Annotated in this window: 35 protein-coding genes and 1 pseudogene (1 of these 36 running past the window's edge); 19 read left to right on the top strand and 17 right to left on the bottom strand. The window is 37.3% G+C overall.

The window, feature by feature from the left end; genetic code table 11:
• The first annotated feature begins 329 nt into the window (after positions 1-329).
• From MR764_RS09705 to MR764_RS09665, 9 genes are all read left to right on the top strand, one after another.
• Complete coding sequence (locus MR764_RS09705; protein WP_247979217.1) at positions 330-1,535, top strand: site-specific integrase; 1,206 nt, start codon at positions 330-332, stop codon at positions 1,533-1,535.
• 3 nt (positions 1,536-1,538) lie between these two features.
• A complete protein-coding gene (locus MR764_RS09700; RefSeq protein WP_247979216.1) occupies positions 1,539-2,276 on the top strand; it encodes a hypothetical protein in 738 nt (245 codons plus the stop codon).
• Between the two features lie 199 nt (positions 2,277-2,475).
• Positions 2,476-2,910: a helix-turn-helix domain-containing protein gene (locus tag MR764_RS09695; protein WP_247979215.1), complete on the top strand. Its 435-nt coding sequence runs from the start codon at positions 2,476-2,478 to the stop codon at positions 2,908-2,910.
• Positions 2,911-2,982: 72 nt separating this feature from the next.
• Entirely contained in the window at positions 2,983-3,474 is a 492-nt protein-coding gene (locus tag MR764_RS09690; protein WP_247979214.1) for a hypothetical protein, read from the top strand.
• A gap of 302 nt (positions 3,475-3,776) precedes the next feature.
• Positions 3,777-4,436 (top strand): hypothetical protein, encoded by a 660-nt coding sequence (locus tag MR764_RS09685; RefSeq protein ID WP_247979213.1) that lies wholly within the window; start codon positions 3,777-3,779, stop codon positions 4,434-4,436.
• Between the two features lie 4 nt (positions 4,437-4,440).
• Positions 4,441-5,769, top strand: a complete 1,329-nt coding sequence (locus tag MR764_RS09680; protein ID WP_247979212.1) for a replicative DNA helicase — start codon at positions 4,441-4,443, stop codon at positions 5,767-5,769.
• Positions 5,770-5,789: 20 nt separating this feature from the next.
• The gene (locus MR764_RS09675; protein WP_247979211.1) at positions 5,790-6,323 is read left to right on the top strand and encodes a helix-turn-helix domain-containing protein; all 534 of its coding nucleotides are present in this window, start codon (positions 5,790-5,792) and stop codon (positions 6,321-6,323) included.
• Between the two features lie 730 nt (positions 6,324-7,053).
• Positions 7,054-9,165: an ATP-dependent helicase gene (locus MR764_RS09670; RefSeq protein ID WP_247979210.1), complete on the top strand. Its 2,112-nt coding sequence runs from the start codon at positions 7,054-7,056 to the stop codon at positions 9,163-9,165.
• Between the two features lie 18 nt (positions 9,166-9,183).
• A complete protein-coding gene (locus MR764_RS09665; RefSeq protein ID WP_247979209.1) occupies positions 9,184-9,597 on the top strand; it encodes a hypothetical protein in 414 nt (137 codons plus the stop codon).
• A 910-nt stretch (positions 9,598-10,507) separates the two neighbouring features.
• Here the strand turns inward: MR764_RS09665 and MR764_RS09660 are convergent.
• Positions 10,508-11,332, bottom strand: coding sequence for a substrate-binding domain-containing protein (locus MR764_RS09660; RefSeq protein WP_282189184.1), 825 nt, complete (start codon positions 11,330-11,332; stop codon positions 10,508-10,510).
• 66 nt (positions 11,333-11,398) lie between these two features.
• Between MR764_RS09660 and rbsK the strand changes: the two genes are divergently transcribed.
• Positions 11,399-12,364: a ribokinase gene (rbsK, locus tag MR764_RS09655; protein WP_247979208.1), complete on the top strand. Its 966-nt coding sequence runs from the start codon at positions 11,399-11,401 to the stop codon at positions 12,362-12,364.
• 36 nt (positions 12,365-12,400) lie between these two features.
• Entirely contained in the window at positions 12,401-13,402 is a 1,002-nt protein-coding gene (locus MR764_RS09650; RefSeq protein WP_247979207.1) for a GRP family sugar transporter, read from the top strand.
• Positions 13,403-13,735: 333 nt separating this feature from the next.
• Here the strand turns inward: MR764_RS09650 and MR764_RS09645 are convergent, their stop codons facing one another.
• The 6 genes from MR764_RS09645 to MR764_RS09620 all read right to left on the bottom strand — a co-directional run bounded on the left by MR764_RS09645 (position 13,736) and on the right by MR764_RS09620 (position 25,023).
• Complete coding sequence (locus MR764_RS09645) at positions 13,736-16,417, bottom strand: hypothetical protein (protein ID WP_247979206.1); 2,682 nt, start codon at positions 16,415-16,417, stop codon at positions 13,736-13,738.
• A 147-nt stretch (positions 16,418-16,564) separates the two neighbouring features.
• The gene (locus MR764_RS09640) at positions 16,565-18,172 is read right to left on the bottom strand and encodes a RagB/SusD family nutrient uptake outer membrane protein (RefSeq protein ID WP_247979205.1); all 1,608 of its coding nucleotides are present in this window, start codon (positions 18,170-18,172) and stop codon (positions 16,565-16,567) included.
• A gap of 12 nt (positions 18,173-18,184) precedes the next feature.
• Entirely contained in the window at positions 18,185-21,280 is a 3,096-nt protein-coding gene (locus MR764_RS09635) for a TonB-dependent receptor (RefSeq protein WP_247979204.1), read from the bottom strand.
• A gap of 46 nt (positions 21,281-21,326) precedes the next feature.
• A complete protein-coding gene (locus MR764_RS09630; protein ID WP_247979203.1) occupies positions 21,327-21,851 on the bottom strand; it encodes a DoxX family protein in 525 nt (174 codons plus the stop codon).
• Positions 21,852-21,856: 5 nt separating this feature from the next.
• Positions 21,857-23,401, bottom strand: a complete 1,545-nt coding sequence (locus MR764_RS09625) for a Gfo/Idh/MocA family oxidoreductase (RefSeq protein WP_247979202.1) — start codon at positions 23,399-23,401, stop codon at positions 21,857-21,859.
• An 11-nt stretch (positions 23,402-23,412) separates the two neighbouring features.
• Positions 23,413-25,023: a hypothetical protein gene (locus MR764_RS09620; protein ID WP_247979201.1), complete on the bottom strand. Its 1,611-nt coding sequence runs from the start codon at positions 25,021-25,023 to the stop codon at positions 23,413-23,415.
• Between the two features lie 283 nt (positions 25,024-25,306).
• Between MR764_RS09620 and MR764_RS09615 the strand changes: the two genes are divergently transcribed.
• On the top strand, positions 25,307-25,642 hold the full coding sequence (locus tag MR764_RS09615; RefSeq protein WP_247979200.1) for a transposase: 336 nt from the start codon (positions 25,307-25,309) through the stop codon (positions 25,640-25,642).
• Here the strand turns inward: MR764_RS09615 and MR764_RS09610 are convergent.
• From MR764_RS09610 to MR764_RS09565, 10 genes and pseudogenes are all read right to left on the bottom strand, one after another.
• The gene (locus MR764_RS09610; RefSeq protein WP_247979199.1) at positions 25,631-26,818 is read right to left on the bottom strand and encodes a M20 family metallopeptidase; all 1,188 of its coding nucleotides are present in this window, start codon (positions 26,816-26,818) and stop codon (positions 25,631-25,633) included. The genes MR764_RS09615 and MR764_RS09610 overlap by 12 nt on opposite strands.
• Before the next feature lie 10 nt (positions 26,819-26,828).
• Positions 26,829-27,881 (bottom strand): dihydrodipicolinate synthase family protein, encoded by a 1,053-nt coding sequence (locus tag MR764_RS09605; protein WP_247979198.1) that lies wholly within the window; start codon positions 27,879-27,881, stop codon positions 26,829-26,831.
• A 13-nt stretch (positions 27,882-27,894) separates the two neighbouring features.
• Positions 27,895-28,908 carry an NAD-dependent epimerase/dehydratase family protein gene (locus MR764_RS09600; protein WP_247979197.1) on the bottom strand — a complete coding sequence of 338 codons (1,014 nt, stop codon included), beginning with the start codon at positions 28,906-28,908 and terminating at the stop codon, positions 27,895-27,897.
• 11 nt (positions 28,909-28,919) lie between these two features.
• Positions 28,920-30,119, bottom strand: a complete 1,200-nt coding sequence (locus tag MR764_RS09595; RefSeq protein ID WP_247979196.1) for an Nramp family divalent metal transporter — start codon at positions 30,117-30,119, stop codon at positions 28,920-28,922.
• A 34-nt stretch (positions 30,120-30,153) separates the two neighbouring features.
• Positions 30,154-31,158 (bottom strand): Gfo/Idh/MocA family oxidoreductase, encoded by a 1,005-nt coding sequence (locus tag MR764_RS09590; protein WP_247979195.1) that lies wholly within the window; start codon positions 31,156-31,158, stop codon positions 30,154-30,156.
• Between the two features lie 402 nt (positions 31,159-31,560).
• Complete coding sequence (locus MR764_RS09585) at positions 31,561-32,364, bottom strand: glucosamine-6-phosphate deaminase (protein WP_247979194.1); 804 nt, start codon at positions 32,362-32,364, stop codon at positions 31,561-31,563.
• On the bottom strand, positions 32,345-33,532 hold the full coding sequence (nagA, locus tag MR764_RS09580; RefSeq protein WP_247979193.1) for an N-acetylglucosamine-6-phosphate deacetylase: 1,188 nt from the start codon (positions 33,530-33,532) through the stop codon (positions 32,345-32,347). The genes MR764_RS09585 and nagA overlap by 20 nt, the downstream gene beginning before the upstream one ends.
• A gap of 18 nt (positions 33,533-33,550) precedes the next feature.
• Complete coding sequence (locus MR764_RS09575) at positions 33,551-34,852, bottom strand: sugar MFS transporter (RefSeq protein ID WP_247979218.1); 1,302 nt, start codon at positions 34,850-34,852, stop codon at positions 33,551-33,553.
• Positions 34,853-35,093: 241 nt separating this feature from the next.
• A complete protein-coding gene (locus tag MR764_RS09570; protein WP_247979192.1) occupies positions 35,094-36,263 on the bottom strand; it encodes a DNA-binding transcriptional regulator in 1,170 nt (389 codons plus the stop codon).
• 71 nt (positions 36,264-36,334) lie between these two features.
• Positions 36,335-37,224: pseudogene (locus MR764_RS09565) on the bottom strand (IS1595 family transposase).
• 263 nt (positions 37,225-37,487) lie between these two features.
• On the opposite strand from MR764_RS09565, the gene MR764_RS09560 reads away from it, so the two are divergent.
• From MR764_RS09560 to MR764_RS09530, 7 genes are all read left to right on the top strand, one after another.
• Positions 37,488-39,260, top strand: a complete 1,773-nt coding sequence (locus MR764_RS09560; protein ID WP_247979191.1) for a sodium/solute symporter — start codon at positions 37,488-37,490, stop codon at positions 39,258-39,260.
• A 37-nt stretch (positions 39,261-39,297) separates the two neighbouring features.
• Positions 39,298-40,698, top strand: a complete 1,401-nt coding sequence (locus MR764_RS09555) for a hypothetical protein (RefSeq protein ID WP_247979190.1) — start codon at positions 39,298-39,300, stop codon at positions 40,696-40,698.
• Positions 40,699-40,789: 91 nt separating this feature from the next.
• Positions 40,790-41,854, top strand: coding sequence for an amidohydrolase family protein (locus tag MR764_RS09550; RefSeq protein WP_247979189.1), 1,065 nt, complete (start codon positions 40,790-40,792; stop codon positions 41,852-41,854).
• 3 nt (positions 41,855-41,857) lie between these two features.
• A complete protein-coding gene (locus MR764_RS09545) occupies positions 41,858-43,321 on the top strand; it encodes an FGGY family carbohydrate kinase (protein ID WP_247979188.1) in 1,464 nt (487 codons plus the stop codon).
• Between the two features lie 40 nt (positions 43,322-43,361).
• Entirely contained in the window at positions 43,362-44,084 is a 723-nt protein-coding gene (locus MR764_RS09540; RefSeq protein ID WP_247979187.1) for a triose-phosphate isomerase, read from the top strand.
• A 22-nt stretch (positions 44,085-44,106) separates the two neighbouring features.
• Entirely contained in the window at positions 44,107-44,604 is a 498-nt protein-coding gene (locus tag MR764_RS09535) for a secondary thiamine-phosphate synthase enzyme YjbQ (protein WP_247979186.1), read from the top strand.
• Positions 44,605-44,683: 79 nt separating this feature from the next.
• Positions 44,684-45,089 carry the 5' portion of a secondary thiamine-phosphate synthase enzyme YjbQ gene (locus MR764_RS09530; protein WP_247979185.1) on the top strand. Its footprint extends 98 nt past the window's final position, so 406 of the gene's 504 nt are visible here — the first part of the coding sequence; its start codon is at positions 44,684-44,686; the stop codon falls past the right edge of the window.

Genomic DNA, 45,089 nt, shown 5'->3' with positions numbered 1-45,089 from the left:
GCACAAACAAGATACCATTAAAATTAAAAGCTATAAAAGAACAGACCGTTTCAAAGCTAGCTTTGAAACGGTCTGTGAATCTATTAACTTAGTCCAATAATCTGTAACGCTTATTTAGGACTAGTCAGTGCCCAGGACGGACTAAATTAAGTGAATTGAAAAATATCTTCGTAAATCATATTTTTGTCAAATGCCCCTTATATAGCCGGATTTAACAAGATATTTTAAATAGAATTATTCTTATAACTTTACTTTTGTTCATAACTTACGGGTATGAATTTTTGAAGTCATACCCGATGTTTGTAATTTGCCTGGAAAATACTGATCGAATGGCAAAAGTATATTTCAAGGTTTTAACTAAAGCAACGGATCAAAGCAAAGATGTTTTTATCCGCATTCGATTTAAGTCAGGTAGCACTGACCAGTCAACGACAACCGGTGAAACAATAAAGCTTGAATACTGGAATATTGAAAAGCAGGATTTCACAAAAGCTTACTTTAAAGGTAAGGATCCGCTTCAAAACCGACTTCAAAAACTAAAAAGCCATGTGTTAGAAGAATCTCTGGAAACAAACGAATATCCGAAGGGATGGCTTTTGTCTGTTGTTGATCAATATCGCTTCCCAAAAAAATACGAGAAACTTCTTAGTACAGCCATTTACGATTGGGCAGAACGACATATTGCCTCGATAAATGTAGCGAAGCGAACAAAGTATAAATACGAAGCAATGTTGAAAAGTCTCAAAGAGTTCGATCCAGATTTGGATTGGAAGGGACTTGATTTGGCCTTTATGAAGAAATACAGCCTTAATCTTGAAAGGCAGGGATTAGCTCAAAACACGATTTTTGACAGAATGAAAGTGATTAAGGCATTGGCACGTGCTGCCGAAGAGGAGAAAGTAAATCTATATTCAGACTACAAAGCATTTAAGTTAAAAACAGAAGAAAGTGATAATATTTATCTGAATGAAGAAGAAATTTCACGGATTTCAAGGGTGAACCTTGACAGACATCCCTGGCTTTATGATACACGTGACTTATATGTGATCGCCAGTTGGGTCGGAGTCAGGTTCAGTGACTATGACAAAATATCTTCCGAAAATATAAAAGGGAACCTGATTTATTTCAAACAGGCTAAAACAAAGGGCCGTGTAATAATTCCACTCCATCCGGTTGTCAAGGAAATTCTGGAACGCCATGATTGGAAACTTCCCAAGCCCAAAGCTAACCAGCCATTCAATCGTGATCTTAAACTTATTGCCAAAGCTTCTCGGCTTCGCCAAAAGGAGATAAAGGGAATAACCAAGGGAGGAGCCTACTCAGAAAAGACACTTGAAAAGTGGGAAATGGTTACCAGTCATACAGCCAGAAGAAGTTTTGCAACGAACTTATATAACCAGGATGTGGAGGTTATTACCATTATGAAAATGACAGGGCATAGAACAATAAATTCGTTCCTCAGATATATCAAGGTATCAGAGGAAGAGCATGCACGAAAGCTTCAAAAACATTGGGAGAAAATTTATAACCTATAAAATATGACATTGATAATTAATCTCGTTGCTCCAGATCATGACGAACTGGATTATGAAAAGATATTGACAGAAACATATAGCAAGGGGAAAGAGAATGATTTATTCGAATACTACCTGAAGGAAGAATGGGAAAAGGCCGGTAGGCAGGGAATATCGTTTGATAATTTTAAAGATGGTTGCCTTGAAATATTGGAAATGTGGCAGGATGAGATTTTTCAGGTAGCACAGCAGGAGAAAGTTTTCGGAGATATCGTACATATCGGTTTTATAGTTGGAGAGCCAGGTATGGAAGTAAGCATGAATACGATAAGTCATGTTAAGGATATTATTGACAGAATTGTTAAAGAAAAAGAAGGGGGCCAGGCAGCTCCAGCTAAACCAACACCCGCTAAGTGGAGCGGCTTTCATTTACTCAGACCTATTTTTGTGGATAGATTTAAGGAAGACCACTATAACAATCTGAAACAATATTTTTCACCTCAGGAAGAGTTCCGTAAATTTGTTTTCGGTGAACCATTTAGGTTTCACATAAATTTCAATGGAACACAGAATCAATTTGCCTGTTTATTCAAAAAACTAAAAGAGGACGGAGACGTACATTTCCCTGCCTCGAATGAAAAGACCGCAATCTATCTGTATTCGGCTTTTGTTTTCAAAAAAAAGTTTGGACGATCGCTAGTACGGTACTTCACCGGGAAGACGCCAATAAATCCAGACGACTGCATCGATTCCGCAATCTAAAATCATAAACCGCTGATTATTTTTCAGCGGTTTTTTTATGAATCATTACCATGTCATCTAATCCCCATTAGTAAAAATGATGCTCATTAGGGTAATCATTAGGGGATTCATTAATAGCCATTGGGGTAACCGTTAGGGTGCCTATTTTTTCCGGTTTGCCAGTGCATTAGTTTTGATCACATCATGACAAATTAATGCAATGAACGATTCAAATTTTAATTCAAAAGACTTTAAAAATGTACAGTTCGTGTTTACTGCCGGCGAGCTTTACAAATTCCATAAGGAGACTGAAGGTACGACTGATAGTGCCTTTATCGATTCAATGATGCAAAAGGCTTTTGAGATTAGAAATTCTTATGCTACGGTTTCAACTAAAACAAGCGATCCAGTGGTTCACACTTCCACGGACCTACCAAATTTAACTTCAAACAGCGAGCTTGCCGACAGTTCAGAAAAAGAAGATAAACAGATTACTCGGAAAGAGGCCATGCGGATTCTGAATGTCAGAACAGTACTTACTATGATTCGCTGGGAAGAAAAAGGAATACTTAATCCGCTTCGCATTAACAGCCGGATTAGATACTGGAAAAGTGAGGTTCTCAATGCTGCTGAAAGTTTCCAGCGGATTAGATAATCTTACCCATAATCGAAAAATAGCACCCACTGGTGCCTGTAAAATCAATATAAATCATTTAATATTTTAAAAATGAACAATCAAATGAAGCAGAGTTCTTCAACCGTCAACGAAATGTTGACTGAACAAACACAAAGTGAAAGAACAACCTGTGAAAACATGCTGCGGGGGAAAAACGATCGCTTTACGCAGTTACATGGGGAGGATACACAACTGATTTGGGGATTTGTCGATAAAAGGTTGGAAGTTAGGTTGTTATTCTCGAAAAATTCCCGGGGATATGAAATTCGATGGAAAGAAAAGTTTCTTTTCGGTTCGGTTGTTAGGGAAGTGTATATTGATTGCACCAGCAATTCTCCTGAAGAATTTATGCTGGCAGCTACTCTGGAACTGAATAAGGCGCTCTCGAAATACAATATAAGCAAGCAACAGGTCTTGCTGGAACTAAAGGATCTTACAAAAGACATCCAGGAGTCTGATTACAAAAATGAAAAGAAGGAAGAATCCGAAGTAAAATCAGAAAATCCGAATCAAAATTCCTTACTGAAAAACTACCTGGGATGATAGACCCAATGGCAAAAACATCATTCCGAAATCATCCACTAAAGTTTTAACAATGGAACTAAAACAAATCCTTCAATACCTCAGGGATAAATCTGCTACCGAGGCTATGATAAAAAACGGAACCGGATTAAGTCTACGGACCATAAAGCATTGCCTGACAGAATTACGAAAGGCTGAGATGCTGTGGGATGCAGGCTTTAAACCTTGTGAGATCACCGGAGAACCGAATCAGTACTATACGTCAAATCCTGATTATGCCAGACCGTGCTTGCATCAATTAAAATTATGGGAGGGGCAAGGTCATGAGTGAAACCTTCATCAAGCTCTTCCGAAAGATTGAACACTGGCGCTGGTACACTGATGCTGTAGTATCCCGGTTGTTCATACACCTCCTGATAAAGGCAACGTATGATCATTGTGGCAGGGAAGATCAGGATCTAAAACCGGGAGAATTAATCACAGGCAGACGGAAACTGGCATCCGAGTTAGCCCTTACAGAGAAGCAGATTCGTGGGGCACTTTTGAAGCTCGAAAGAACAGGAGAAATCAGCATAAAAAGGGCCAGCAAATACAGTGTGATAACAATCAATGAATGGGGTACTTATCAGATTTCACTGGTAAGGGCAGGGCCAGCAAAAGGGCCGTCAAGGGGCCGGCAAAGGGCCACTATTCAAGAAGGTAAAGAAATTAAAGAAGAATTATTTAATCGATTTTGGCTGCTTTATGATAAAAAAGAAGGTAAGAAACAATGCGGAAAGAAATGGAAGAGTCTATCACCTGAGGTTCAGCAACAGATACTGGAGCACGTTCCAAAATACGTTGCATCCACTCCGGATAAGCGATTTCGGAAAAATCCCCTCACATATTTGAATGGTGAACACTGGGAGGATGAAATTATCGACAGCAGTCCGGCTAACCGGAAAAGACCAGAAGAGAGAAAAATACAAAAATTAGAACGTTAGAACCATGAATAGTTATTGGGGAATACAGGATAAAGTACCACCGCAGGCATTAGATGCAGAAGGTGCGGTTCTTGGAGCACTGATGGTTGAATACGGTGCTTTCGAAAAAATAAACGGAATAATTGATGCCCAGCATTTTTATTCCGAAGCCAATCAGAAAATTTTTGAGCATATCAAGACGCAGATGGCGAAGAATCAGCCGATAGACTTAATAACGGTAACCCAAAGCCTAAAAGATGCGGGTCATCTCGAATCAATCGGAGGACCGGGTTATCTCACCCAGCTAACAAGGAATGTTGTTTCTGCCGCACATATTGAGGCTCATTCCCGGATCATCGCTGAAAGGTATTATCAAAGGGAATCAATTTTGAAGGCCACTGAAATAATCGGTATGTCATATGATGGCAGGGATGTGGAAGAAATTGGTCAGCAGTGGCAGCAGTCCGGAACCGATCTTGAAAGCATTTTTACGGTGGCAGATGCTGGAACACCATTACCAATTGTGCTGAAAGATACCATGGAAGAAATGAACCAGGATTGTGTCAGGTTAAAGGAAAAACAAACACCAGGTATCCCAACCGGTTTCGAAAGCCTCGACGAAGCATCCGGTGGCTGGCGCAATGGTGATTTGTGTATCCTGGCAGCCAGACCAGGTGTAGGTAAGACCTCCTTTGCACTTCATTTTGCAATGATGGCAGCAATTTCAGGCTACCGGGTAAATTTCTTCAGTTATGAAATGAAAAAGGAAGATCTTGCCAGGATACTGTTGGCAACCGTAAGCGGTATTTATCGTGCTAATATACGTGACGGACGTTTGGACACCGAGGACTGGAAGAAAATCAATAAAGCAGTCGGAGAACTGGAAAACCTTACGATCATCTTCCGGGATGCAAGTGGAATGAACGTGGAACAGGTGCAGGCTATGGTTCGTGAAAACCATAAACACGGGAAATGCGACTTCGTAATCATTGATTACCTGCAGCTGATTAGCCCGGTTAAGAAGGCTATGATTAGGGAGCAAGAGGTGGCACAGATCAGCCGAACATTAAAAATGATCGCACAGACCCGAAACATCCCCGTATTGGCACTATCTCAGCTGAACCGGACAGCAGAGGGTGAAACACCAAAACTGTCTCATTTGCGCGAATCGGGGTCAATAGAGCAGGATGCCGATAGCGTGTTCTTCCTGCATCGACCCGGGGAGAAAGAAAATATTATTGAGTTCTCGGTAGCAAAACATCGCCGGGGTAAGCTGGGAAGTTTTGATGTTAAATGTAACGACCAGATGACCAGGTTCAAAGAAGCCACGGAAGTATTTGACAAAGAGTTTTAGCACAATTAAAAACAAAGAAAATGAATGATCAAAAAAGAATATACGAGAAATCATCTGAACGTCAGAAATTAAGATACCTGCGAGCGTTGGAGTCCAATAACATGAACCAATCGCTAACGGCCAGGGAACTGGGGATTTCACGATCAACAGTTGCACGATATTATAAACAGTACTGGTCGGAGTACCTGCAGAACAAACCGGCAGTATTTGAAGAATCAAAAAACATAGCCAGAAAAAAGATGATACTGGATGCAGACCTGGAAAATATCTCAGTTAAGCTTCGCACAACCTTTCTGAAATCACTGAATCTGATGGGCGAGCGGCTAAAGAATGATCCGGCAAGCATTAAAACAAAAGATCTGATCCAGTTCATTGCAATTGCAGCTCCCTATCTGATGGAGAAGTTGGCTGTAGCCGGAGCCAAAGAAATACCTCCGATAAAGGAAGAAAGTATAATGACTACTCATTCCAAGTTTGTAGAACAGATAACAAACCATATCAGAGCCAAAAAGGCTGCGGGAGCCCCAAGCAAAGGTTTCAATGATTCAACATAGCGCAGCTTTCCACATTGCTACAGTTTTGAAGAAAAAGCGCTGGTAGCAAAAATTACAGAATGATTTGGGCTTAAGCCCATACAACAAAAAGTGTTGCACTGATCAGACGTCCTCCGGGACTGCTTCTGATCGGTGAATAGGGAAGGTCTGCATCAAATTATAATCGTACAGAAGAAAGTTTATCATAGAAAAATAGAGTGTAAGTAGTAGATTATTAATCATTTAAAATCCTAAAATTATGAAAAAGATTGAAGTTTATGAATGCAGTTACTGCAAAAAAAGAATTACAAGTTGAAGGCATCTTGTGCTGCACACGAAAGGAAATGTTTTTTTAATCCGGTCACCAGAAGTTGTGCTACCTGTGCATATTCCAGGTACAGTAACTTCAGTGTGGAGGAAAAGGGTGGCTTTGTCTCTTACGGAACCTGCCTGTTAAACGAGAACATTCTGGATAAGAAGAAGACGCAATGTGAGAAATTTCTTTCGAGGAATGATCGTAAGATCTGGTTTAAAATCTTTTTTGCTCTTCTCGAATACAGGCCAATTCCCTATGTAGAAGAACAATTAAAGCAACGGTTTCCTGACAAGAAACTTGCAGTGAGAGATCTGCAGCCTTTAGATCCTATTGATATATTATGGGGTAAATATTCCATCACAAACGGAGTTTTTTCACGGATTTACCGGGTTCCATTTATCCCCGGATCAGAGTAATAATTTAAACAGAAAGCAAATGAATACAAATTCTGAATTTCGAAATCTTATTTCATTGGCGGGCAGCGCTAAATTCAATAGATCCGGTTCTGATCCGTACAGTTTCTCTTGCGAAACAGGTCAGGAAGCGAGTATAGAAGCCTTGCCAAATGATGACCTGAAATGCCGGATAGAAGAATTGCAAGCAATTGCACGATCAATCGACAGCAAGATAGTCAGTCATAAAATAGATGATCCGACAAAGTACAAGATCGACTACCAGGCAGAGCTAAATTCTCAGCAATTGAGTGCAGTCCTGGAGATCGATAATCCTTTGTTGGTGATTGCCGGTGCAGGAACAGGAAAGACACGGGTTATAACCTACAAGGTAAGCTACCTGATTGAAAAAGGTTATTTGCCGGAAGAAATCCTGTTGCTGACCTTTACAAAGAAGGCATCAAAGGAAATGCTCAACAGGGTGAACGTGCTACTTAAAGGAACTAATCCCGGAAATGTATTTGGCGGAACGTTTCACTCTTTTGCGAATTACGTACTACGCAAATATCATCACTTCGTTGGGCTGTCACCGAATTTCTCGATTATCGATGCAAAGGATGCAGAGGATATTGTCGATCTGGTGAAAACAGAATTAAAGATTTCAGGGAATGGCCGAAAGGCCTTTCCCTCGAAAGACACCGTCTATGACATTATATCCAAGTCGCATAACCAGGAAAAGCCTGTTGACGAAATTATCTTTCAGTATTACAATACACAGGTTGAATTTACACTGCAGATTGTAAAAATAGAAGAAGGGTTCAACCAGTACAAAAAAGCGGCAAATTTGCTGGATTATGATGACCTGATCGATCGGTTACGAATCGGACTGAGAGATAATGCGGAGTTCAGGCAGCTGTTGCAAAAGAAGTTTAAATACATCCTTGTAGACGAATACCAGGACACTAACATTGCTCAGAACGAAATAGTGGAACTGCTGACAGGTGATCGAAACTGCGTAACCGTAGTTGGAGATGACATGCAAAGCATCTATGGTTTTCGGGGGGCGAATTTTGAAAACATACTTCGTTTTCCTTCCAGGTATGAGAGTTGTAAGGTGATCAAAATCGAGCAGAATTACCGAAGTAACAAGCAGATCCTTGATTTTACGAACAGGATCGTTGAATCCGCTGTTCTGGGATTTAAGAAAACTTTGTTCAGCGACAGGAACTCACCTCATAAACCTTTAATAAAGAAACTTTACGATACGGAGCAGGAAGCAGAATTCATTGCAGACCGGATCTTTCGGTTAAAGGAAGAAGGGATACCCTATTCTGAAATGGCAGTTTTGGTTCGCGCCAGCTGGCATTCAAATATCATTCAGATTGAACTAAATAAACGAGGGATACCATTTGTTATGGTAGGTGGTATCAAATTCGTAGAAAAGCGTCACATAAAGGATGTGCTGGCCTTTCTGAAAATCAGCTTCAATGTTTATGATGCCGTATCCTGGCAGCGTGTTCTAAAACTGATTCCCGGGATTGGAAAAGTTACAGCAGGGCAGATCATACAGGAAATTCATCGAAAAAAGGGGAGTATTGATTTCTCCGGATTCTCAGGTAAAAAGTACTACAAGATACTAAAACAGCTATCCGGGCTAATTAATTCCTGTCAGCAAAAGCAGGATGATTCAGCATCAGCTATTGATTCCATACTGGATTATTACAAGCCCGTTCTGATGGCTCTGGTGGATGATTACGAAATCAGGTATAATGATCTTGATATACTGACTTCGCTGGCAGGGAAATACAAAAGTGTGGAGCAGTTTGTAAGTGACTTTACCCTGGAACCGCCTTCGGATAAGTTTCAGAGTTCGTTACGGCCACAGGATGATGACGAAAAGCCAATGACAATATCTACCATTCACTCAGCCAAAGGTCTGGAATGGCATTCTGTCTTTATCCCGTTTGCCTTGGATGGACTGATGCCGTCGGTAAAGGCTTTAGACAGCATTGAAGAGTTGGAAGAAGAACGTCGGTTATTTTATGTGGCCTGTAGCCGTCCGAAGGAAAATCTGGTCATTACCATGCCATCATATATGGCTTCCAGGGATGCGTTTTTTACTATTCCTTCAAGGTTTATAGATCAAATTCAATAACTGCAAATCACTTTAAATATGGAAAACGAACAATACAAGCCTAGCGAAATTTATGCTGAGACCTTGGAGATGATGGAGCACAATGAATTTTCTCTTGATGAGCAGCAAATCGTACTTAGAGAATTACAACATTTAGAAGATGTTATCCGTATGATTGATAATTCTTCACAGGAGGTGCGGCAGTATAATTATAACAATTATTTGGTTGGATTAAGCGAGGGAACAATACCTTTTGATATTATGGCATCATCTTTTCTGATTTATCAATATCGGAAATTCGGAATTAATACACGTTTACTGGAACTTCATACTGATATTAACGCTTCGAAAATCGAAGAGTATGATTATATTGATGTGCCGGTATCGGATATTCGTTTTTATGAAAACGAACTTAAAAAGGTAATGGAGAAGCAACTGCGTTTCGTTAACTGATCCGTCGCACATTTTGCATCCATCTCGAAAAGGATTCTCAGGAAACTGGGGATCCTTTTTGGGGTTAAAGTATATATCATTGGTATGTTGTGACCTCTTGTATAGCACTATCGAATCACTTCTACACATTATAGCACAATGTCGAAAATTGCCGGAACGTGGATTTATCCTTTTTATAAGTTTTTTTAGGAAGATAAATAAGAATGCAGTGTTGTTAATGGTCATATTATTAGCATATTGCTAGGATGTTTGTATGGCCTTTATCATCTGTCCTTTGGTTGAAAATAGATCAGATTTGTCGAAACGGGTGACAAATTTTTCATTTATTGGTCTTTGGGGCTGTATTTTTAGATGATTAAATAGCCTTGTAGATTGTATTGTCCTTGTAATTAGCGTTGTATGGGTATTTTTTAGTCCGATCGTCTGTACTGGTGTTATTGCCGGTTGTTGTCGATTACCGGAGCTCCACTGATTGATATAGCCGATATAATGTATGATCTTGTTAAGTTGTTTCAAGGCATAAGAAGAAGTCCCTATGAGACTTCTCGATCTTCGACTTATATGTCTTAAGACGACATTTTCGCTATTGTCATAACCCGTTTTATGTCTGTTCCAATCCTAGCTTGAGCTTTTAGTCTCATATTTTGCTAGTCTTAAGCTTAGATTGTGTAATTCAACTTTCGAATACGGCAAATCTTTACATTACTGATTTTTAATCCTGTTGAGTATAGAACGTGTAAAACGGCTGTATTGTCCATTTGAATCATAGAAAGGATGAGAAAACGATTACAACTGGCCAAGTTAGGCTAAAGATTTACATACAAAACATTTAGTAAATATTTTAAAGAATTGTCAGATTACCTCTTTGCTATTTCAATTTAAGAAAACCATCTCCAGATAAAGTGGTTGTCTATTTTTGTAACTTAGTGTTAACTATGGAGCTAATGGAGCTTCTTGATATTAAAACTGGTTTTAGTAATACTTGACTTGTTGTAATTTCTTTATTTTGAATTTTTGAAAGCAGAAACTTAACGGCAATTTTGCTGATGTCGCTTACGGGCTGGGCAATGCTCGAAAGGGGAGTAGATAAATAATCGAGGTAGGGATGATCATCGAAAGTAATTAATGAAATGTCGTTCGGTACATTAATCTGTTCTTCTTTTAACGCTTTCATACACCCCATGGCAATGGTGTTGCTCAGCGTAAAAATAGCGGTGGGGCGTAGTTTTTGCTGAAGCAGCAACTTGGTTTCGAGGTAGCCGTTTTGAAAGGTAAAATCGTCGCCGGCAATGTTCTCCGACTCGAATCCTGCTTCTTTCATGGCATCGATAAATCCTTTTACCCGCAGTCGATTGGGCGTTGAGGTTTGTACGCCCTGAATACAGGTAATACGCGAGTGCCCATTTTCAATCAGGTGACGGGTGGCTTTGTAAGCACCTTGGTAGTTGTCGGTGGAGATATAGGGAATATCAAGATCCTCAAAATAGCGGTCGATGCAAACTACAGGAATTCCCTGGTCCTGGATTTCCTTGATGTGTTTCCACTGGTCGCCGCACGGTACAATGATCAATCCTTCAATATTTCTGGCTGTCAATTGCAGAAGTTCCATTTTTTCTGTTTCCACATTCTCGTCACTGTCGCTGATGATGGTGATGTAATTGAATTTCCGAAGTTCGGTATTGATTTCGCTGGCAATGCCTGCAAAAAATGGATTATTCAGCGAAGGAATGATCAGCGCTAAGGTTCCGCTTCTTCATGTTCTCAGGTTAGCCGCAAAATGGTTGGGTACATAGTGTAGCTTTTGGGCAGTTTCCCTCACTTTTTCCTGCGATTGTTTTCCAATCCGGTATTGCTTAGCCTTCCCACTCATTTGATTGCAAGACTAGAACGGTTTCCCGTTGCTGGAGAAACTATTGAGGGGAATCATTTTTTGCAGGCTATGGGTGGCAAGGGAGCAAATCAGGCTCTTGCTGCATATAAGTTAGGAGGAGACGTAAAATTTATAACGAGCTTGGGGAAAGATGTCAACGGTGAGAATACATTAAAATACTACCGAAGAGAAGGGCTCGATGTTGAGGCTTCACTTATAGTGGAAGATACTCCTTCCGGTACAGCTATGATTTGGGTGGATGCTGAAGGCGAGAATTGCATAGTAATCACTCCGGGAGCAAATAAAAAGCTTTCACCTAAATATATTTTGGAGAATAAAGATGAGATTATTTCGGCAGATATACTGTTGCTGCAAATGGAGATTCCATACCAAACAGTGAAAACCATTTGTGACATAGCTTACAGAGCTGGAAAGAAAGTAATACTTAATGTTGCTCCAGCCTGCAAAATAGAGGCGGAGGTTCTCCAAAAAGTTGATGTACTTGTTGTTAATGAGACAGAGGCGGAGGTGATCTCAGGGACTACTATAGATAAAATGGGAATGGAAGGTGTGGTCGATCGCTTATTATCTCTTGGGGTAAAGTCGGTGGTATTAACGCTCGGGAAAAAGGGGTGTATAATGAAGGGTCAGGATCAACAGTTTGTCGTGCCTGCTTTTAGTGTGAAAGCTGTTGATACCACTGCTGCAGGAGATACTTTTTGCGCAGCGTTGGCGGCTGAACTGGGGAGAGGACATGATTGGGAGCAGGCGTTGCGTTTTGCTTCTGCTGCCTCGGCCATTTGCGTTACAAGGCTGGGAGCCCAGCCATCGATTCCATCAGTAGAAGACGTTTTCGCTTTTTTGCAAAAGCAGGAGGTAAATCAAGGAGATAATTAGTAGAATCATAAAATTTTATACCTAAAACTAACAAGCATGTACATAGTAACAAGTTATCCATTCGCGATATTTCTTTGCTTTATCACGATGCTTTGCTGGGGATCGTGGGGAAATACTCAAAAACTGGCCGGTAAAACCTGGCGTTACGAACTCTATTACTGGGGTTATGTAATTGGTGTCCTGTTGTTGTCGCTGATTATGGCTTTTACACTGGGAAGTAACGGCGAGGCAGGCCGTAGTTTTATCGCCGACCTGAAACAAGCGGATATGGGCAATATCGGAAGTGCATTTTTAGGCGGAATCATTTTTAATGCGGCCAACATTTTGCTTTCTACGGCGATTGCCATTGCGGGAATGTCGGTGGCTTTTCCGGTGGGCATTGGGCTCGCACTCGTATTGGGCGTAATCATCAATTACATGGGCTCTCAAAAAGGAGATCCGGTATTTCTGTTCCTTGGCGTGGGCTTGATTACCATAGCCATCATCATTAATGCGCTGGCGTATAAAAAAGCTTCCAGTGGCAGTCAGAAAGTAAGCACCAAAGGAATTATGGTGTCGATTCTGGCGGGTGTATTGATGTCGTTCTTTTACCGTTTTGTAGCCGCATCGATGGACCTCGACAATTTTGTTTCTCCCGCGCAAGGCATGATGACGCCTTACACGGCTTTTGTAATTTTTGCTCTGGGTGTTTTTATCAGCAACTTTCTGTTTAATACAATTCTGTTGAAAAAACTCATCAGTGGTGAACCGACCAACTACAAAGCTTATTTTAAAGGAAAATTACCGATACACCTGGTGGGAGTACTTGGCGGAGTGATCTGGGGAATCGGGAATTCGTTTAACTTGATTGCTGCCGGAAAAGCCGGTGCTGCGATTTCTTATGGCTTGGGCCAGGGAGCTACTTTGGTAGCGGCTTTGTGGGGCGTTTTCATTTGGCGCGAGTTTAAAAATTCGCCCAAAGGGACAAATAGAACGCTAACTTATATGTTTGTATTTTTTGGATTTGGAATTCTATTAATAATATACGCAGGACAATGAAAGCGTAAATTTTAGTATTAAAAATATTAGATAAGTATATTATACCGAGAATGTTTAGCCCATACATCTATTCTTTAAAGATGATAGTTTTAATAGTTAGTTTAGATAGAGCTTTTTTCCCAACAGAAGGAAAAACAATCCCGGGAGTTTAACTATTCCCGGGATATTTTAAATTGGATTGTAATCTTCCCCTGGATATGCGGTCTCAATTCTATTTCTCGTACCAAATACCATTTCATCAGCAAATTTGCTCAATAAAAATTCCCCTTCTGCATAACCAAAAATCATTTATATTCTTAATTGAAATGGTATTTTGTATTGATTGACAAGTTGTTACGGGATGGGCGAAATAATATAATTTCCAATTTCACTTTTAAATGAGAATGAGCATTTATTTTTATTTACAGTGAACTCAGAAGTTATATTATTGTTTTGGCAAAACAAACGCCATCGTCCGGGTTTTAATCCTGTTAGTATTACATCTTGTTCGCTTTGGGATAAATAAAGATTAAAAGGATGTTTTATAAAGCCGGTATCAGAATTTAATACAACAATATAGTCTGAGATATTTACAATATATTTTCCGTCTTTTTCTTTAAAATTTACAGGCAAAGGCTGGATACTATCTTCCGTCATTATAAATACATTTAAGAACTTATCGCGAAGGCTTGCCGATTTTGGACTAATAGCAATATGGTATCCTTTGGATTCATCGTCTTGCGTTTTTACAATAGTATAATGGGAATCAATAAAATGGCATGTATCCTGGTTATTCCATGAAGAAACATCTCTATTTTCTATAGAGGGGAGTATAGTTTTTATATGTACTTTCCCTTCTACTTCGGCTTCGTCTTTATTATGTAAAATAATTACAGAATCTGTTATGGTAGGTTTATTTAGAGTATTGATTTTCCAATATTTTTTGAGATCTGCATCAATGGTAGTTATGTCGTCTAGTGTGATAATAAAAGCAGGAATGTCCTCCCTTTTCGTATTAACAAAGCAAAATGTTTTTTTATAATCTTTTATTTTATGCGTATATGCCTTTGTAAGATCAACTTTAAAGTAGCTGTACAAAAATTTATTATCAGTGTATCCTATATCCGATGAGATAACAGTTCCGTTATCGAACCATTTGTCTTGTTGCGCTTCAAGTAAAGATTTTGGGCAGCGCCGGTTGAATTTTGTTCCGCCATCGTTAACCAGATTTTCTCCAAACGATTCTTTAGGGTCAACAACAAGCATCATACTATGAGAAACAGATCTTTTATTAAAATTAAAATCATAAGGTATGCCGTAAGCTATATAAAGTCCTAGGTCGCATATTTGCATGCCATGATAATATAATTGGATTGCTCCTGCATCTGCATGTTGATGATTCCCGAAATGAAATCCACCTCCTTTTATTTCTGCAATTACGTTTTTACTTGAGGCACTCATATCCCATCCTGTTCTAGAGATAAGAGAACCGGTTACAGGTCCGGTTTCAATTGCTAATGGGAAATGGCTATAACTCTTTTGAGGAATTAAATCCGGATTGTTTAATAAGAGGAATAATATTGGATTATCCGGCAACTCTCCTTGTCGTAGAAATTCTCCTTTTAAAATGGCATTATCAGAGTAAGTATAGTCAAGCAACAGCATTTCGGGTTGTTTCCAATAATATGATTTTGTGCGACTAGTTTCTCGGAATACGTCTCCGTCTCGAAACAATTGTCCGTTAGGCAGTCTCATATACAGCCAATAGAGAGGTAATCTTTTTATATTATCGTCAAATACCTGTAATCCCGACATCCGGTAAAATAGCCAGGCAGCATTCATTTCCCACATATGCCTATATGCTCCATAATCAATGCCCTGACTATGGCGACTAGATTGATATTCAAAGCGGCGCATGGGAACTAACTCTTCAAGAACGACAAATGAAGTGTATTTGTATGGTATTGGATCTCGTTCATAAATAGCTATGCTCATAGCTAATAAATCGCGATTTACTTGTGCTTCGGCTCCGTGCCCATTTACAACACTTTCTTTGAAAGGAGGCCAACCAATGCTCATTTTTCTTGCCAGAAGCATCATTGAGTTATAAAGTTTCTCTTTATCCTTTTCTGTTAATAAATCGTTACACCAGTCATACACGAGAGCCGATACATAAATCGAGTGTCCTATATTTCTTGTTATATCTCCATAGTTAATATTGCCATACTCCAAAACCGATAAGTAATTTAATATAAGACCGATAGCTTCCTTTCCTATTGATTTGTTGCCTGTCATTAGATAGTAAAAGGCTTTTGTTTCTACATTTTTTTCTAAATCGGTCGAATAAGATATCTCGTGTAGCGGAGAAAAATGAAATGTATATTTCTTTAAAGCACTATTTTCAACTTTTTGCCATGCTTCACTATTTTCTTTTTTATTTAAACGAGACCTGATTAATGGTAATGATTCTTTATTTACCCAAAGGCGTGGGTGAGTTCTTGGAGGTATAATATTGGGTTGATAGTTTTGTGCCGCGGTGGGCACTTTGGTGGGTATATATTTCTTTATTTCTATTTTCTCGAATTGTATGTTACGGGGAAGCCATATCTTCAGTTTCACTTTTTTTTGAGGAAGAAAAAAACTGCCCAAAACATGAAATTCGTAATCTCTAGCATCCGAAACAATTCTTTTTGTTTTTCGTAGATTATCAAATTGCATTTGAATGCATAAATCTTTTACATAGCCCGGAAGAATTTCCTGACGTTTTACATGGGAAATCATTTCATACCACCCGGAGCTTGGTGCCTTTATTTCAAATATTATATCAGGTTTCTTTCGATATACAGAATCAAGAGAAGCTATGTCTTTTTTTAGTTGTATTTGTTTATTCTGATTAACTCTTTCAGTAGTTTTATTGTTAGTAGAAACACATTCGGGAGTTAAATTATAAATAAATTCTTCCTCTTTTTGTTGAGAAAAAGAATAAATAGCGTAGAAGAATAAAAAATAAAAAGTAATGAATATTTTTTTTGACATATAAATTTTAATAAAAGAAGAAATTAGGCAAATTTCCAAGTAGAATGGTATTATTTAAAAATAGTCCGTTAAGTTTTTATTTATTTCTCGAAATTTAAAAAAACTAACGGACTATTAATGCTATCGTCTTTTTCTAAATGATAATTATTATTCCCATCCTGGATTTGGAGTTAATGCAGGATTTAAATCTAACTCTGTTTGTGGTATAGCCCATAGATAGAAACGGTCGGGGAATCCTCTTTGGCGAATTTTTACCCCGGTAAATTCTGTCATCCAAACGCCATCTACAACATCTTTTGCTATTCTCCACCTGCGTATATCCGAGTAGCGTTGTCCTTCTCCGCAAAGTTCAATCATTCTTTCGTGGCGAATCCTTTCGCGCATTTGTTCTTTGTTTAATCCTGAAGGAAGATTGGGCATTCCGGCACGGGTACGTATAGATTTTACAGCATCGAACACCGATTGGTCGGGGGCAGAAAGAGCTTCATTCTTTGCTTCGGCATACATCAATATTACATCGGCCAAACGAATAAGAGGGATATTCTGAGGCATATTATCTTGCAGTGTATAGCCCGAACCGGTTTCTACAAACTTACGCCAAGCATAGCTTCCCTTTGTCCATATCGGTACATATGCATTGGGATCGCCTGCAACCACCGGGAATTTGTACTCCAAAGATGCCCCGGTTTTTCCTACAAATTCAGACCAAGGAACAACTATTGATTGATTCATACGAGGATCCCTATTTTCGAATAGTTTTCTTACAGATTCTTCATCATTCCAATCTTCTATACTGTTGGGATTAAAAACTTCTCCTCGTGCATTTGTATAATTACTGAAGTCGAAAGGAGAACCATCTGCCATTTCGTACGAATTTACCAATTTAGGGGTAGGGCGAGTGCGTTGCGAGCCTCTTGTTACCCCCGATGCATTTCCATAATTTCTATCAGTTGCAATACCTTGTCCTGATTCCTCAATATACTGAACATCGAAAATAACCTCACTATTGTTATTCCCGGCTACCCTAAATAAAGTGTGATAATCAGCTAATAATTCTCTGTCGCTTTCATCCATGATTTCTTTAAAATCTGAAGCTGCTTTTTCGTATTCTTTAGCCCAAAGATGAGCTTTTCCGCGCATAGCCAATGCTGCCCATTTTGTAACTCTTCCAACGTTTTCTCCTGCATAACTTTCGGGTAATAGCTTATATGCCTCTGTCATGTCTTTTACAATAAATTCGTAAACTTCTTGGTCTGTATTCCGGGCTTTATATGCCTCGTTAACATTCATCGGATAATCGTAGATAGGAACACCTCCAAAAAAGTCCCACAATTTAAAGTAGAAATATCCTCTAAAGAATGTAGCCTCGCCAAGTGTGCGATTTTTTAAATCTTCATTCATTTGGATATTAGATATTTGTTGAATAGCAGTATTTGCTCTATAAATACCTTTAAAAAACATACCCCATGCACCTGAGTAAAATCCTCCGTTAGCAGGGTAAGTTCCTGTTGTTAAGCCTGATGACCACGATTGATAAGAGATGTCGGTAAAGTCGTCTAACATGCCATAAATGACTATGCTGTTAGTAAATTCCTTATTAACATTGTATATGGCATTTACTCCCATTATTGCATCATTTTCCGATTGCCAAAAATCTCCTTCAGATAGCCCAACCAACGAGTTTCGATCGAGGAAATCACTACAAGAAAATAGAAAGCAAGTTGATAGTAATACTAATAATATTTTACCTTTCATAATAATCTTCTTTTAAAATGTTAAATTTAAGCCTATTACCCATTGTTTCATTAAAGGATAGGCCATGCTTGGATTTTCCGGGTTATACCCGTCAAAGGATGTAAAAGTGAAATAGTTTTCCAAGTTTGTATATAATCTCAACCTCTCAATCTGAAATATAGAATTTATTCTTTGAGGGAAAGTATATCCTAACTGGATAGATTTAATTCTGAAATAGGATGTATCGTATAACCAATAATCGCTATATGCTGTATTAATAGATGCTCCTGAAGTATGCAATCGTGGATATTTTGTCGATTTATTTTCAGGAGTCCACCTGTCTAATACTTCTGATCTCAGTAAAAATCCTTCATTTATGTTGAAAGTATTAAACCCGTCATTTCCCCAATAGCCTTTAACGTTGCTTACGCCTTGTCCTACTATATTAAAATCGAATCCTTTATATGCAGCTCCTATATTTATTCCATATGAAAGTTTAGGAAGAGATGAGCCTTTTATTACACGGTCATTATCATCAAATACTTTGTCGTCATTATTATTTTTATACAATATATCACCAGGGCTGGGTGTGCCTCCAACATAAGAACTAAATGTGTAACCTTCTGCAAGTAAATTATCTATTTCCGATTGATCTTGTATAATATGGTCATATTCTAATACATAGAAACTTCTAAATGCCTCATCTTCAACGGTAATAGTTGGGCCACTGATTGATCGGTCTCCATTAAATTTAGTTACTTTATTACTTATAGTTGATAAGTTTCCACTAATGTTGTATGAAAAATCTTTTTTAATTTCTCCATGATAAGATAGCTGAATATCAACACCCTTATTTTTCATTTCTGCTATATTTTGCCAAGGTGGCGAGAAATTACCCATTACCAATGGAATTGGTATTTTAGTTAAAATATCGCTGGTTGTTTTATCGTAATATTCAGCACTTACAGATAATCTGTTTTTTAGAAGAACAAAATCTACCCCAATATTAGTAATTGTGGTTGTTTCCCATTTTATCCTACTGTTAGCAATTTCGATAGGAGCTACTCCTTGTTGAAGTTGACCTGCGAATGGGTAGGTATATGAACCATATACAACTTGGTAAGTATAGTCTCCAATTCTATTATTTCCTAATTTTCCCCACGAGCCTCTTATTTTGATATCATCAAATACAGATTTCAAGGATTGTGCAAATTGCTCTTCTGTTAACCTCCAACCAAGAGAGAATGATGGGAAAAAGCCCCACCTGTTATCTTTTGCAAATCTTGAAGAGCCATCGTACCTCGCATTAGCCTCAAAAAGGTATTTCCCTTTATAGTCATAGTTTATTCGGCCAAAATATGATTGAAGAGCATCATCGGTTCCCGAACCTGTTATAGATTCAAGGTTAACGCCTGCATCCATTATATAAATGGCGTCATCTCCTAATATATCATTTTTCTTTGCGTCAAATTTGTCCATTCTATTGTATTGTTGGTCAAATCCGAGCAAAGCTGAAAAGTTATGAGTATTATTAAATGAATAATTAAAGTGTAAAAGAGAATTCATAATTGTTGAATAGTCTCTTCTGCTTCCATTATAAAGGTTGTTTACACTTGGAGTTTGAGGATATTGATAATCGGTTTGGAAATTCCACAGCGAGTATGGGTTAGTGTATGTCCAATTACGATAATTGCGATAGTTAAAACCGAAACTATTTTCCCACTCTAAGAATTTGAACAATTTTATTTTTCCATAAAACTTCAAGCCTAATTTTTGGGTTTCATAATTTCCCCTTATATTGTCAATATAGGCACGAGGGTTGGCTCCTGGAGGTAGCCCTTCGAACATTTCACCTCCATAACGGCCGTCTTCATAGAAAGGAATAACACCGGGTGTTGTATTCCTAATATTATTAAAGAAACTGGTAACGTCAATAGGGTCTCTATCTGACCATAAGCCATAAACATTACCTCCCAAGTCTAACCATTTAGTTATTTTTGAATCTACATTTAATCGAAATGAATATTTTTTGTAACTGGAATTATCGATAATACCTTTATTATCTAAATATCCTAGAGATAAGAAAAACTGGTTATCTATATTTCCTCCTTTGGCAGTTATGTTGTGTTCGTTTAAAACAGAGGTATTTAACATTTCATCGTGCCAATTGGTATTTGGATATAAAGGATTGCCAAGAGCCGACTCCCGTCTCCATTGTTCAATTAGGTCGGTTGAGTATTTTTCTCTTCCCTCTGATTCGTTTACCAATTCCATATGCGTTGCCATATCGCTTATAAAGTCAACATCTTTTGAAGCATTTTGCCAACCAACATATCCATTATAGTTAAAAGTAACTTTTCCTTCTTTTCCTTTTTTGGTTGTAACCAGAATAACCCCGTTAGCGGCTCTTGAACCATAAATGGCTGATGATGAGGCGTCTTTGAGTACAGAAATGTTCTCTACATCGTTTGGATTTATATCATTCAGCGCACCCGGGATACCGTCTATAATAACTAATGGAGAAGCATCGTTCATTGTACCTTGCCCCCTTACTAAGATGTTTACGCTTTCTGCACCTGGAGTTCCTGACGTTTGTGAGATACTAAGCCCTGCACTTAACCCGGTTAAAGCAGAAGATAAATTCATGGCTGGGCGGCTCGTTAATGCTTCGTCAAATGTTACGGAGGATACAGATCCTGTAAGATTTTGTTTTTTCATTGTACCGTATCCTACAACCACAAATTCATCCAATAGAGCGATTTCTGATTTAAGTTCAACATTTAACTCATTACTGGTTCCTACTTTTATTTCTTGAGAGGTATAACCAAGATATGAAAAAATAAGAATTACATTTTCATCATTTGTTATATCTAAAAGGTAATAACCATCTACATCAGTTACGGTACCATTGGCTTGGTCTTTAATCCTAATTGTTACACCAACCAAAGGAATTCCTTTTTCGTCAACCACTCTTCCTTTTAAGGGGCGCTTAGCCTGATATGAGGTAACATCTGTTATCTTCTTTTCTTTGTCAGGAATAGGTAAGGTTGTCCCCTTTGAATTACCGGGCAATATCATAATAATTAATATTGCTAATAGTAACATAATTTGATTTGAATCCTTTTTCATAAGCACTTTTTCATTTTTAGTTATGTTAAATATGATAATAGTTTAATTATATCTTTTTACGATGGAAGAATAGTTTATAAATAATACTGTCTTTTTTTATTTTGCTATCTACGACAAATCGATCCAGTCCGGTATAAGTACCTGAGCTAAACATCATTAGCACAACTAGAGAGGCTATCTCAATTATGTTTCTATCTATAATCCAATAATTTCCACCTGTATGAAAATTTGCAGCAAGGTTAGAAAAAGGAGGATATGCCAAATAATAGAAAGACAGCAAAACAATGCCAAAAAATTTGGCTGGCTTTTCAAAAAAACCGAGAAAAAGCGCTAATCCTATTAATATTAAACCCCAAATATTTAGCGCATCTATGTTTTCTATCATTGTTTGGGATTGTGCCCAACTTTTAAATAAAGGAGCCAAAGGACCTGTGCTATGTAATAAAAATGAGGCGGAAGACCAACCGGAGGAAAGGTATTTAAAAAGGCCCTCATAAAGGAAGTGCCATCCGATAGCAACACGTAACAATGTTAGTGCTATAATTTGTTTATTTGAATACTGATTGTTCATAATACTTAGCCTATAGAATATTGTTCGTTTACTTTGTCCCAAGAAATAGTTTTCTTATGCAGATATGATAAATTTGCCATACAAAGAGTAACTGCTTCTTCAAAACCTGCGTCTATACCACAACTAACTTTTCCTTGTCCTCTTATTGCATCTACCCATTCTTTTAGATGAAGAAATGTTGCATCTATTATTTTTCCGTCGATATATGTAGGTCCATAACCACTTTTAAAGTAGTTTTTTGATGTGGCCGATGTAACAGCATCAACATCTACACGGGCATTTGGGGCATAATAATAAAACGGATTATCCGAGTCTTCGGCAATATCTTTATATCGTTTAGAGTAGGTGTCCTTATATAGCATTATTGCCCTGTCTATTTCCATAGTAGCTTCCGAACCTAATATTCTCGTTTGCCTATATATTCCACTTTTCAGAGTTCCGTCGTAACTCATTGTTAAAGATTTATCGGGAAAGTAGAAAACTGCATTAAATACATCGGCCAAGTCGTCTTTGCCAACATTATAATAAAAATGTCCTCCCATTGCTACTACAGATTCTGGTATTCCTACTCCTAGAACCTGGTTAACGCAATCGTATGTATGCGAAAAGTCGTTTCCAATCATACCTGTACCATAATCGTTATATCGTTGCCAGTTGAAATAGCGCTTATGGTCAAAATTATGCCATGGGGCATTGCCTAAAAATTCTTTCCAGTTTATTGTACTTTCATTTCCTAAATTGTCAAATTGCCTTTCTCGTATCCACGCGCCAAAAGGTGTATTTCTATTAGTAAAAGTTTGTATCATCGACACATCGCCTAAAACCCCTTTCTGATATAGTTCATTTCCAAGCTTGTAACTCATTTGTTGCCTGTTTTCATGTCCGATCTGAAAGACTACGCCCGAATCGCCAATTGTTTTCTTAAGTTCAATTGCCGTTTCAATAGTATGGCACATTGGTTTTTCCAGGTAAATATGTTTGCCTGCCTTTGCTGCATCTATTGCAATTTGTCCATGACTATGGTCGGGGGTAGCTATTATAACTGCATCAATATTATCGCTATTGAGCATATCTTTGTATGTTCTGTATTGTTTTATTTTGGATAGAATTTCAGGAGTATTTCTATCTTCTCTAACATTGTTTTTGGCAGCGTCTAACCCTCGTGCAGAATGAATATCAAAAGTATCGCATATACCGGTTATATCTACAAATAGATTTTCATGCCTTCTTTGATAGGGAAGCCATCTCTCGTAAAGTTTCTCCGTTTTCATCTTGTTAACGTAATCGGGATGAAAGAAGCCAAGCGAATTTAACAGACCTTCTCCTCTCCAACCATGCCCTATAAGACCTATTCTTATCCTGTTTTGCTCGTTTCCTGTAGGTTTTGGTAGTCTTTCGCTTATTACATCAAATTGATTGATACTTAGTTGTTCTTTTGAGTCAACTTTTTTATCGTTTAATACTTTATAAATATTTTTTGTAGCTCCAATTGAAAATGCACCTAAAATGGGCATAGAAGAAATACCCATTATAAAATTTCTCCTTTTCATTTTTCTTGTTTTTAAAAATTCTTGCTAATATTCATCTCATCAAAGGCCGAAATTTCTAACATTATTTTTGCACAATAACCGGTGCAATTTAGCCAGTCGATGTACCCACTTTCTTTATTTTGCCTCTCATTTAATTGCCAATATGTAGGGTATCTACCTGTATCAGCATGTTGAGAAACTGTTACTGTATTTGCAAGTTCAATAGCTTTTGCTCTGTAGATGTCGTTTTTTGTTGCTTTGTAGCCTGCAGAGTAAGCGTCAATCATATTAGCAGTACTTGCAATAATAGGCTCGTAGCATGCGTACTGTTCTAGTACACATGGTGTTATCCATTCTGCTACATTGTATTGTTCTCGGGGCATTGGTTTTTCCCATATAATAAACTGGTCTTCGCAAAATCGTAAAAGATCATCTGCCAGTTTGATAAATTCTTTATCTTGATTCTTTTTCTCAAATAGATATTTTGCAAAAGCACTTGCTTCGTCTTTAGATAGGTTTTTGTATGGTTCAATAGGGGCAACATCTTCAAACTGTCCTGACCAGTTATATGTTTTCAAAGCATTGTTTAAAATCCAATTGTAAGCTTTATTTCTTACATCGGTATATTCTTTTATTTTGTATTGAGATTCTAACCGATCTAAAAATTTTATTATTTCTATTGGAATACAATCGTTGTTTACTACAGGAGAACCGTCCGACCATAATTTTAGTTTCCATGTACCAGATGCTTGTTGTAGTTTTTTATAAGTTCCGGCTATATTTAGAGCGGCTTCTTTATAGTCTATTCTATTCGTAGTATCATATAAATCTAAATATGTACAAGCCGTATGTGCCGGATAGATAGTCATAAATTGGTTCCGAAATGCTTTTGCTGTACGTTGTTTTCCAGCATAAGTAGGCGGAAAAAATTCTAAAGGCGTTCCCTTTTTTTCACTAATATTAATCAAATAATCGGCCGCGTTAATAGCAATTTTTAGAGCTTTTTCTTTATTAGGTTCTGATATTTTTGAATATTCAAGCATGGTTTCTACAACGGCTCCTATTATTTTAGAAGGATAACAGTAAAGGTTATAAGAGGCTGTGTCGGGCGTGCCATTTATTGCCCAATTTTGAATGTAATCTTGTTTAAATTCGTACTCTAATGCTCTTTCAGCACTAATTTTATAATCAGATACTTTTTCATGGTATGGCCCCTTAAATGATGCTGCTTTATAAAAACTAAAGGTATAGGGGTCTCCTATTTGTGTTCCTAGTTTATTTATTCCGCAAATATTTAGTTTTACAAAGCCAACCGGTATTTTATCCCAAATAGAAGATAATTTTTCATACGGTTTGTCTGAATTAAAGGTATATTCGGTACTATCACAGGCCATTGCAGTATATTTGTACTCAACTGCATATTTTATAGGAGAAACATCAAAAGATGGGGCGTATATAAATTGTTGCGAATATTTGTTCCAAAAAGGAACTTTATCCGGTATCCCAGGTCTTATAGGATTAAGAGATTCCTGCGCTGTTTTTTTATTTATATCAGTATAATTTATATTAAAATTATTCTTACACGAGAGCAGTGTTAAAATAAATAATGTTACCAGCAAGTTAGTTTTGTTGATTAAACGCATAATGGATAATATATTTTGAAAATTGTGACTTATTCAAAGTAACCTTTTATGAGTTGATATATTAGCTAATATTCCGCATAAGAATCCTCAAAAACCGCAGAGATACATAGGGTTTGGTGATCTTCTATTAAATCGCTTTTAAGTTGTTGACAATGAGTAGAAAATAGTTGATGAATTATATGGTTAGAGTCTCCCAAATGCAAGGGTTGTCGTGAAATCGGTCTCAAAAGCCGTGCTGTTATGATCAGTCACAATTAAAGCTGCAAAAGGAAAGAAAAGCGCCTTGGTTGCAACGATCGAAGGGGGCGGGGCAGGAAAAGTCATAAAAGTTCTGTACAAGATCCCGGAAAAGGTAAGGGACGGTGTCGAAGAAATAACCCTTGACATGGCCAATTTTATGGGAAAGATGATACGTAGCCGTTTCCAAAAGGCCAACCGGTTCATGGACCGCTTCTTAGTGCAAAAACGCTTTTATGATGCCTTGCAGGAAATAAGGATTGTACACAAGTGGAATGCAATTAACGAGGAAACCAATACCATTGAAAACTCAAAAGCAGAGGGAAAAGATATGTCCGCAAACCCTAATTATACTATTATGGTGTTTTCCTTAATCGTGTAAAAGCTTTAATGCCGTATATGCCATTAATCCCGTGCTTATTTCCAGTACATCTTCATCAATATTAAAAGTAGAAGTATGAAGCGCTGATGTGATATTCTTTTTTTTGTTTCCTACTCCCAAAAGATAAAATGCAGAAGGATATTTTTGTGAGTAATAAGCAAAATCTTCCGAAGCCATCCATAAATCGGGTTCTAAAAAATTTTTATTCCCTACATACTTTTTAATATGATTACATACATTATTACTTATTTTTTTATCGTTTATTAAGAATGGATACCCTTTGTTAATATGGATGTCACAATTTGCTCCCATGCTTTCGGCAATTGACGAGGCGATAGCTTTAATTTTTTCATGAGCCTTATTTCTCCATGTTTCGTTAAAAGTTCTTAATGTTCCCTGTAATATTACTTTTTTAGGGATGACGTTAAATGAGCCATTGGCATGAAATTTTCCAAAAGATAATACTGTGGGTATATTAGGGTTGCTATTGCGGCTTACTAACTGCTGTAATGTAATAACAATATTAGAAGCAATTACAACAGGGTCAATTGTATTGTGAGGTTCTGCTCCATGACCGCCTTTTCCGTTTACACAAATTGTTATTTCATCCATCGATGCCATGAATTTTCCTTCTCGCAGGGCTATTTTACCTGTTTCAATCGAAGGCATAACATGTTGTGCTATTACGGCTTTTATTTTTTTGTCGTTAAATATACCCGAATCTATAATTTGTTTTGCTCCCCCTGGAAGCTTTTCTTCTGCCGGTTGAAATATGCACATTATATTACCTTTAATTTCATGTTTTATGGAATTAAGTATTTTTATTGTGCCTAATAATGAAGCTGTATGGACATCGTGGCCGCAGGCATGCATGACTTCATTATTTTCGGAAGAATAATCAATGTCGTTTTCTTCTTTAATAGGTAATGCATCTATATCGGCGCGGAGCACAACTGTTTCGTCAGAAAGTTTTCCTTTTATAAATGCAACAATTCCGGTATTGGCTACAGAAATCCATTCTACCTTCATTTCTTCAAGTTTTTGTTTTATAAAAGCAGATGTGTTAGATTCTTGAAATGATAATTCAGGATGTTTGTGTAAATATCTTCTGTTTTCAATGACTTCATCCTCTATTTTTGATGCATATTGTTTTATATTTTTTATTAATGGAACCATAAAAATTGTATTACAGGCTATCTTTTTCTAAAAAATCTTTTACAAAATCATTGTCTGTTAAATGAGTATATTTTTCTAATACACGTGTAATTTCCCAGTCTTGCCCTTCTGATAATTTTTCTTTTGGGCTTAAACACCATATTCCTTTCATTAGGCCTTGTCTTTTTAACACTTCGTGGATGCCTGCAATAGATCCTTTGAATGAATGGGCAACGTCAAATATAGCTGAGTTCATATCGGTAACTTCAATGCCGGTTTTAAGAATTTCTGCAAAATTTAAATTTTCTTCTTTTATCCCTTTTTTTATTTTTATAAACAATTCTACCGATTTTCTCGTCCATACGGAATAATGTCCTAAGAGTCCGCCTACAAATCTTTTTTCACAGGGTATTCCATTGTGGGAGAGAGAGTAAGGAGTTATAAGGTCATTAATAATATTGTCATCATTTCCTGTATATAAAGCAATGTCTTTGCATCTTGACGAATGGCAAACAGCACGCACAACATCAAGTGTTTGGTAGCGATTGAAAGCGGCGACTTTTATAGCTTGCACATTTTCTATTTCGCAAAATTGCCTCCAAAAATTATAGCTAAGTACTCTTCCTCCAACTGCAGGTTGCAGATAAAATCCAAATAAGGGTATTATTTCTGCTACTTGCCGGGCTCGTTCTAATAATTCGGTTTCTGATAAATGGTTTAATCCTCCCATACTCAAGAGAGCCAAGTGGTATCCGTATTTCTGAGCTATTTTTGCTTCTTCAATTGCTATTTTTGTTTCTCCGCATACTCCAGCAACTTTAATAAAAGGTTTTTGAATATTTTGCTTATCAATTTCGTCGGCAACAATTTTTAATACCGGTTCCAGGTAATTAAATTCCGGGTCTCTAATTTCAAATTGGGTTGTATGAACACCAACAGCTAAGCCGTTTACGCCACAAGCAATATAATACCGAGTAAGCCTACGTAGTGTTGCTTCATCAATGGTTAAATCTTTGTTTAATGCTAGCGGGTGAGCAGGAATAAACGCCCCGTCATGTAATTTGCATTTTACTCTGTGTTGCATTTTGATTTGTATTTTAGAATTTTCCTTCTCTTTCTTGAAAATGTGTGGGTTTATTGTTTGTTTTGCCTCCTTCGATAACCCATTTAGCTATTAATTCGATCATTTGGTTTAACGAAACTCGCGGATACCCAAATAATTTGAAACACTCTGCTGCATTACTTAACAAGGCTTTAGGTTGCTCTATATTATTAAAAACAGGTTCTTTTTTTAGAATCTCACCGAATTTGGATGCCACCCACCGTACAGATATAGTTTCAGGGCCGGTAACGTTTAATATTTTAGTAGGTACAGAACAGTGTAAAAGGCTGCGGAGTGCTATTTCATTGGCATCGGCTTGCCAAATTACGTTAACATTGCCCATGCTTAAATCTATACTTTTTCCCAAGAAAACAGATTTAGCAATTTCAAGCAGAACACCATAAGTAACATCGTTGGCATAATTTAATCTATAAATTAATAAGGGAGTGTTATTTTTTGAAGCAAAATATTGAAATATTCGCTCTCTTCCAAGACAGGATTGCGCGTATTCTCCTATTGGAGATGGTGAAACATCTTCCGTAACTCCTCCCATTTCAATGGGTGAAAAGGGATAAATATTACCGGAAGAAAATACAACAATACGTGAGTTTTTGTATTTATTTGCTATTCTTCCCGGTAAATAAGTGTTCATTACCCAAGTGTAAGGTTCATTACCTGTAGTTCCGAATTTATGTCCTGCTAAAAAAATAACATTTTGGGTATCCGGCAGGTTCTGTACATCATTTTCATTAAGAAGGTCTGCTTTTATTGTTTGTATTCCAGCAACATTTAATTCTTTTTCTAAACTTTCTTCAGAAAATCTTGATACAGCGGTTACTTTTTTATTTATTCCGGCTAAATCGATAGCCTTTTTTGTTAATCGTGCCATATCAGGTCCCATTTTGCCTCCTGCTCCCAATAAAATAATATCGCCTTCAATTTTTAGAATGTCGTTTATTAATTCTTGGGATGGTTGTAGCATATTTTGATATGCCTGTTCTTTATTCATAAGGTTTCGGATTAATTAAGAAATAGATTTTTAAAATTAATAACAGCTAATCCAATAACAACGATAAGCCCCAAAAAACCGGAAATTCTAAAAAACATATTATTGCGATTATTTCCCATGAGTTTTTTATCGTTAGCAATTAAATACATTGCAATACCTATTATCGGAACAATAAAAATAGTAATACTTTGTGCAAGAACGATTAGTTCGAGAGGAAGGTGTCCGAACAATATTGCTATTGCTGCTCCTGTAATCATTACTATTGATATAAAAAGCCGTGTTTTGGGAGAACTGAAATCGCTACCGGCTCCCAATGCATCTCCAAACAATGTTCCTCCTATACTTGCGTTTCCTACAATTGACGAAAATGATGCAGCAAATAAACCAATTAAAAACAATACTGCGGCATAATTTCCAAAAGCAGGTTTTAAAGCCATCGACATATCTGTAGCTGTAGTAAGTTTAATTCCTTGTGGAAATAAAACAGAACCTGCAACAATCATTACAATAGCACTTAATATTCCGAGAAGAAGAATTCCTGTGAGGCTGTTATCTTTATATTCGTGGGGAAATTTGCTTATACGTTTTCTCTCTTGTACCAAGTATGTAGTATAAAATGCTCCAACAATAGAGAAACAAGAGGCTATAAAGGCAATTATCAATCCTGTTGAACCGTTTGGAACTGAAGGTATAAATCCCCCAATAACTCCAGATAAATAGGGTTTAATCATAATAATTGTAATAAGAAAAGCGAATAACATTAAGCTTATCAGAAAAATCATTAGTCTTTCTAATACCTTGTAAAACGATTTAAAGAATAATAAAGCAACGCCTATTAAATTAATAAGAATAATCCATATTTCTTTATTGGTGCGAGTAAGTTCACCAAGAGCTATTCCTGCTCCAACCGAGTTTCCTGCTTGAAAAGAAGTACAAACTAAAAAAATTCCTACTCCAACAATTATACTAATTGTTCTTCCCCATTTTTCGCTTATAGTCGATAAAAGAGATTTGTTTATAGATAATCCTATTCGGGCTGCCATTGCGGTAAAAACCGCCATAAAGAATACAGCAATAATAATTATCCATAACAAGTCAAAACCATAACCTGCTCCCAGTTTAGATGTAATGGTTATTTTACTGGGACCGAAAACCAATGCAGCTACAATGATTCCGGGGCCTAGATTACGCAAAAAGTTATTTGACTTCATAAAGATTAATTTTACAGAAACTATTCTGCCAAGGTTAATTGAGCTTTTTAATTAATTTTTTTGCATTTTTTTCCCCTTTGTAATAAGTTTTATCCATAGAAATAATTTTACCGCCTTTTCTTTTGCTCTCGTTTGATGCTTCCATGAAAGTAAATATCTCTATGGTTTCTTTTTCAGGTAAAGGAACTGTTTTTGTTTTAAAGAAATTTAATATTTGATCTAGCAAGACAGCATATCCTGCATAAGTTCCGGTTTGTTCAGCTCCGCCTGGTGTATATACTGTGCCTCCGTACAGGTTTACTCGTTGTAGTCCTCTGAAGGTTCCTATCCTTTCATTATCCCATCTCCCTACTACAACATCGGTACTATCTGTACACATTCGGCTTACTTCGGTGCATCCTGTACCCATTACGGTAAATAACATTTCTATTCCGTGTATTCCGTACCATCCAAAATCATCGTGAGAGCTTTCTCTTCTATGGGGAGAGTAGCAATCGGCACCAAGAACTTTTCCAAAATCGCCGTTCCTTATTTTTTGAACTTTAGGTACATATCTTAAAGAAGACGATGAAAAAATTGGTACATTGTATTTTTTTGCTAATTTAAATAGGGCAATTGCTTGTGCTAAAGATGCTCCAGCAGGTTTGTCAATAAACATGATTTTGCCTGATTTTAGCACCTCGTTTGCTTGTTCCAAGTGTAAATTGCCATCGTTAGTTTCAAGTAGTACGCAATCTACTTTTTTTAATAATTCTGCAATAGTGGGAACTATTTCAACACCGTATTTTTCTACTTCTTTTATATAATTAGGGATTCGTTCGTAACTGGATTTTATAGTTTTTGAGCCATAAGGGTAGGCTGCTACAACTCTGAAGTCTTTGTATTCTTCTTTTTTATCATCTCCATTTAAAAGTTTTGTAAATGCAGGCGAATGAGAAGTATCTAACCCAATAATTCCGATTTTTATTTGTGCTTGTGAAGTGGACAAAAATGCCATTCCGAAAAAAAGAATTGCACATAAAATGATTTTAATTTTCATACTATTGAGATTGTTTGTTAATAATTATATGTAATGAGCATGTGAATGGTGTTATATTGCAGATTGTAAGTATTTTACATGCTCATTTTTGTTCCCGTAGTTTTATTAGTTTAATAATATTTATTCATCTGATAATCAGAAATAACATTTCTCCATTTTAAAAGAAGGTCCCTGTAGTTCAGGGAACAATGAATTTTTGAACCTAGCTTTATTCTCAGTTATTATTATTCTCCACGTTTTTTCAGTATCTTCCAGAAAGCTATATACGTTAATGTAGTCCATTAACTGCGGTCTGATTATGGGCATCATATTTGAAAATGCCTATTGTCGCTTTATTTTTGTTCTTACCAATGCTTTTAAAAGATTCTTATCAATCTTTAATTTAAGGGAGTTTAAAAGAATTTAATCGGATACCAGTGATTTTAATAATGATGCACTATCTTCTTCAAGATAAAGAATAGCATCTTTTTTAGTTCTTAAAATAGTTGCCGGACACTTCTCCGAAATTATGCCGTTTATGGTTTCGTTAACAGCTTCTGCTTTTAATTTTGAAGGAACTATGCAAAACATATATTTAGCATGTAACAATGTAGGAATAGTTAAAGTAAAAGCGTTTTCGGGCACAAGGCTAATCGTTTCAAAACATTTATCGTTTACTTGTTGTTGACGACAAGCGTGTTCCAACTCAACAACTTTTATTATTTTGGGATCGTTGAAATCTGCAACCGGTGGATCGTTAAAAGCAATATGTCCGTTTTCTCCAATCCCAAGGCATACTATATCTACCGGATATATTTGCAACAGATTACCATAGCGCTTACATTCTTCATCAGTATCTGAAGCCAATCCGTTAATATAATGAGTGCTTTTAAAAGGAACTTTATTGAAAAGTCTATCCTTTAGAAAGTTTGCAAATCCTTGAGGGGCATCTTCATCTAAGCCGATATACTCATCCATGTGGAAAGCATTTATCTTGTGCCATGGAACAGTTTTATCGTTTTTTAGATAATGTAAAAATTCGTTTTGTGAGGGTGCTGCAGCAAAAATGATATTAATTTCTTCTTTTTTGCTTAAAATCTCGTTAATTCTATTTGCTACATCTCTTGCGGCTATTTTTCCCATCTCATCACGTGTCGGAAAAATATTTACGTTTAACATTTCTTTTTCGAAAGTAATAGGTTTTGTTCTAGTTTTTGTGAATGACATTTCCTTCTAATATTGTGTATGAAACATTAATATTTTTATCAAAAATGACGAAATCGGCATCTTTTCCTCCTTTAATAGAACCTTTGTTTTTATCAATTCTCAGGATACGTGCCGGTGTAAGTGTCATCATTTTTATGGCTTCTACCAAAGGAACTTCGGCAATGTTAACCATTGTTCGCACAAGCCGGTCGGTAGTGGCAACACTTCCTGCAAATGCCGTTCTATCAAGTAGTTTAGCAACACCATCTTCAATAATTACTTTTTGTCCTTTTTCAAGGCTGCCCAAAATAGATTCTCCATCGGGCATACCTGCTCCTCGCATAGAGTCAGTACAAAGGGCTATTTTCTCAGAGCCTTTGAATTTGTATACAAATTGTAGTAACGATTTGGGCAGATGTATTCCATCCGCAATGATTTCTACATCCATATCATCGATTAAATATGCAGACTCGACAATTCCTGCATAGCGATATGCATTTTTGCGTGTAATGGTAGACATTCCCGAATAAAGATGTGTAATGAGGGAAAATCCGGCTTTATGTGCTTCAACTACTTCTTCGTAAATAGCATCGGAGTGGGCAATAGATGCCAGAATGTTTTTAGATTTGAGCACTTTTGCAAAATCAGATGCTCCTTGAAGTTCGGGTGCTAAGCTCCACCTTACAATATCGTCGGTAGCATCCAGTATTTTATTATATTCTTCAGGTTCTGGGTTGCGTAGGTATTTGGCGTCCTGTGCTCCTCGTTGGTTATAAGAAAAATAAGGACCTTCTATATGTAATCCCACAAATTTTGCACCTTTTTTATTTCTTTTTACAGCTTCTTTGTAAATAGAAAAAGTTTTAAGCATTTCTTCAGATGTGCCGGAGAGTGTAGTGGGCAGTAAAGCTGTTGTTCCATATTTTGCATGAGTTTCGGCAGCTCCTAAATAAGCTTCTACTGTTCCGTCCATAAAATCATGACCGCCACCGCCATGAGTGTGTATATCTATAAAACCGGGTGAAACATATTTGCCATTCACATCTATATACTCTGCATTTTCATTTGGCCTTGTATCGCCAACAGGTATAATTTCTTTAATTATTTTTCCTTCGCATACAATTGTTAAGTCCTTTTCAATATGGTCTGGAAAAATAACATTACAATTTGTCAATATTAATTTCTTCATTGAACTTATTTTTCAATATTAATTTCTTTTATGCCATACGTTTATTTTATATCCTCTGCCTGCATACCAAATAATATACGCAAAACAAGGAACCAATATTAGGTAAGCACTTTTCATTGCATGAAAAGCTGTGGTTGAAGAACTCATATTAAACTCTACAAGATATCCGAAAACCAATGGGAAAACAGCACTTCCACACAAAGCCATTACTAATAGAGACGAACCAAGGTTAGTAAGTCTTCCCAGTCCGTTAATTGCCAAAGGCCAGATGCCGGCATACAATAACGCATTTGGAAGACCCATTAAAACAAGGAACCAAATGGATACATCTGTGTTCATGCCTAGTATTTTTACATTTCCAGATACAAATATTAATAAAAGGGATAATACTAAATTTAAAGTGGCGCAAATGAATAAAGCTACACGTTGATTTAAGTATTTGGGTATAAGTATAATACCAAGCAAATAACCAAAGAAAGTAAAAGTCATAGTAAAAGAAGGGAAATTTTGAGCCGGCCCTTCTAATCCTAATCCCATTGTTCCTGCATAGTCGATAATTGTTGCCAATGAAATCATTTGGGTACCAATATGGAAGAACATTGCTATAACTCCTAATATTAATGCCGGATATTGAAGTATTGATTTTTTGGGTTCTAGTCCATCTTCAGCACCTTTATTTAATTCTTTTGCATCTAATTCCGGCAATACCGAATAACGAACTATAGTACCGGAAACAAAAAGAATTATACTTAAAATTAAGTAAGGGACAATAACGCCTCGCACTAAAGTATCTAAGGCTGTATCTAAGGCTTGTCCTGAATAAAGTCCTTCTTCTATTTGTTTCATTAATACTTTATCAGACTCTCGAATAACAACAGCGGCAAATATTAGGTTTGCGATAATTCCTGCTAGTTTGTTTCCTGTTCCTACGATACTAAAACGTTTTGCTGCACTTTCGCGCGGGCCTATTATGGTAACATAAGGGTTTGCTGCCGATTGTAAAATAGCTAATCCTATTCCCAATAAAAAAAGTCCAGCGAGAAATATTTGGTACATCCGCCAATAGGCTGCCGGAACAAATAAAAATGCGCCCAGGGCCATGCACCACAGACCCAACATCATGCCTTTTTTATATCCTACTCTATTTAAAAGAACAGATGATGGTATTGCCATAACAAGATAGGCTATGTAAAATGCAAATGTGACCAAGTAAGATTGTACTCGCGATAATTCGCAAGTTATTTTAAAGTACGGGATTAAAATGGTATTTACCCATGATACTAATCCGAATATAAAAAAAAGGAACACCAAGATAACCATTGAATATGCAGTGGTACGCGTTTGGGGTTTTGTAGAAGAATTAAGTGTCATAACATGTAGTGGTTTATTAAGCTAAAGTTTATGAACATTGTTGGTAAAGGCACAAATGTATCTTGAAATAAAAATAAACCTTGCTTAAAAAACGAATTACAAGTTTCAAAAAACGTTGCTATGTGTAAATTTTGTAGGTAATACCATTGGCTAATTAAACCTACCATTTGGGGAGATAGGGAGGGATTTTTTACTGTCGTTTAGCTTCCAGTTTGCTAAATTTACGACGATACTCATTAGGAGTGTAGCCTTTTGTCTTTTTAAAGATGCGAGAAATATTTTTGCTGTCATTAAATCCCGATTCAATTGCTAAATCAAATAACGAGCGGTTTGTTGTCAGTAGTAAATCGGCAAATAACTCAACACGACATTGCAAAATAAATTGATAAATAGATGTTCCCATCTCTTCTTTAAATTTTATCTCAAGGTTTCTTCGCGATAAAGGAACAATCTGCGTTAGTCCATCAATATTTATTTCAGAAGTAAAATGCGACTCAATATGTTTTATTATTTCCGCAATATACTCATTGTCAATATTATATCTTTCGGTGGATTGGCGTAGTTCAAAACGAATAGGACGGATAACTATATCAACTGGTGTTTTTCGTTCTTTGTTAATCATTTGGTCAATAAGGCGACCTGCTTCGTATCCTCCTTTTTCCACATCGAGTTCAATAGAGGAGATCGGAGGGTCAGACAAGTTGCATATTAACTCATCATTATCAACACCAAGCAACGCAATTTCTTGAGGAATACGAATGTTTTTTATTTTACAAATTTCGGAAACCTGTAAAGCAAAGCTGTCGTCGCACGCAAATAACCCGATGGGTTTAGGTAATGACAAAAGCCATTCGTCAAGTTCAATATGACGGCTACTCCATTGCTCTCCATTTAGGCTTTCGCTTTCGAAAGAATAATAATTGCCTCCTACTTTTTCTACTTCGCGCCGAAATCCTTCTGCCCGTTCGCGAGACCAAACTACGTCTTTATTGCCATAAAAGGCAAAATTTTTATATTTCCGTTTAATGAAAAAATTTCCGGCCATTTCTCCGGTTCCAATATAATCTCCGGTTAGATTAGAAAAATATATACTCTTATTTTTATAATTTTGAAGGATAACAGGAATATTCAATTCTGTTAATAGATTTGTGCCGTCTTGATCCCACCTGGCAAGTATGGCATCAGCCTGCCAGTCTTTTGCCCATTCAACGATACCTTTTGTGCCATATAAATCTTGATAATAGCTTGGCAGTCGGTAAAAAATCCAAGGGCCAAAGTCTTTGGAGTAACGAATTAACCCACGTAGCAAACAACGGCTAAATTCGCTGGAATGATCAACAAGGAGTAATATCTTTTTCATCTCTTTTTTTTTAGGTTTAATAACATAAAGAATAGAAGCACCAAAGAATAAAAATCGATTGAATTAGGCATTTAACACATGAGTTGCTTGTGAGTAACTGGCGCAACCTCCATCATCAGTTTTAGCATGTTGTCAAAGATTCCGTCTATCATTACAATGCGGTTAAAACAATAGTCATACTCTTCAATGTATGCCTGAAGGTTTTCAACCTGGTGTTGCATCCCTCGCAGCAACCTTTAAAGTTCATTATTGCCCTTTTCTAATCGGGGTAATTCCTTCCCTTTTTACCTAACTCCACCTAACTCAGGTTAACGAATTCTTTGGACAAAGGAGCGTACCCTAGCCATTTATCAGTTTTTATGTCAGGTGTATTTTCAATTGTGGTGCGCATAAAACCGCCCAATTCTTTAGAACTACTTTCCTTGATTACCTTCCTATAAATACTCTTAATATCTTTGCCTTTCTTTTGAATGGCAAAAACAACAAGTTTCTTTTTATTGTTTTTGGGCCCTTTTTCAACTTCTTCCTGACCTCCAAGAACGGTTTCATTAACCTCGGCTTTGTCTCCAATTTTGTTGTCGCCACTACTGGGCATGGCTCGCATTACCTTTTGTTTAAAAGACCAACATGTTTTTTGCCTCAAATCCAATTTCATGCTCAGCTCAGTGCCACTGATCCCCTTTATGTTTGTACTCACATAATATACAATGTAGAATGCTTTTAATATGGGGAACTTCAATTTGTGAAACAGAGTCTGGCTGGTCGGAGAAATTGCGCTTCGGCAACGGGTACACTGGCGGTCATATTTGCGTTTAGATTTACAATATTTTGCATGGCCGCAATGAGGGCACACAAAACCTTCTTCCCATTTTAGTTTCATAAGATATTCATAGCAGGCATCATCGTCAGGGAAACGTTCTTGAAACCCCAAAATACTAAGACTTTTGAACCTATTCTCCATTTTGCAATCAATCTTGTGCTAAAATAGGGAATTCTAAGTTATAAACTAAATGCCCAACTCCCAAAAAGTATTTGTTTATCCTCATCATTTGTAAATGCGTTAAAGAATACATTTGCGATTTTTGAGGATTATCATGCGTAATATTGGATAACAACATTCTTCCGGAAAATTTACTTTGTACAACATGCTAAGTTTAAAATAAATAAGATTTTATACTTCTTCATTAAAATCAATTTGTCTGTAATATTATTATTTAAATTAATATGGAAAATACTGTTGTTGTTGATAATGAGGCATTTTCGCTTCACTACTTAGATTGGTTAGCAATTGCTGTTTTTATACTTTCATTATTTTTAATCGGTATTATCACAGGTAAAAAAGAGAGAGACACTGCTCAGGATTATTTTTTAGCTGGTAGAAAATTACCGTGGTATGTTGTCGGGAGCTCTTTTGTGGCAGCAAATATTAGCTCAGAACATCTCATCGGCATGATTGGGAGTACTTTTATCTTCGGTATTTGCACTGCATTCTTCAGTTGGGCTAATATTGCTGCGTACTCGTTTTTGATATGGTTGTTTATCCCTTTCCTGATAGCATCGAAATCATTTACTATCCCAGAATTTCTGGAAAAGAGGTTTAATCTTTTTGTCAGACAATTTTTTGCTATCGTAACATTAATTACAAATCTCTTTGCATTTTTGGCAGCAGTTCTCTATGGAGGGACGATTGCTTTTCAGGAAATATTTAATACTCCCTTTTGGCCAACAGTAATAATTATGGCCGTATTTGCCGGGAGCCTCGCTATTTGGGGAGGATTATCATCGAGCTCTTGGTCATCTTTACCAACTATTATAGTATTAATTGTTGGCGGATTTATCGTAACAATGTTAGGACTCAGTAGCTTGGCCGGAGAAGTAGGTGGCAGCGGTATCGTTGACGGATTTAAAGTGATGGTTGAGAGAAACCTTGCCACAGCAGGTGAGTGGAAATTGGCTGCAGAAGCAGCTGCAGAACATATGCCGCAGCAATACAACAGAATGTCTGTTATGTTACCTGTCAATCATCCACTTGTTCCCTGGATCAATTGGTTTTTCATCATATTCTCAGTTAGTATTTGGTACAATGCTCTTAATCAGTTTATGGTACAAAGAGTATTAGGAGCCAAAAATAGTTATCATGCCAGAATGGGAGTTGTACTCGCTGGATTTCTTCAGGCCATTTTACCGGTTATTATTGTCCTGCCAGGCCTTATCCTTTTTGCCATGAAGCCGGATATTATGCTCCAGCCATGGGCTGATGTTAAGCCTGAAGCAGATCAAGGATTTATTTATTTGGTAAAGACACTTGTTCCTGCAGGCCTATGTGGCCTTGTGCTGGCAGCTTTATTTGGTGCGATTCAATCTACTGTGAATGCGGTAGTAAATTCCACCTCAACGGTATTAACTATGGATATCTATAAGAGAATGTTTCATAAGAAGGCGACAGATAAGCAAATGGTAAAATTTGGAATTATCTCCTCTATTGTCATTCTTGTTCTTTCTGTTCTTATTGCTGGATTTATCGAATCATTGAAGACAAGCCTTTTTGTATATATCCAACAGTTTTTCGCCTTTTTTGCACCGCCCTTTGCTGCAATTTTTCTATTGGGTATTTTGTGGAGACGGATAAATGGGAAAGGTGCTTCAATAGCAGTCAGCATTGGTTTTATTGTCGCAGTTATTTTAAAGACGTGGGAATTAAAAGCCGATCTTCCAGGATACCTGACATTTTATTTGCCCGGGGATATGCCAATATGGTTGGTGCCATTTTATAACCAAGCAGCGTTGGTTTGGGTGTTTTCTTTGATTGTATGTATTGTAGTCAGCTATATGACAGTTCCACCTTCTGCTGACCAGGTGACTGATCGATTGGTGATTAACTGGAAGAAGATAAATATTTTTAATGACCTAGGCGGCAGATGGTACAAATCTGTTGTTTTTTGGTGGCTTGCTTTAACTCTACTGGTTGTTTCATTGATTCTGGCTTTTTCCTTATAGAAGGAATGCCCATATAAAATCAAAATATAGAATTAAAATGAATAAAAGAATCACAATAGGATTTATTCCTTGTTTAGCAGACTTATATAATCGCCTTTTTTCTGTTGATGATATCAATAGTTTAAAAGATTATATTGAAGATGTGAAGTGCGATATTTCATCTGAAAAGCTGCAGCCAGAATTTGGAAGATTATCATCCACTAAGGAGCAAATATCTTCCGAATTTAAAAAAATGATTTCCTCCGGAGCGGAAATGATCGTAATTATGTTGCCTCCATACTGTCCTAGTGGCGCAATTGTTCCTGCAATTATTGAAAATAATATACCAGTTGTTTTGTGGGCTTCGCAAAAAATGTATGAAATAAAACCTGAAGAATTAACTGCTACAAAGGTATATCTGAGCCATGGTGTTCATGCTGTACAAGATATAGCAAATGTTTTGATAAAGTCCGGTAAGAGTTTTGGCATATTACATCATCAGATTGAAAGCCCTGGTTTTATTCAAGAATTAGAATCATGGGCATTTGCGTCAAGAATATATAGTTCTTTTGTTAATTCTAAACCGACACAATTTGGGGGACATTTTGCAGATATGTTAGATCTGCAAATTTCGGATGCCAAATTTATCAAACAGTGTGGAATAAAATACACAGAGTTTAGCCTACAGCAAATTAAAGATGCGATATCAAAAGTTAGCGAGGAGCTGATAGAGTATCAAATTCTTAAATACAAAAAAGAGTTTAGTATTGCCAAAGATGTAACACACCAGATGCTTTATAAAACAGCTAAAGGAGAACTTGCAATATCGTCGTTAATGGATAGTGTGGGATCAAAGGCATTAGGAATAAACTTCCAGACACTATGTAACGATAAAAATATTGGTGATGCAATGCATGTAGCCGCATCAAGGCTAATGGGCGAAGGGAAAGGCTATGCAGGAGAAGGAGATTGGGTTACATCAGCACTTGTTTACTCAATGCAAAAAGCTTTTGGAACTGCCAGCTTTAGTGAGATATTTTCTGTGGATTATAAGAATAACAGATTATTGTTAAAACATTGGGGTGAAGCAAATCCTAAAATGTCTAGAGATAAGCCCAAGCTTATTATGAGTGGGCTTAATGATAAGCAAAAAGCAGAGTTTTGTATCATTAGTATGGAATTTGAGTCAGGAGATTATACACTCATAAATATTAATTCGAATAAGAGTGGGGAAGGGCAACTAATCAGCATATACGGAAAAATTTTGCTGGACTCTATTCCGGAAAGCTATCCGGGACCGCGAGCCTTATTTTGCCCTGACTCAAAAAATGTTATAAAAACGTTAGAATCTTATGCATATAGTGGAGGAAGTCATCATTTGGTATTGGTAAAAGGAAATATCGAAGATATTCTTAAAAAATTATCCATTTTACAAGGATGGAATTATACAGCGCTTTAAATGAGTTTTGTGTAAAAAGAATACTCTTAACTATATCGACAGTTTTTAGAAACAACATTAAAAATTAACTTGAATTACAAAAAATAATAATATGAATTTAGAAATCAAGGATGTAGATAAACGTTATTACAAAGAGTATTTAGAAGATTTTCTCCCTAAAAATATAATTGATATACATACTCATATTTATATAAAGGAAATTACGGAAACAGCAGATATTCAAGATAAACGTCTTGTTTCTTGGACATCATTGGTTGCCGAAGATAATCCAATTGAGGATCTTATTGAAACATACAAATTAATGTTTCCAGGAAAAAATGTTACCCCTTGTGTATTTCCTTGGGTTGAACCCTTGCACAAAATAGATGAATTAAATGAATATACTAGAACTTTGGCAGTAGCACGACATTTGCCTGTATTATTTCTTGATTGCCCAACGTATAGCATGGAAGAATTAGAAGAAAAGCTGGTTAATGGGAAATATAATGGAGTTAAGGTTTACTTAAGTTTTGCACCGTCATACATTCCTGGCAATGAGGTCCGAATTTTCGATTTTTTACCTCATAGCCACCTTGCTGTACTAAATAAGCTTGGGCTAATGGTAATGTTACATATACCCAGGCCAGGACGATTAAAAGACCCTGTGAATCTCGCTCAAATACTTGAAATAGAGCAACAATACCCAAATGTAAAAGTTGTTCTTGCACATGTGGGAAGGGCCTATTGTCAGGAAGATATAGGTGAGGCTTTTAAGATTCTTGAGAAGACAGATAATCTGGTGTTTGACTGTTCTGCTAATACCAACGCCGCGGTGTTTAGACAGGCATTGGAATCGCTTGGCTCCCACCGTATGATTTTTGGAAGCGATCTTCCAATTACTCGTATGAGAATGAGACGTGTCTGTGAGAACGGAATTTATATTAATCTGGTACCAAGTGGATTGTATGGTGATGTTTCTCTGGATAAGAATATGAGGGAGCTTGAGGGAGAAGAGGGGGACAAGCTTTCATTTTTCCTTTATGAGGAGATAAAAGCCATGAAGGAAGCTATAAATGACTTGGGGCTTGGTAAAGCCGACGTAGAAGATATCTTTTATAATAATGCCAAAAGAATTTTTGAATCAACGGGATTTTCAATATCCAAATCAGGGGATTAGAAGATGAGTGAAAATAGAAACACTGCCTATCTTATAGGTTTTGACCTTGGGACGAGTGCTATGAAAGCAGTGCTTTCAGATATTAATGGCAATGTTGTTTGTCAGGCGAGTCGGCAGATAAATATTCTTCGTCCAGAGAAAAATCAGGTCGAGCTTGATCCCGAGTTCTATTTTCAGGATGTATGTGCGACTATAAAAGAGCTGATGTCGCAGGTCTCTGATCCGAGCAGCGTAAAAGCTTTAAGCTTAAGTGGTGCGACTGGGAATACCGTACTTTTAGATGAAAATTATAAACCTCTGAGAAAAGTAATTAGCTGGATGGACACAAGGACAGTCGGTAAAGAGTCTGATTTGTGCCTCGGATTTGATCCTGAGCGAATTTACAATTGTGTGGGCTGGCCATTTGATGGAACTTTTCCTTTGGCCCATCTCGCGTGGATTAAAAAGTTTGAAACGGATGTTTGGCAAAAAGCCAAATATTTTGTCATGCTGAACGATTATATTTATTATAGACTTTGTGGCCGTTTGGTTGTTGATTATTCAAAAGCGACCACATTCTATATGCAGGATCAGGTAACCGCTAAATGGAATGAGGAACTACTTGAGTTTTTTGAATTAGAGACCAGACAATTGGCAGAGTTGATTTCGCCTGCTACTTCCTGTGGAATAGTAAATTCTGAAGCGGTTTCGCTAACCGGACTTGCCGAAGGAACTCAGCTGGTTACAGGCAGTTTTGATCACCCCTCGGCTGCAATAAGCACAGGAGTGACTGATGAAGGGGATTTGCTTATATCTGCTGGAACATCGTGGGTGGTCTTTGCGCCTATTAAGAATAGAGAAACAGGTTTAAAGGGCAAGATGCTAATAGATCCTTTCTTGTCTCCTTCTGGTTGTTGGGGGGCTATGTTCTCTTTGACAGCTGTTGCCGAAAAGGTGAAAGAGTATTTAGAGCACTGCATAACTCCGGACATTGGTGAAACATTGTACGAAGGATTTAATCGTTTGGCAGCTGAAGCCGAGTTGGGGGCGGATGGACTGTTTATTGAGGTCTATAGGCAGCCATACCAAAAGAGTAAGGCAATGATAAAGAATGTTGCTCAGAAAAACATCGCCAGGGCACTTATGGAGGGTGTGGTATTTCTTATACGAAGGCGGATAGATGAACTTTTGAGTCTTGTCGGCAGACCAGTAGACAGGATTGTATTGACAGGTGGTCCAACTAAAAGTCATATTTGGTTATCCATCCTCGCTGATGTGCTTGGACGTCCTGTGGTCCTACCAGAAACAGGACAACATGCCGGGGCTATGGGGGCTGCTATTCTTGCTGGAATAGGTGCAGGTGTTTTTCGCGATGAGAAAGATGGTTACTTGAAAACTAAGTCCAGAGAACGGATTATAGAGCCTGATCCTGTTCGCAGTCAACTATACCATAAAATTTACCTGGATTACGCCTCTCAATTTTATTAGAAATAAACAAAATTAAAAATATTATGAAAGGAGATTATTTATGAGCAAAGTTAAACAGGAAAAGATACTGCCCAAAGGGCCGTTTTTTGAAACAAGTGTAAAGAATTATATTTATGGTGATGCAGTATATGAATACGCTATGGCAGTTGAGGCGGCGGCTATAAAATATGATATCGATGCGATTTTTATTGCACCCTATACTGAGATCCGTCGAATTGCAGAGAATACCAGCAGGATTTTCGTTTTCGCACCTTATATGGACACCTTACGCCCAGGTCGTGGTATCGCAGATGTGTTACCAGAGGCGATAAAAGATGCTGGGGGGAAGGGGGTCTTGATAAATCATTGTGAACGCCCCATGACTCTTTCGCAAATAAAAGAGACTATAGATAGGGCCAATGAGTTGGGACTCATTACTTTCGCATGTGCTGATTCTATAGCAGAAACAAAGGCGATAGCCCAGTTTCGCCCCGACATCATAAATCCTGAACCCAGTGAGCTTATCGGAACAAATCAGGCTAGTGATATGGCCTATGTAGTGGAGACGCTCAAGGTCGTTAAAGATTTGTATCCTGACATCCTCGTAGAACAGGCTGCAGGTATAACTAGTGGAGCACAAATCTATGACTTTATTATGGCAGGCAACGATGCTGCCGGTTCGGCCTCGGGAATACTTAAGTCACCAGATCCCTATAAGCTACTTGATGAAATGATGTTCAATGTCAGGAAAGCGAAAGATGATCTTGAAAAGCAAAAAGTTTAAAAGAGATAAAAAGGATTAAAATATGAAGATTATTAGAGATACAATCAAAGTAACTTCCACAGGAGGGAGACCGACCTTTCATACACTTACTGAGCGGGTAAAGAGTATCATTAGCGAGTCAGGGGTGAAATCAGGTATATGTTTGGTGTATTCGCGCCATACTACATGTGCTGTGATGATAGACGAGGACTCGTTTGATAAAGCCTACACCGGTCTGACCTACCTTCAGCAGGATCTTACAGATGTGTTTGAAAAAATCATACCGACTTGTCGTAAAGAAGGACAGTATATGCATCCAGGGCCAGAGCTTACTGTTTTTGCCGCTAACCATGGTGAGGATAAGCCAGGGACGCTTAATACCGATGCGCATCTTCGATCATCAATCATGGGGAGGAGTGAGTCTATTCCTATCATTGATGGGAGTATGGAACTGGGTGAGTTTGGACATATCTATTTTGTCGATTTTGATCATACCCGCGCAAGAGAGAGACAGGTGACTGTGCAGATTCTTGGAGAATAGAGTGAAGGAAGACGGTTGTCGGAATCTTAACAACTCCAATAGTTATAATAATTTATACAAAAATTAATAAAACGGAAAAATGACTGTAATTACTGAAAAAATTCAACTTCAGTCGAAGGGACTTAATCCAACATTTCACGATGTAACCAAAGAGGTAAAGAAGATAGTAGAGAATTCTAAAATTAAACATGGAAATGTTGTGGTTTATTCGCATCACACAACCTGCTCTGTTATGACACAGGAGTGTTCTCATGATAAAACATATTTCGGGCTGGAGTTCCTACAACAGGATCTTTGCAATGTAATGGAAAAGCTTATCCCTACTTGCCGTGCCGAAGGGCAGTATATGCATCCCGGCAAGGAGCACATTGACTTTGCTATGAGCCTTGGAACAGAAGAGGGCGAGTGGACCAGCCTTAATACAGAAGCGCATCTGCGATCCGTATTTTTCGGTCGCTCCGAGACTATACTCATCGTAGACGGCG

Source organism: Maribellus sp. YY47, from assembly GCF_023111095.1.
In the GTDB taxonomy this organism is placed as follows: domain Bacteria; phylum Bacteroidota; class Bacteroidia; order Bacteroidales; family Prolixibacteraceae; genus Draconibacterium.
The sequence above is the reverse complement of the archived record's forward strand: the minus strand, read 5'-3'. Positions and strand labels throughout refer to the sequence as shown.

Coding starts and splice junctions, on each gene's coding strand:
- MR764_RS09705 (WP_247979217.1), top strand. CDS start 330: ATGGCAAAAGTATATTTCAAGGTTTTAACTAAAGCAACGGATCAAAGC.
- MR764_RS09575 (WP_247979218.1), bottom strand. CDS start 34,852: ATGGTTATCTTGGTGTTCCTTTTTTTTATATTCGGATTAGTATCATGG.
- MR764_RS09640 (WP_247979205.1), bottom strand. CDS start 18,172: ATGAAAGGTAAAATATTATTAGTATTACTATCAACTTGCTTTCTATTT.
- MR764_RS09630 (WP_247979203.1), bottom strand. CDS start 21,851: ATGAACAATCAGTATTCAAATAAACAAATTATAGCACTAACATTGTTA.
- MR764_RS09535 (WP_247979186.1), top strand. CDS start 44,107: ATGAAGATTATTAGAGATACAATCAAAGTAACTTCCACAGGAGGGAGA.
- MR764_RS09550 (WP_247979189.1), top strand. CDS start 40,790: ATGAATTTAGAAATCAAGGATGTAGATAAACGTTATTACAAAGAGTAT.
- MR764_RS09665 (WP_247979209.1), top strand. CDS start 9,184: ATGGAAAACGAACAATACAAGCCTAGCGAAATTTATGCTGAGACCTTG.
- MR764_RS09595 (WP_247979196.1), bottom strand. CDS start 30,119: ATGAAGTCAAATAACTTTTTGCGTAATCTAGGCCCCGGAATCATTGTA.
- nagA (WP_247979193.1), bottom strand. CDS start 33,532: ATGAAGAAATTAATATTGACAAATTGTAATGTTATTTTTCCAGACCAT.
- MR764_RS09645 (WP_247979206.1), bottom strand. CDS start 16,417: ATGTCAAAAAAAATATTCATTACTTTTTATTTTTTATTCTTCTACGCT.
- MR764_RS09625 (WP_247979202.1), bottom strand. CDS start 23,401: ATGAAAAGGAGAAATTTTATAATGGGTATTTCTTCTATGCCCATTTTA.
- MR764_RS09680 (WP_247979212.1), top strand. CDS start 4,441: ATGAATAGTTATTGGGGAATACAGGATAAAGTACCACCGCAGGCATTA.
- MR764_RS09545 (WP_247979188.1), top strand. CDS start 41,858: ATGAGTGAAAATAGAAACACTGCCTATCTTATAGGTTTTGACCTTGGG.
- MR764_RS09700 (WP_247979216.1), top strand. CDS start 1,539: ATGACATTGATAATTAATCTCGTTGCTCCAGATCATGACGAACTGGAT.
- MR764_RS09600 (WP_247979197.1), bottom strand. CDS start 28,908: ATGAATAAAGAACAGGCATATCAAAATATGCTACAACCATCCCAAGAA.
- MR764_RS09675 (WP_247979211.1), top strand. CDS start 5,790: ATGAATGATCAAAAAAGAATATACGAGAAATCATCTGAACGTCAGAAA.
- MR764_RS09560 (WP_247979191.1), top strand. CDS start 37,488: ATGGAAAATACTGTTGTTGTTGATAATGAGGCATTTTCGCTTCACTAC.
- MR764_RS09540 (WP_247979187.1), top strand. CDS start 43,362: ATGAGCAAAGTTAAACAGGAAAAGATACTGCCCAAAGGGCCGTTTTTT.
- MR764_RS09690 (WP_247979214.1), top strand. CDS start 2,983: ATGAACAATCAAATGAAGCAGAGTTCTTCAACCGTCAACGAAATGTTG.
- MR764_RS09685 (WP_247979213.1), top strand. CDS start 3,777: ATGAGTGAAACCTTCATCAAGCTCTTCCGAAAGATTGAACACTGGCGC.
- MR764_RS09590 (WP_247979195.1), bottom strand. CDS start 31,158: ATGAAAATTAAAATCATTTTATGTGCAATTCTTTTTTTCGGAATGGCA.
- MR764_RS09570 (WP_247979192.1), bottom strand. CDS start 36,263: ATGAAAAAGATATTACTCCTTGTTGATCATTCCAGCGAATTTAGCCGT.
- MR764_RS09585 (WP_247979194.1), bottom strand. CDS start 32,364: ATGTCATTCACAAAAACTAGAACAAAACCTATTACTTTCGAAAAAGAA.
- MR764_RS09605 (WP_247979198.1), bottom strand. CDS start 27,881: ATGCAACACAGAGTAAAATGCAAATTACATGACGGGGCGTTTATTCCT.
- MR764_RS09620 (WP_247979201.1), bottom strand. CDS start 25,023: ATGCGTTTAATCAACAAAACTAACTTGCTGGTAACATTATTTATTTTA.
- MR764_RS09555 (WP_247979190.1), top strand. CDS start 39,298: ATGAATAAAAGAATCACAATAGGATTTATTCCTTGTTTAGCAGACTTA.
- MR764_RS09650 (WP_247979207.1), top strand. CDS start 12,401: ATGTACATAGTAACAAGTTATCCATTCGCGATATTTCTTTGCTTTATC.
- MR764_RS09695 (WP_247979215.1), top strand. CDS start 2,476: ATGAACGATTCAAATTTTAATTCAAAAGACTTTAAAAATGTACAGTTC.
- MR764_RS09635 (WP_247979204.1), bottom strand. CDS start 21,280: ATGAAAAAGGATTCAAATCAAATTATGTTACTATTAGCAATATTAATT.
- MR764_RS09670 (WP_247979210.1), top strand. CDS start 7,054: ATGAATACAAATTCTGAATTTCGAAATCTTATTTCATTGGCGGGCAGC.
- MR764_RS09610 (WP_247979199.1), bottom strand. CDS start 26,818: ATGGTTCCATTAATAAAAAATATAAAACAATATGCATCAAAAATAGAG.